This is a genomic window from Mesorhizobium sp. WSM4817 (assembly GCF_055811135.1).
The window spans coordinates 1-54,976 of the sequence record NZ_JBVVQQ010000014.1; the positions used below are offsets into that span (position 1 = coordinate 1).

Annotated in this window: 57 protein-coding genes and 1 pseudogene (1 of these 58 cut by a window edge); 29 read left to right on the forward strand and 29 right to left on the reverse strand. The window is 62.1% G+C overall.

Annotated elements, in window-relative coordinates; genetic code table 11:
• Positions 1-173: 173 nt before the first annotated feature.
• A complete protein-coding gene (locus AC0L2K_RS19405; RefSeq protein WP_023798310.1) occupies positions 174-1,904 on the reverse strand; it encodes an adenylate/guanylate cyclase domain-containing protein in 1,731 nt (576 codons plus the stop codon).
• A 58-nt stretch (positions 1,905-1,962) separates the two neighbouring features.
• Between AC0L2K_RS19405 and AC0L2K_RS19410 the strand changes: the two genes are divergently transcribed.
• Both AC0L2K_RS19410 and AC0L2K_RS19415 read left to right on the forward strand, forming a co-directional pair.
• The gene (locus tag AC0L2K_RS19410; protein WP_287237477.1) at positions 1,963-2,109 is read left to right on the forward strand and encodes a hypothetical protein; all 147 of its coding nucleotides are present in this window, start codon (positions 1,963-1,965) and stop codon (positions 2,107-2,109) included.
• Positions 2,110-2,319: 210 nt separating this feature from the next.
• Entirely contained in the window at positions 2,320-3,879 is a 1,560-nt protein-coding gene (locus AC0L2K_RS19415; RefSeq protein ID WP_473523580.1) for a BCCT family transporter, read from the forward strand.
• A gap of 112 nt (positions 3,880-3,991) precedes the next feature.
• Here AC0L2K_RS19415 and AC0L2K_RS19420 read toward each other — a convergent pair whose 3' ends face one another.
• Together AC0L2K_RS19420 and AC0L2K_RS19425 are read right to left on the reverse strand one after the other, a co-directional pair.
• Entirely contained in the window at positions 3,992-4,327 is a 336-nt protein-coding gene (locus AC0L2K_RS19420; protein WP_473523579.1) for a hypothetical protein, read from the reverse strand.
• Positions 4,328-4,504: 177 nt separating this feature from the next.
• Positions 4,505-4,736: pseudogene (locus AC0L2K_RS19425) on the reverse strand (sulfite exporter TauE/SafE family protein); the annotation flags it as partial.
• Between the two features lie 168 nt (positions 4,737-4,904).
• Between AC0L2K_RS19425 and AC0L2K_RS19430 the strand changes: the two are divergent.
• The 4 genes from AC0L2K_RS19430 to AC0L2K_RS19445 are packed head-to-tail and all read left to right on the forward strand — an operon-like array spanning position 4,905 to position 7,364.
• Positions 4,905-5,351: a thiosulfate oxidation carrier protein SoxY gene (locus AC0L2K_RS19430; protein WP_473523578.1), complete on the forward strand. Its 447-nt coding sequence runs from the start codon at positions 4,905-4,907 to the stop codon at positions 5,349-5,351.
• Positions 5,352-5,367: 16 nt separating this feature from the next.
• Positions 5,368-5,694: a thiosulfate oxidation carrier complex protein SoxZ gene (gene soxZ / locus AC0L2K_RS19435; protein ID WP_287237484.1), complete on the forward strand. Its 327-nt coding sequence runs from the start codon at positions 5,368-5,370 to the stop codon at positions 5,692-5,694.
• Between the two features lie 54 nt (positions 5,695-5,748).
• On the forward strand, positions 5,749-6,099 hold the full coding sequence (locus AC0L2K_RS19440; protein ID WP_236389845.1) for a c-type cytochrome: 351 nt from the start codon (positions 5,749-5,751) through the stop codon (positions 6,097-6,099).
• Positions 6,096-7,364: an NAD(P)/FAD-dependent oxidoreductase gene (locus tag AC0L2K_RS19445; RefSeq protein ID WP_128182110.1), complete on the forward strand. Its 1,269-nt coding sequence runs from the start codon at positions 6,096-6,098 to the stop codon at positions 7,362-7,364. The genes AC0L2K_RS19440 and AC0L2K_RS19445 overlap by 4 nt, the downstream gene beginning before the upstream one ends.
• Before the next feature lie 8 nt (positions 7,365-7,372).
• Here the strand turns inward: AC0L2K_RS19445 and AC0L2K_RS19450 are convergent, their stop codons facing one another.
• From AC0L2K_RS19450 to AC0L2K_RS19495, 10 genes are all read right to left on the reverse strand, one after another.
• On the reverse strand, positions 7,373-9,499 hold the full coding sequence (locus AC0L2K_RS19450) for a heavy metal translocating P-type ATPase (RefSeq protein WP_473523656.1): 2,127 nt from the start codon (positions 9,497-9,499) through the stop codon (positions 7,373-7,375).
• Between the two features lie 56 nt (positions 9,500-9,555).
• Positions 9,556-10,284: a sulfite exporter TauE/SafE family protein gene (locus AC0L2K_RS19455; RefSeq protein WP_287228901.1), complete on the reverse strand. Its 729-nt coding sequence runs from the start codon at positions 10,282-10,284 to the stop codon at positions 9,556-9,558.
• Positions 10,285-10,309: 25 nt separating this feature from the next.
• Positions 10,310-10,432: a hypothetical protein gene (locus tag AC0L2K_RS19460; protein ID WP_023798301.1), complete on the reverse strand. Its 123-nt coding sequence runs from the start codon at positions 10,430-10,432 to the stop codon at positions 10,310-10,312.
• 153 nt (positions 10,433-10,585) lie between these two features.
• On the reverse strand, positions 10,586-10,810 hold the full coding sequence (locus AC0L2K_RS19465) for a hypothetical protein (protein ID WP_023718671.1): 225 nt from the start codon (positions 10,808-10,810) through the stop codon (positions 10,586-10,588).
• Positions 10,764-10,958, reverse strand: coding sequence for a hypothetical protein (locus AC0L2K_RS19470; RefSeq protein WP_084833660.1), 195 nt, complete (start codon positions 10,956-10,958; stop codon positions 10,764-10,766). Before AC0L2K_RS19470 ends, AC0L2K_RS19465 begins: the two co-directional genes overlap by 47 nt.
• A 3-nt stretch (positions 10,959-10,961) precedes the next feature.
• Positions 10,962-12,626 carry a cbb3-type cytochrome c oxidase subunit II gene (locus tag AC0L2K_RS19475; RefSeq protein ID WP_473523577.1) on the reverse strand — a complete coding sequence of 555 codons (1,665 nt, stop codon included), beginning with the start codon at positions 12,624-12,626 and terminating at the stop codon, positions 10,962-10,964.
• A complete protein-coding gene (locus tag AC0L2K_RS19480) occupies positions 12,623-14,065 on the reverse strand; it encodes a cbb3-type cytochrome c oxidase subunit I (protein ID WP_363216559.1) in 1,443 nt (480 codons plus the stop codon). The genes AC0L2K_RS19475 and AC0L2K_RS19480 overlap by 4 nt, the downstream gene beginning before the upstream one ends.
• 125 nt (positions 14,066-14,190) lie before the next feature.
• Positions 14,191-14,655: a c-type cytochrome gene (locus tag AC0L2K_RS19485; protein ID WP_128168433.1), complete on the reverse strand. Its 465-nt coding sequence runs from the start codon at positions 14,653-14,655 to the stop codon at positions 14,191-14,193.
• A gap of 12 nt (positions 14,656-14,667) precedes the next feature.
• Positions 14,668-15,813: a metallophosphoesterase family protein gene (locus tag AC0L2K_RS19490; protein ID WP_473532078.1), complete on the reverse strand. Its 1,146-nt coding sequence runs from the start codon at positions 15,811-15,813 to the stop codon at positions 14,668-14,670.
• 90 nt (positions 15,814-15,903) lie between these two features.
• Positions 15,904-16,602 (reverse strand): hypothetical protein, encoded by a 699-nt coding sequence (locus AC0L2K_RS19495; protein WP_473532144.1) that lies wholly within the window; start codon positions 16,600-16,602, stop codon positions 15,904-15,906.
• Positions 16,603-16,796: 194 nt separating this feature from the next.
• Here AC0L2K_RS19495 and AC0L2K_RS19500 point away from each other — a divergent pair, with 194 nt between their 5' ends.
• The 4 genes from AC0L2K_RS19500 (at position 16,797) to groL (ending at position 20,854) form a co-directional block, all read left to right on the forward strand.
• Positions 16,797-17,402 carry an SCO family protein gene (locus AC0L2K_RS19500; RefSeq protein WP_128168435.1) on the forward strand — a complete coding sequence of 202 codons (606 nt, stop codon included), beginning with the start codon at positions 16,797-16,799 and terminating at the stop codon, positions 17,400-17,402.
• 80 nt (positions 17,403-17,482) lie between these two features.
• Positions 17,483-17,725, forward strand: a complete 243-nt coding sequence (locus tag AC0L2K_RS19505; protein WP_027154144.1) for a hypothetical protein — start codon at positions 17,483-17,485, stop codon at positions 17,723-17,725.
• Between the two features lie 173 nt (positions 17,726-17,898).
• Entirely contained in the window at positions 17,899-19,155 is a 1,257-nt protein-coding gene (hemA, locus tag AC0L2K_RS19510; protein ID WP_473532145.1) for a 5-aminolevulinate synthase, read from the forward strand.
• Between the two features lie 55 nt (positions 19,156-19,210).
• Positions 19,211-20,854: a chaperonin GroEL gene (gene groL, locus AC0L2K_RS19515; protein WP_027154146.1), complete on the forward strand. Its 1,644-nt coding sequence runs from the start codon at positions 19,211-19,213 to the stop codon at positions 20,852-20,854.
• A 294-nt stretch (positions 20,855-21,148) separates the two neighbouring features.
• Here groL and tyrS read toward each other — a convergent pair whose 3' ends face one another.
• Together tyrS and AC0L2K_RS19525 are read right to left on the reverse strand one after the other, a co-directional pair.
• Positions 21,149-22,402 (reverse strand): tyrosine--tRNA ligase, encoded by a 1,254-nt coding sequence (gene tyrS, locus AC0L2K_RS19520; RefSeq protein WP_473532079.1) that lies wholly within the window; start codon positions 22,400-22,402, stop codon positions 21,149-21,151.
• A 205-nt stretch (positions 22,403-22,607) separates the two neighbouring features.
• On the reverse strand, positions 22,608-23,282 hold the full coding sequence (locus AC0L2K_RS19525) for an alpha/beta hydrolase (protein ID WP_027154148.1): 675 nt from the start codon (positions 23,280-23,282) through the stop codon (positions 22,608-22,610).
• A 258-nt stretch (positions 23,283-23,540) separates the two neighbouring features.
• On the opposite strand from AC0L2K_RS19525, the gene AC0L2K_RS19530 reads away from it, so the two are divergent.
• The 7 genes from AC0L2K_RS19530 to sufA all read left to right on the forward strand — a co-directional run bounded on the left by AC0L2K_RS19530 (position 23,541) and on the right by sufA (position 30,805).
• Positions 23,541-24,704, forward strand: coding sequence for a cysteine desulfurase family protein (locus AC0L2K_RS19530; RefSeq protein ID WP_023798291.1), 1,164 nt, complete (start codon positions 23,541-23,543; stop codon positions 24,702-24,704).
• Positions 24,705-24,891: 187 nt separating this feature from the next.
• Entirely contained in the window at positions 24,892-26,409 is a 1,518-nt protein-coding gene (sufB, locus tag AC0L2K_RS19535) for a Fe-S cluster assembly protein SufB (protein ID WP_023798290.1), read from the forward strand.
• Positions 26,410-26,439: 30 nt separating this feature from the next.
• Positions 26,440-27,195: a Fe-S cluster assembly ATPase SufC gene (gene sufC, locus AC0L2K_RS19540; protein ID WP_473532080.1), complete on the forward strand. Its 756-nt coding sequence runs from the start codon at positions 26,440-26,442 to the stop codon at positions 27,193-27,195.
• Between the two features lie 43 nt (positions 27,196-27,238).
• Positions 27,239-28,507 carry a Fe-S cluster assembly protein SufD gene (gene sufD / locus AC0L2K_RS19545; RefSeq protein ID WP_473532081.1) on the forward strand — a complete coding sequence of 423 codons (1,269 nt, stop codon included), beginning with the start codon at positions 27,239-27,241 and terminating at the stop codon, positions 28,505-28,507.
• Positions 28,508-28,695: 188 nt separating this feature from the next.
• Positions 28,696-29,937 (forward strand): cysteine desulfurase, encoded by a 1,242-nt coding sequence (locus tag AC0L2K_RS19550; RefSeq protein WP_473532082.1) that lies wholly within the window; start codon positions 28,696-28,698, stop codon positions 29,935-29,937.
• A gap of 5 nt (positions 29,938-29,942) precedes the next feature.
• Positions 29,943-30,335 (forward strand): SUF system Fe-S cluster assembly protein, encoded by a 393-nt coding sequence (locus tag AC0L2K_RS19555; RefSeq protein ID WP_128168441.1) that lies wholly within the window; start codon positions 29,943-29,945, stop codon positions 30,333-30,335.
• Between the two features lie 89 nt (positions 30,336-30,424).
• A complete protein-coding gene (sufA, locus tag AC0L2K_RS19560; RefSeq protein WP_473532083.1) occupies positions 30,425-30,805 on the forward strand; it encodes a Fe-S cluster assembly scaffold SufA in 381 nt (126 codons plus the stop codon).
• Between the two features lie 195 nt (positions 30,806-31,000).
• Here the strand turns inward: sufA and AC0L2K_RS19565 are convergent, their stop codons facing one another.
• Entirely contained in the window at positions 31,001-31,498 is a 498-nt protein-coding gene (locus tag AC0L2K_RS19565) for a GFA family protein (RefSeq protein WP_091591419.1), read from the reverse strand.
• Positions 31,499-31,588: 90 nt separating this feature from the next.
• Between AC0L2K_RS19565 and AC0L2K_RS19570 the strand changes: the two genes are divergently transcribed.
• Positions 31,589-31,912 (forward strand): TfoX/Sxy family protein, encoded by a 324-nt coding sequence (locus AC0L2K_RS19570; RefSeq protein WP_091591417.1) that lies wholly within the window; start codon positions 31,589-31,591, stop codon positions 31,910-31,912.
• A 172-nt stretch (positions 31,913-32,084) separates the two neighbouring features.
• Here the strand turns inward: AC0L2K_RS19570 and AC0L2K_RS19575 are convergent, their stop codons facing one another.
• Positions 32,085-33,005: a carbohydrate kinase family protein gene (locus AC0L2K_RS19575; protein ID WP_473532084.1), complete on the reverse strand. Its 921-nt coding sequence runs from the start codon at positions 33,003-33,005 to the stop codon at positions 32,085-32,087.
• A 276-nt stretch (positions 33,006-33,281) separates the two neighbouring features.
• On the opposite strand from AC0L2K_RS19575, the gene recA reads away from it, so the two are divergent.
• Positions 33,282-34,379, forward strand: coding sequence for a recombinase RecA (gene recA, locus AC0L2K_RS19580; protein ID WP_023798282.1), 1,098 nt, complete (start codon positions 33,282-33,284; stop codon positions 34,377-34,379).
• Between the two features lie 263 nt (positions 34,380-34,642).
• A complete protein-coding gene (gene alaS / locus AC0L2K_RS19585) occupies positions 34,643-37,309 on the forward strand; it encodes an alanine--tRNA ligase (RefSeq protein ID WP_473532085.1) in 2,667 nt (888 codons plus the stop codon).
• A 196-nt stretch (positions 37,310-37,505) separates the two neighbouring features.
• Here alaS and AC0L2K_RS19590 read toward each other — a convergent pair whose 3' ends face one another.
• Together AC0L2K_RS19590 and AC0L2K_RS19595 are read right to left on the reverse strand one after the other, a co-directional pair.
• Positions 37,506-38,132, reverse strand: coding sequence for a glutathione S-transferase family protein (locus AC0L2K_RS19590; protein WP_473532086.1), 627 nt, complete (start codon positions 38,130-38,132; stop codon positions 37,506-37,508).
• Between the two features lie 8 nt (positions 38,133-38,140).
• Positions 38,141-39,352, reverse strand: coding sequence for an NADP-dependent isocitrate dehydrogenase (locus AC0L2K_RS19595; RefSeq protein ID WP_023798280.1), 1,212 nt, complete (start codon positions 39,350-39,352; stop codon positions 38,141-38,143).
• Positions 39,353-39,569: 217 nt separating this feature from the next.
• Here AC0L2K_RS19595 and AC0L2K_RS19600 point away from each other — a divergent pair, with 217 nt between their 5' ends.
• The 8 genes from AC0L2K_RS19600 to AC0L2K_RS19635 all read left to right on the forward strand — a co-directional run bounded on the left by AC0L2K_RS19600 (position 39,570) and on the right by AC0L2K_RS19635 (position 46,221).
• Complete coding sequence (locus AC0L2K_RS19600; protein ID WP_287061876.1) at positions 39,570-40,418, forward strand: RNA methyltransferase; 849 nt, start codon at positions 39,570-39,572, stop codon at positions 40,416-40,418.
• Between the two features lie 151 nt (positions 40,419-40,569).
• Complete coding sequence (gene murI, locus AC0L2K_RS19605; RefSeq protein WP_473532087.1) at positions 40,570-41,382, forward strand: glutamate racemase; 813 nt, start codon at positions 40,570-40,572, stop codon at positions 41,380-41,382.
• Between the two features lie 62 nt (positions 41,383-41,444).
• Positions 41,445-41,633, forward strand: coding sequence for a DUF3008 family protein (locus tag AC0L2K_RS19610; RefSeq protein ID WP_023717374.1), 189 nt, complete (start codon positions 41,445-41,447; stop codon positions 41,631-41,633).
• A 322-nt stretch (positions 41,634-41,955) separates the two neighbouring features.
• Entirely contained in the window at positions 41,956-42,573 is a 618-nt protein-coding gene (rpsD, locus tag AC0L2K_RS19615) for a 30S ribosomal protein S4 (RefSeq protein WP_023798277.1), read from the forward strand.
• Between the two features lie 136 nt (positions 42,574-42,709).
• Positions 42,710-43,597 carry a tRNA 2-thiocytidine(32) synthetase TtcA gene (gene ttcA / locus AC0L2K_RS19620; RefSeq protein WP_473532088.1) on the forward strand — a complete coding sequence of 296 codons (888 nt, stop codon included), beginning with the start codon at positions 42,710-42,712 and terminating at the stop codon, positions 43,595-43,597.
• Entirely contained in the window at positions 43,587-44,414 is an 828-nt protein-coding gene (locus AC0L2K_RS19625; protein WP_128173170.1) for an inositol monophosphatase family protein, read from the forward strand. The genes ttcA and AC0L2K_RS19625 overlap by 11 nt, the downstream gene beginning before the upstream one ends.
• Before the next feature lie 140 nt (positions 44,415-44,554).
• A complete protein-coding gene (gene ppaT / locus AC0L2K_RS19630; RefSeq protein WP_473532089.1) occupies positions 44,555-45,733 on the forward strand; it encodes a pyridoxamine--pyruvate transaminase in 1,179 nt (392 codons plus the stop codon).
• 86 nt (positions 45,734-45,819) lie between these two features.
• Positions 45,820-46,221, forward strand: a complete 402-nt coding sequence (locus tag AC0L2K_RS19635; RefSeq protein ID WP_023798255.1) for an energy transducer TonB — start codon at positions 45,820-45,822, stop codon at positions 46,219-46,221.
• Between the two features lie 13 nt (positions 46,222-46,234).
• Here the strand turns inward: AC0L2K_RS19635 and AC0L2K_RS19640 are convergent, their stop codons facing one another.
• From AC0L2K_RS19640 to AC0L2K_RS19660, 5 genes are all read right to left on the reverse strand, one after another.
• The gene (locus AC0L2K_RS19640) at positions 46,235-47,479 is read right to left on the reverse strand and encodes a multidrug effflux MFS transporter (protein WP_128173183.1); all 1,245 of its coding nucleotides are present in this window, start codon (positions 47,477-47,479) and stop codon (positions 46,235-46,237) included.
• A 110-nt stretch (positions 47,480-47,589) separates the two neighbouring features.
• Complete coding sequence (grxD, locus tag AC0L2K_RS19645; protein WP_023798253.1) at positions 47,590-47,925, reverse strand: Grx4 family monothiol glutaredoxin; 336 nt, start codon at positions 47,923-47,925, stop codon at positions 47,590-47,592.
• 174 nt (positions 47,926-48,099) lie between these two features.
• Positions 48,100-48,333 (reverse strand): BolA/IbaG family iron-sulfur metabolism protein, encoded by a 234-nt coding sequence (locus AC0L2K_RS19650; protein WP_023798252.1) that lies wholly within the window; start codon positions 48,331-48,333, stop codon positions 48,100-48,102.
• An 80-nt stretch (positions 48,334-48,413) separates the two neighbouring features.
• A complete protein-coding gene (purL, locus tag AC0L2K_RS19655) occupies positions 48,414-50,654 on the reverse strand; it encodes a phosphoribosylformylglycinamidine synthase subunit PurL (protein WP_128173184.1) in 2,241 nt (746 codons plus the stop codon).
• 143 nt (positions 50,655-50,797) lie between these two features.
• Positions 50,798-52,210: an aminotransferase-like domain-containing protein gene (locus tag AC0L2K_RS19660; RefSeq protein WP_473532090.1), complete on the reverse strand. Its 1,413-nt coding sequence runs from the start codon at positions 52,208-52,210 to the stop codon at positions 50,798-50,800.
• Positions 52,211-52,330: 120 nt separating this feature from the next.
• Here AC0L2K_RS19660 and AC0L2K_RS19665 point away from each other — a divergent pair, with 120 nt between their 5' ends.
• Positions 52,331-52,549 carry a DUF1127 domain-containing protein gene (locus tag AC0L2K_RS19665; protein WP_473532146.1) on the forward strand — a complete coding sequence of 73 codons (219 nt, stop codon included), beginning with the start codon at positions 52,331-52,333 and terminating at the stop codon, positions 52,547-52,549.
• 144 nt (positions 52,550-52,693) lie between these two features.
• On the opposite strand, the gene AC0L2K_RS19670 is transcribed toward AC0L2K_RS19665, so the two are convergent.
• The 5 genes in view from AC0L2K_RS19670 to purC are tightly spaced (at most 45 nt apart) and all read right to left on the reverse strand, a layout consistent with a single transcriptional unit that may run on beyond the window.
• Positions 52,694-53,110, reverse strand: coding sequence for a hypothetical protein (locus AC0L2K_RS19670; protein ID WP_128246630.1), 417 nt, complete (start codon positions 53,108-53,110; stop codon positions 52,694-52,696).
• 45 nt (positions 53,111-53,155) lie between these two features.
• On the reverse strand, positions 53,156-53,824 hold the full coding sequence (gene purQ, locus AC0L2K_RS19675; RefSeq protein ID WP_023798248.1) for a phosphoribosylformylglycinamidine synthase subunit PurQ: 669 nt from the start codon (positions 53,822-53,824) through the stop codon (positions 53,156-53,158).
• Positions 53,821-54,075, reverse strand: coding sequence for a hypothetical protein (locus AC0L2K_RS19680; protein WP_023798247.1), 255 nt, complete (start codon positions 54,073-54,075; stop codon positions 53,821-53,823). Before AC0L2K_RS19680 ends, purQ begins: the two co-directional genes overlap by 4 nt.
• 18 nt (positions 54,076-54,093) lie before the next feature.
• A complete protein-coding gene (gene purS, locus AC0L2K_RS19685; protein ID WP_473487968.1) occupies positions 54,094-54,336 on the reverse strand; it encodes a phosphoribosylformylglycinamidine synthase subunit PurS in 243 nt (80 codons plus the stop codon).
• 42 nt (positions 54,337-54,378) lie between these two features.
• Positions 54,379-54,976, reverse strand: partial view of a phosphoribosylaminoimidazolesuccinocarboxamide synthase gene (purC, locus tag AC0L2K_RS19690; RefSeq protein WP_023798245.1) — the 3' portion only. The gene runs 197 nt beyond the window's last position; the window shows 598 of its 795 coding nt (coding positions 198-795); the start codon falls outside the window, past its right edge — the gene reads right to left on this strand; it ends in the stop codon at positions 54,379-54,381.

The window sequence follows — 54,976 nt, forward strand, 5'->3', positions numbered from 1 at the left end:
TCCCACCGTTTTTTTCATGGGGGGTCTGGGGGGCGCCCCCGGCCCACCCCCCCCCCCCCCCCCGGGCCCCGGGGCCCCCCCCCCCCCCGCCCCGCGCGCCCGGCTTCGTCCTTGGGTGGGGGCCGGTCTTTTTGCCTGTCCCCGATTGGATCCGGTTCGTAGTCACCGGCTGGCTACAGGTTGGCAATACCGGCTTTCAGCAGTCCCTCGCGGACGTGCTGCACATCAGACTTCTGGGCATAGTGCAGGGTGGCGATAAATGAATCGAGGTCGAACTGGGGATCGAGCGTTTTGATCTTGCGCAGATGCGCCGCGGCCGCGATTTCGTCGCCGAGCCAGCCGTAGCAGGCAGCGGCGAAAGCGTGCTGAACCGAGTCCATGGTTGACAAATGCATGAAAGCTTCGATCGCCTCGCCATACTGGCGCGCGGCGAAATGCGCCTTTCCCAGATGGCTCCAGAACCTCTCCGGGTGGTGCGGGTTCAACTGCATTGCCTTGCGGATCCATTCAATTCCCTCTTCCGGCCTTCCCAGCCACGTCAACAACTCGCCTTGCTGCACCACCACGAGGTCGTAGTTGGGATTGAGGGCGAGGGCGCGCTCTTGATGGTAGCGCGCTGTGGTCAGCTCATTGTTGTTCACGTTCACGGCGGCGAGGATGCGGTGGACATCGGCATCGTTGTCGTCCAGCGCCAGCGCCCTGTCCAGCGCTGCCAAGATGTCGTTCCAGACGGCATCCCTGTCTTTGCACCAGTTATGGACCCAGGCCTGGCCAAGAATGCAGGCGCGCCAGGCATGGGCATGGGCATAATCGGGGTCGAGCGCGACGGCCCTGCCTATCAAGGTTTGCGCGCGTTCATTATCCTCAATCGTGCCTCGGTGATGCAGCACCTTGGCAGCAAGAACACATTCATACGCGGCCATGTTTGCAGGTTTCGCCCGCGCGAGCTGGTCCCGCTGAGCCGCCTCGACACGACCGGGCAGCGTGGCTGCGATCGCCGCGGTTACCTCATCCTGAATCGCGAATATGTCGTCCAGCTTCCGGTCATATTTGTCTGCCCAAATATGAGCGTCATTCGCCGTGTCGATGAGCTGAACCGTCACGCGCACCCTGTTGCCGATCTTGCGAACGCTTCCCTCCACCAGGTATTGGACGTCGAGTTTCTCGGCCACCTCGCGCACATTCACGGCGCGGTTCTTGTAGACGAAGCTGGAATTGCGCGAGATGACGAACAGTTCATGATGGCGGGACAGTTCGGTGATGATGTCCTCGGTCAGTCCGTCCGCGAAAAATTCCTGCTCGGGGTCGCCGCTCATGTTGTTGAATGGCAGCACCACTATCGAAGGTTTCGAGATGGATCGCTTTGCCTCGACTTCTGGCAGGACATGACTGTCAAACCCAACGCGATAGAGGCGAACCGGGCGGCTGATGTTCTTTAACGTCTTCTCGCCCAAATCCTCCATGGCAATTTCGAGACGGTCGGCAATTTGGGTCGCCACCGCTGCGGTCACGCAGATACCGCCGACGTCGGCGAGTTGCTCGATGCGCGAGGCAATGTTGACGCCGTCGCCAAAAATGTCCTCATCGTCGAAAATGATGTCGCCGAGATTTATGCCGATCCTGAATTCGATACGCCGTTCTTGCGGCACATCCGAATTGCGCCGTTTCATGCGCTGTTGGATTTCCACGGCGCATTTCACGGCATCGGTCACGCTCTGGAACTCAACGAGCATGCCGTCTCCGGTGGTCTTGATGATCCGGCCCTTGTTCTTCGCGATGGCGGGATCGACCAGTTCTATGCGATGGGTCCGAAGGCGTGCGAGCGTGCCGGATTCGTCGGCCTCCATTAGCCGACTGTAGCCCGCCATATCGGCAGCCAGAATTGCGGCTAGTCTCTGTTCCATCGCCTGAACCAAAAACCAAGCCTATCCTTCCTGGGCTGCCAAATCCAGCAATTTGGGCATGTGGCTGATCAAGGGCGCCGGCTATCTGAAGCGGGCTAATGGCGTGCTGCGCGGCCCGCGCATCGGCACCGCCTTCCAGGGCACGCCCTATGACCATGCGGGATGGACTGCCGCTCTCCGGCAAGGGCGGGTTCCTCCGCACTAAGCAGCTGCTGCGCGATGGTCGATGTAGTCGAAGCGCGGCCGACGTACTTTCGAATGTGTCGGAACTGGGTCGCAACGAAGTCGCGATTGAGCCAGCTAACGCAGCGTCATTCAATCAGTTTTACCACGCGAACCGCTCTGTCGTTCCAGCCAGAAAATGCTTGAAAAGCCGGCCGCGCACGATGTTCCACGCAAAAATGGGAGTGAGCGGATGTCCATAACAGGCACCCGGAGTGTAGACTCCGGCGTATTTTGGCCGGCTGTCATCATAGCTGGCGGCTTTGTGCTTTGGGGCGGCCTCGCTCCTGACAGTCTCGCCACAGTGGCGACAGCGACCTTGAATACGATCATCAAGACATTCGGCTGGATGTTTGTCGTTTCGACGGCGTTCTTCCTGATGTTGGCTGTTTTCCTGGCGGTTGGCAGGTTCGGCAAGATCAAGCTCGGGCGAGATGACGAAAAGCCTGAATTTTCGACCGTGTCATGGGTCTGCATGATGTTCAGCGTCGGGATGGGCATCGGCCTGATGTTTTGGGGAGTGGCCGAACCGGTCTTCCATTTTGGCGCGCCACCGCACGGAATGGCGGAGCCGCAGTCAAGGGAGGCCGCGGTCGTGGCAATGCAATACGCCTATTTCCATTGGGCGCTGCACCCGTGGGCGATCTACGCGGTTGTTGGATTGGCGCTTGCGTACTTCAGTTACAGGCGCAACCTGCCGACTTTGATGTCGAGTGCCTTCCAGCCTCTGCTCGGTAACCGCATCCACGGCCCGATCGGCCGGGCGATCGACGTCCTCGCAATCATCGCGACACTGTTTGGAACGGCCACTTCGTTGGGACTTGGCGCTCAGCAGATCAACAGCGGGATGAACTTCCTCTGGAATACCGGCGAGTCCGCAACAATTGCACTGACGATTATCGCGGCATTGACCGTTCTATTCATCCTGTCGGCGGTTTCCGGGGTTGGCAAGGGCGTGCAATTCCTGAGCAACCTGAACATGGTCATTGCTCTGCTGCTCCTGCTCTTTCTGGCGATCATTGGACCGACCGTGTTCATATTCGACACGCTGATCGAATCGCTTGGCTACTACCTCAGCGACCTGGTCTCGATGTCGTTTCGCACGGCAGCATTCAGCGACGGAAAGTGGCTTGGCAGCTGGACCATCTTCTATTGGGCCTGGTGGATATCCTGGGCTCCCTTTGTCGGCGTTTTCATAGCTCGGATCTCTCGGGGCCGCACAATCCGCGAGTTTATCGTTGGCGTGTTGCTCATCCCCAGCGCTGTAACCTTCTTTTGGTTCACCGTCATGGGCGGAACTGCACTTCACTCCGAACTGATGGGATTGGGCGGACTTGTCGAAGCCGTCAACGAAAAGGGCGCTCCAGTATCGCTGTTCGCGCTTCTTGCCCAATATCCGGCCACCACGCTGACATCGACCCTTGCGATGTTCCTGGTTGCAATATTCTTCGTGTCGGGAGCTGACGCGGCTTCCGTTGTCATGGGAATGCTCTCTTCGCGCGGAACTCTTCACCCAAGGTCCGGGATCGTGGTTCTGTGGGGCATTTTGGCCGGAGCCTCTGCTTGTGTGTTGCTGGTGATGGGTGGCTTGGCTGGGCTCCAGACTGCATCCATCGTCGCGGCCGCGCCGTTCCTCCTCGTGATGGTTGGGTTATGTGTGTCGCTGTGGATGGGACTTCTTGATGATATCGAAGTCCACGGGCGGTTTAACGAATTGGAGGCTGCTCCCACGGTCCCGACGCAGCCGGTGTGAACTCCGAAAGCAACAACGTTGCTCGGGCTTGTTCCGCGCAACTTTTGGTAGCAAAGTGCGAGTTCGATACGCGCGCTGGAACGTCCACACATGGCGCGTCCGAGCCGGCCGGTCAGACCGGCCGCACCAGAACGTGTTTTTTCTTGCCGAGCGACAGCTTTACGACCTGTTCCGGACCTAGATCCTCAAGCGTCACCAACCGGCGATCGTCGGACACGGACTGGTCGTTCAGCCGCACGGCGCCGCCCTGGATGTGTCGCCGCGCCTCGCCGTTGGACGCGGCAAGCCCGTGATGGCGAGCGAGGACGGACGCGTGGTCGGCGTCCATCGCAATACCGGGGAGCGCAACGGCAAACGGCTGGATGTGCTCTGTTGCATTGTCTTCGACATCAAGAATGGCAAGGTGATTGACGGCCGGGAGCACTTCTACGACCTCTACGCCTGGCATGCGTTCTGGGCTTAGCCTCGCGAGTTATCGGGCGGCACGCGAGACTGCCCCGGGGTCCGGCCCGGATGGGTCAGCTCAGGGGCGCTACTTGCTCGTTGGGACGAGACCAACGACCGCTTCCCACACCCTAACCCGTCCTTTTTCAGCCTTATCATGAATGTCGCGGAGGCTTGTAAATCAGACATTGCGCTGGCGCGGTTCGAGCGCTCCAGTTAATTCGAGCATCTGATAGCCGGCCAAGAGTGTGATCAGAGATCCGACAGCCCAAGAGCGTCCTTTCCCGCAATGCCTTGACCATCTATCCCGACAGCGGTGCCGCAATAACGCCTCCAGCGATCAGGGCGGCGACCGAAGTTGGGTAGCCGCAGAATCCGCCGGCGTGCTCCCAACGGCCGGTAAAACAGAATGCATTGGTTTAAAGGGCGGCCATGGGCACTTCCGCGAGATTGCTCCCAGCGGTTGTCGGTGCTAAATTTGGTAGAAGCTGCCGCACTGATGTGTCCGAGTGCGCCGCCTGCCGCCGCCGATGCGTTCTTAGAGTGGCCTAAAGAGGTGGGAGGGTTTGGAGACCGGGACGATGAGCTTGACGCGCCGCGATGTGTTGATCGCCGGGAGTGTGGGGTTTGCCGGGGTCGCGCTCTTCTCGCCGCGGAGCGCGCGTGCGAACGATGAAGCGTTGGATCTCATCGAGCAGCTCACCGGACGGACGGCCACGGTGTCGGATCGCCTTCACCTGATAATGCCGACGGACTTCCCGACCGGCTACACCGTGCCCATGACTCTTTACATCGACAGCCCCATGACCGAGGCCGACCATGTAAGGCAGATGCGCGTGTTCGCGCCGCGGAACCCGCTCATCGAAGTGGCCAGTTTCCACTTCGTCCCGCAACGCAGTCTGCCCCGCGTGTCGACGCGCATCCGGCTTGCCAAACCGCAACACGTCGTCGCTGTCGCTGAAATGAATGACGGCATTTTGCTGATGACCACGACGTGGGTCCGTGTCGCCACGGATGGCTGTGCCTGAGGATCGGAGAGAGACTGTGACCACCGCGACACCACGCGTGATCGTGCCAAACGCTGCGGCGAAGGGGGAGATTTTTCAGGTCAAGACCATTATCAGCCATGAGATGGAAACGGGGCTACGCCATGATGATCAAGGCAATGTAATCCCGCGCAAGATCATCAACAAGTTTGTCTGTCGCTACAACGAAACTGTGGTGTTCAGTGTCGATCTTCACGAGGCGATTTCGGCCAACCCGTTCTTCGAATTTTCCTTGCGCGCGACGGAGAGCGGCCGGCTCGATTTTGTCTGGGAAGAAGACGGGGGTGGCGTCTATATGTTGTCGCACCAGTTCACGGTCGGTTGAGGTGTCGACGCAATCGAGCTGCGCGAATTATAGCGTGACAAGTTGAGTGGGAGCGTGACCGGAAAACTGCGAAACAGACGGGTATTCAGCATGCGCCCCGTCGCGAGATCTGCGATTGCCACGGGCCTCGTGCTGCTCTTCAGCCAATCCGGCGCGGCGGCGGGGCCCGATCAAGGCGCTCAACTCGCCGCAATCTGTGCGTCCTGCCATCGTCTCGATGGCGGCGGCACAGGCATTCCCAGCATCATCGGGCTTGGTGAGGAGAGGCTTACCAACGCCCTGCTTGCCTACCGGGCGAGCGAGAGTCCAAATCACATCATGCACGTTATCGCGCTGTCGCTCAGCGACGAGGAGATCGCGAGCGTCGCGCGCTATGTCGCAGCGCAGGGAAGTAACCCGCGATGAAATCCTGGACTCGTCGCGAGTTCGGCCGCCTCACCGGAGCAGCGTTGTTAACGGCGCTCAACCAGCCGAAGGCGCGGGGCCAGGCCAAGGCGCGTGTCGTCGTGATCGGCGGCGGCATCGGCGGCGCAACGGTCGCCAGATATCTCGCCGCCAGCGCCACGGCTATCGAGGTGACCCTGGTTGAACCGCGGCAGAGCTACGCGACCTGTTTCTTCAGCAATCTCTATCTCGCCGGGCTGCGCCCGTTCGAATCGCTCAGTCATGGTTATGAAGCGCTGGCAAAACAAAATGGTATCATCGTCATTCATGAGTCCGCCGCGGCGATTCACCCGGCGGCGAAAACCGTTGCGCTCAACAACGGTTCAAAGCTCAGCTACGACCGTCTCGTTGTCGCGCCAGGCATCGCATTCAGGGATCGGGCGCTTAAGGGCTATGACGAAGCGGCGATGGAGATCATGCCGCACGCCTGGAATGCAGGACCGCAAAGCAAGCTGCTGCGCCGGCAACTGGAAAGCATGGAGGACGGCGGGCTGTTCGTGCTCGTTGCTCCGCCGAATCCGTTTCGCTGCCCGCCCGCCCCCTACGAGCGCGCTTCCCTCGTCGCATCCTATTTCCAGCGCCGCAAACCCAAGGCCAAAATTCTGATCCTCGATGCCAAAGACAGCTTCAACGCGCAGGACCTGTTCCAGGACGCTTGGAACCGCCACTATCCGGGAATGATCGAATGGCTACCGGCTCAGTTCACCGGCGGGGTCACGGCAATCGACGCGAAGACCCGGTCGGTGATCACCGCGGGAGCTACATTCAAGGCCGCGGTGGCCAATGTCATCCCGGCGCAAATGGCCGGGCGCTTGGCGCAGCAGGCGGGGCTCGCCAATCGGTCGGGCTGGTGTCCGGTCGATCCGGTCACCTTCGAATCGGCGCTGCAGCCCGGCGTCCATCTGGTCGGTGACGCGATCATCGGCGGGGATATGCCGAAATCCGCCTTCTGCGCCAACAGCCAGGCCAAAGCCTGCGCCTTTGCCATCGCGGCCGATCTCACTGGATCAGCGCGTTTCCCGGCGCATTTGTTCAACACCTGCTACACCTATCTCGCCCCCGACGATGCGTTCAGCAACGCCATCAGCTTCAAGCCCGTCGACGGGAAGCTCAAGAGCGTCATCAGCTTCGTCAGCAAGGTCGAGGAAAGCTCCGAGGTCCGCCGGCAGGCTGCGCGCGCGGCGGAAGGCTGGTATGACGCCTTCACGCACGACGTGTTTGGCTGAAACGAAACTCAACTCCGCTCGACGGCCGGGCCGGCCATTGCGGAAATGCCGGCGCCATCGTGGGTACGCTGCGACTTGGTGCCGGATCGTTGCTCCGGGATCAGCGCTGGAACAGGATCGGGCAGCCGCTCCAGCCGCAGCGAATTCACCACCACGAGAATGCTCGAGCCGGCCATGACCGCCGCCGCAAGGATTGGCTGCAGAAGTCCGAATGTTGCGAACGTCAGGGCGACGAGGTTGTAGCCGAACGCCCACATAAGGTTGGTCAAGATGGTCCTGCGGACCGCACGGGCCACGTCGACGATCCAGGGCAGCATCCACAATCCGTCCGCAGGGAGCACGAGCGCTGCAGTCTCGCGGGCGAGATCGGTGGCGGAGCCGACGGCAATACCGACATCTGCGGCGGCCAGGACCGGCCCGTCATTCAGTCCATCGCCGACCATCGCCACCGAACCGTGGTCATGGCGGAGCCGATCCAGGGCCAGCCGTTTGGCCTCCGGCGAAAGGCCCGCTTGGACGTCCTTGATCCCGACCAGAGCCGCGATCCGCTCCGCCGCTTGCGCCAAGTCGCCGGTCAACAGCGTGGCGTCGAGCCCGCGCCCACGCAGGGCCGCGATCGCGGCATGCGCCTCGGGAAGCGGTGAATCATCGAGCGACAGCACGGCGTGAACCTGCTCGCCCCAACCGACATAGACCACCGAATAACCGCTCGCCTCCAGCGACCGCGCACGCTCAGTCAGCGACGGGGGAAGCGGCCAGCCCAGATCATTCATCAATCTGCCGTTCCCTGCCGCTACGGGCCGGCCTTCGGCGCTGCCGCGGACGCCACGGCCGGGAACCGCCCGGACATCGCGGGTGACGAGCGGCGTGATGCCGCGCTGAGCGGCGGCTGCCGCGATGGCCCGCGCCAGACCATGCTCGGAAAGTCGCTCCAGACCGGCGGCGCGCGCCAGCACTTCGTCGATGCCGACCTCCTGGCAGTCGACGCCGACGAGACGCGCTTTGCCCGCCGTCAGAGTGCCGGTCTTGTCGAAGGCGAGCAACCGGACACGCGCGAGGGTCTCAAGCACGCCGGGGTCGCGGACAAGGCAGCCGTGCCGTGCCAACCGGCCGATGCCGAGTGATGCCGCCATCGGAGCAGCGAGGCCGACGGCACAAGGACAGGCAACCACCAGTACCGAGAGGCCAATCAGCAACGCCCGATCGAACGGCAATGACTGCGCCCAGTAAACGATCGTCAGCCCGCCGAGGGCGAGGACGAGCGGCACGGACACGCCAACGACGCGATCGGCAAGGCGCTGGGTTGGACTGCGACGGCCCAACGCTTCGCGCACCGATCGGCAAATCTGTGCCCAGCGGGTTGCAGTTCCGTCACCGCTGCTTTGGATCAGGAGCGGGCCGTCGATATTGATACTGCCGGCAATCACCATGGAGCCGGCGCCCTTGGTCACTTGCCGGCTTTCTCCGGTAATCACGGCTTCATCGGTGTTCGATTCCCCCTCGACAACCACGCCGTCGACCGGAATGCGCTCGCCTGGCCGGACCCGCACCAGCATGCCGGCCGATACCTCTCGCACCGGACGGCGGATCTCTGCCGCGCCATCGACCACGGTCGCGCTCTCGCTTTCTGCAGCCAGAAGAGGTTCGAGGTCGCGCGCCGCCCTGGCGCGGCCAACAGCCTCGAGATAGCGGCCAACGGTGAACAGCATCAGCACCATCACGGCGGTGTCGAAATAGACATGCGTGCTGCCCTCGAACACGGCAAATGCTGAATAGAGGTAAGCGGCAGCGACGCCAAGCACGATGAGTGCCGACGACGTCACCCGTCCCTGAATGCCATTGAGCCACATTTCGCGCAGATAGGGTCCGCCGAGAATCACCACCGCCGGCGTCGCGAAGATCCAGAGCAAAAGGTGAATCCACGGCAGCACGCCCGCATCGACGCCGGTGAACGCGTCCGAATAGAGGAGGAGGCTGAACATCATGATATTCATGGAGAGAAAGCCTCCCACGCCGAGCTGGATCAGAAGCCAGGCCGCTTCCCACTCTTCGCGTCTGCCGCTCTTCACCTGAAAGGCGATGCAACAGCCGTAGCAGCAGAACGCGCAAGCCTCACCGTTGAGCCTGCGCTCCATCGGGCGCAGGCCGACGGGCAGCGAACAATGGCTACAGAGGAGATCGCCATGCGCAGTCATGCGGGATGTCCGCCCAGCCAGGCAAGGCCGATATGCGCACCGGAAGGCAGGAGACCACGGCCGAGCGTGATGAGACCGAGCAAAAGAATAAAGCCACCAGCCAGCCGCACGCCGCGCCGCCGCCAGGCTGGCCCGAGTATCCGGCCAACGCCGCCCATCATCAACATCGCGGGGAAGGTTCCCAGTCCGAACCATGCCATGACGAGAAACCCGGGAAGCGCTCCGGCGGTGCTCGCCGCCTGGGCGGCGAAGGCATAGACCAGGGGACATGGCAGGAAGCCGTTGAAAACGCCAAAGGCAAGCGGCGCGGCGCTGCTCCGGGCAGTCAACAGACCGCGCAGGGACAATGCAAATGTGCTGCCGCCAAATCCGATCGCAAGGCGATGAAAGACCTGCAGCCAGCCGAAGAACTGCAATGCCATGGCAATCATGAGCAGGCCAGCGACGATCGCGAGAATTCGTTGGGCGGTGTCGAGAGAGCCGTTCAAGAGCGGCGCCGCCGTTAGACCTTGCGTGGTGCAGATGACCTGACCGATCGCACCCGCGAGCCCGCCCAGAAAGCAATAGGTTGTCAATCGGCCGGTATTATAGAGCAGGTGGCGAAGGACGGTTGCGCCTCCGCCTCGCTGATCGCGGCCCAGCGCGCAGGCAAAGCCGCCGCACATGCCGATGCAATGAAAGCTGCCTGCAAATCCAGCGGCGAAGATCACGAGGTAGTAGATCATTGGCGTTTTCGCCGCGTCCGCGTCGCTATTGCCGCACAAGATAGACAAGAAAGATGATAAAGCCGACGGTGCAGCCGCCATAGATGAGGAAGCCGAGCATCTGTGGCAAGCCGGCGTCAGCGAGCTTGAAAACCGTGTCCTGTAGCATCCGCTGCTCCTATGTCAGCCGAAATAAAGACGAAGCACGTTTACCGCCACCTCGAAAGCCAGGAAAAGGAGGTTCAATGCGGCGACCCCAAGGAGAATTTTGGCTACCAACATCTCCATCACTCCTGCCTTACCAGCTCTTGCGACAGTCTTCTTAGAACAGACGGCCGGGGCCGAGCCCGCCCCAATAAACATACATGTAATACAGCCCCCAGGCGAACAGCAGCACGTAAACGACGAGAAGCCATAGCGGAATGAAGCCCACACGCGCCTGTATCAGGCCGCCGGCATAGTCCTCTAGTTCAGGGTGCGAGCTTTGACGTACATCCAGTTCAGGGTGCGTCGGGCTCTCCGGATCGCTGCTCTGCAGATCGCTCATTCTCCATCTCCCTTTCAAAAAACCCGTTGGCGGCTTTGTCGGTGCCGCTCAACGCGCCGGATAGGACGCCCCAGATGAACAAGAACAGGGCCGCCAGGCTCATCATCATGGCGCCCGCATACGGTCCGGTGACTTCAAAACCGAGCATGCGCTAACCTCCTGCGGGTGCTTGTTTCTCGCCAGGCGGCGCTGGCGGGCCGGACGCCGGCACCGACGGATCGGGCACATAGGCTCGCTCAGGCTTGTCAGCGACCAGTTCCAGATCGTTCAGCGCCGCGCGGGCCTCCTGCTTGATCGACAGCGGCTGCAGCGAGAGCGGGTCTTTATAGGCGGAAAGCGCCACCACGAAATAGGAAAGTGCCCATCGGTCCTCGTCCGGAAAGGAATCCCGATAGGACGGCATCGGCGTGCCGCTGAGGCCGGTAGTTATCGTCCGGAAGATGTCTTCGACGGCCGGGCCAGACTTGAACTGGCCGCTGGTGAGGTCGGCCGGCGGGGTGGCGAACCCGATATCATCCTTGAGGCCGGCAGCCTTCTCGCCGTCGCCCTTGCCGCCTTGGCCGTGGCATTCCCAGCACTTCGCCACCTGCCAAACCTCCTTGCCACGGTCCAGCATCGTCTGGGACGGGGTCGGCGGGCGCCCGATATACAACGGTGGGCCAGGCGGCTCCTCGACGAAGAAAGCGTAAGGACTGGCGGGGTCGGAACGGTCAACCGCCAGCTCATACTTGATGTACTGGATCACCGCCAGCCGATCGTTGAGCGGCAGTTCGTACCAAGGGGGCATTGCCGTGCCGCGGATGCCGCGAGTAATGGTGCGCAGCATGTCCCCGTCCGTGGGCAGGGGCTCCTTTGTCAACCTAAATTTGAAGACTGCGGACGTGAAGTCCCTGGGCCGCTGGTTAAACATAAAGGTGGCGGCCGGCCCGTTGCCGTCGCCTTTGGCACCGTGGCAACCGATGCAGCGGCGCTCATAGACTTCCTTGCCATAGGCAATCCATTCCTCGGAGCGCGGCATCGTCGCATCCATGACCTCCAGACTTTGCGGCTCGAAAAGATCGCGCCATTTACCCCGGTTCGTGCCGAGCTTCTGGACGTAGGAAACGAGCGCCGCCAGCGATTCCGTCTCCGCCGCGATGCTGACGGTTTCTCCTGTGTATTCATCATTCGGCGTCAGGATGATCGGCTTTCTTTCGCGCGCCTTCAGCGGCACGAACAGCAACCCGTACGCATTCGGCGTCAGCTGGATCGCTTGCTGGCTGTCGAAGTCGAAAAGGCCTTCGGTGACCTCTGTCCTTTCCAGGGTCCGACCGCCAGCGCCGTCGTCAACGATACGGACGGCTGCATCGGGCTCGTGGAAGAGACCGCGATACGGCGCCATTATCGAGTCCGGCACCAGCATCCGCGGATTGTAGAAGTGCGCCAGGTGCCATTCGTCGCTGTATTTCAGGCCGACGCGCGTCAGGTCCGGCCCGATCCGGCGTGTGCCTAACAGGTGCGGCACGTCATAGGCGTATTCGCCCGCCTCGCTGACCGGTCCCCAGCGGCGGATCTCGCCGGTCACCGGCCGCACGAATTGCGAATGGCAGTACCAGCAGCCTTCGCGCAGGTAAATGTTGCGGCCGCGACGCTGCTGCTCGGTGTAGTCCGTCGCCTCTGAAACCGTCCATTTCAGCTGGCCGAAATCCGTGCGCACCACCGAGGTCACGCGCGTAGTTCGCGAGGACGGCTCCACGAAGGGCAGCACGCCCTGCGTGATCACCGCAAGGGTGATGCAGAAGACGCCGGCGAACAGCGCGAAGAAGCGAACGTTCACTGCGCAGGCCCTCCCGCCGGGGCCGGGGTAGGCGCCTCGACCGACCCGCGGACGCGTCGCGCCTCAGCCGCCGGACTGGTCAGTGCGGTCAGCATCAGATTCACCACCAGCAGCGACATCCCGATATCCATGCTGATGCCTGCCAGGGTCCGCGCCAGCCAGTAGGGCTTCACCCAGACGAGCGAGTCGAGCCATTCGACCCCATTCATCCATTGATAACCCTGCTGCAGCCCGCCCGCTGTGAGGACCAGGCCCATGGTCGTGATGCCGACGGTGATCAGCCAGAACGACCAGTTGCCGAGCTTGAAGGACCAGAGTTCGCGCCCGAACAGTCGCGGCCAAGTATAGACGAGGCCCCCCATCGCCCATACGACGAAGGTGCCGAACACGGTGAGATGCGAATGCGAGATGACGAAATCGGTGAAGTGGGTCGGCTGCTGCAGCTGCCGCAGCGCCTCGGTCGAGCCCTGGAAGCAGCCGACGAGATACATGAGCGAGCCCATGATCAGGAACTTCGCCGGCAAGTTCCTGCCGAACTCATGCCACTTGCCCATCATGGTGCCGAAGAAGTTCACCAGCACCGTCCACACCGGAATGATCAGCAGCATCGATGTGACGACGGCCAAGGTCTCGGCCCAGTCCGCGATCGGGCTGTAGAGGTAATGGTGGATGCCGACGAACGGGTAAAACAATGCCAGGGACCAGAAGCCTACCAGCGAGAGCTTATGGGCATAGAGCGGATTTCGCGCGCTGATTGGCAGGAAATAGTAAATGATCACGTAGCCCGCGGGCGTTAGCCACAGGCCGACGATGTAGTGGAGATAGAGGCCATGGAAGGCGGCGCTGTTGATGCCCGAGATCGTGTACGGCAGGATGAAGCTTCCAAGCACGAAGTTCATCGTCGTCCACACGAAAGTGGCGATCAAGTACCATAGCGCGACATAGATCGCCGGCTCGAGCCTTCGACTGATCGTGATCAGGAATTGCGCGGTAGCAACAGCCACTACGATGAAGAATGCGACCTTCGCATAGAGCGGAAACTCTCCGGCTTCCAAACCGTCACTGTCGCCGAACAGCAAGCCGACCAAACCGGCAAGCGTTGCGATGTTCCAGACCCATGCGAGAAGAACCGACCACTCCGACCATATCACCCGCACCCCCGACAGACGCGGCACGAGATAATAGCAAAGGCCGATGAAAAGCGTCGAGAAGGCGCCGAAGATGACACCGTTGACGTGGACGGGGCGCAGCCGGCCGAAGGTGAGCTCGAGGTTTCCCGATCCAAGATAGTCGGGGTAGTTGAAGGTGCTCGAGATCAGGACGCCGACGGATGGCGTCACCATCAGCCAGAACATGCCGAAATAAAGCCAGGTCCGCACGACCCGGTTGTCGACCAGCGCATCCAGGTCCACATTCGCGAACTTGCCGCGCAGCTCCATCCCCGTCTCTGCCAACGCATAGACCTCCCCGCGCGGTTCCCGGGCCGCACCACTGCTTCAACCCCACCCTTCCCGAGGGACTCGCTTCGCGCTCCCGTGAAGCCGGTGCCCGGCTATCGACGAGACTAGTACTTGCCTGGCACCAACACGGAGCCGGTGTTCGACCAGGTGATGTACGCCTCGAGCGCCTTCATCGCCTCCGATTCGGGATCGATCTTCTCACCCTGGTTCGGTTTCTCGATGCACCAGTTGATCATGTCGCGCAGTGTCGCGAATTTGGCCATCGACTGCTGGAACTTCGGGAACGCATGCGGGTGGGTATCGGAGGCCATCGGATGGCACATGGCGCAGGCCCACCCGGTGGTCGACAGCTTGACGCCCAACTGCTCCGCCATCGCCGCATCACCGTGGAACAGGAGGTCTCCCTTCCTGACCTCCTCCATGAACGCCTCTTGATAGAGCTTCAGCTGCTTTGGCGTCACCGGGTCCTTGTTGGCACTGGCCGGGCCGATGACGACGGCAGCTGCGACGACTGCTCCGGCGACGGTGGAACGCCTCAGAATGCAGAGGAATGTCGATGTGTTTATCATAGCCACCCCCTTTTATGGATTTTCCCACGGGTACTGTCTGTCGGCGATGCGTGGCTGTATGACCTCCTCAATGCTCTTGTCGTGGTCCTCCGGCGACTGGACGAGCACCTCCTTGCGCCCCCACATGATGTACTCGACATCGACCTTGTCGTCGGCGTTGACGCTCACGGTTTCCCAACCGACCCCGTCGAAGGGATCGCCAGGATCGACACGGATCATCGGCTTGGTCAGCTTGGGCACGCCTTCCGGCGCATACGGCCACGGCCAGGAGGTCGCCAGCATGCCGATCGAGCGCATGCTGCCGATCTCGTTGTAGAGCACCTGGTGCACGTGACCGTGGATGTTGGTGACCGTGGTATAAGGCTTCAGCACGTCATTCACTTCGCGCCAGTCGCGCACCCAGAAATTCCAGGGCGGGTAGTACTCGTACAGCGGATTGTGGCTGAAGATGACGATCGGCTTGGACTTATCCCAGTCGGCGAGTGTCTTCTGCATCCAGTCGAGTTGCTCGCGGCCGACGCCGGCCCACGCGCCGGCAACCGTGCCGTCAAGGGTAGCCATGTGGCCCATGCGCTCCTCTGGCGTCATCTTCTTCGCTGTCCAGTAGTCCGGTCCCCGGCTGACCGTATCGAGCCCGATGAAGCGCACGCCTTTGTGATCGAAGGTCCAGTTGGGTTGGCCGAACAACTCGCCCCACTTCTTGCCCATATCCAGATACCAGTCATGCTCGCCCGGGATGTAGTACTTCTTGATCTTCAGATCCTTGAGGAGCTCAACGCCAAGCTCAAGTTCCTCGATCTTTCCGAGCTGGGCTAGGTCGCCGCCGAAGATCAGGAAGTCGGCCGGCGGATCCATGGCCTGGACCTCTTGTACGGCGCGCACCACCTTGTCGACGAAGCGCGTGTTGAGGGACCTCTCGTAGAGATGGGTGTCCGAAATCCAGGCAAACTTGAAGGGCGCTTCGGCGGCGTGAGCGACGTCGATGGTGTTGAGCAGCGGCCACCACGCGAACGTCTGGCCGACGGAAGCAGCGCCGAACAGCAGCGATCTGTGAATGAATGTGCGGCGGGTGATTTGGAGCGAGTCGTCGGGCCGTACTCCAGGCGGCTGCAGCACCGCATGCATTTCGCGCCGAATGCGGTCAAGCTCGTCAGACATCAGGGTTCCTCCTCAGTGCAGACCGTTTCTTAAAGCGTCGGCCTTCTCGCAGGAGCGCGACCCTATTGAATCAGTGGGTCGCCCATTTTCTTATTTTTTCAGTTCAATCGTCAGACTGGTGGCCTTATTCTCCTCTACCTTTACGGTCTGCTCGATGGGCCCGGTGAAGGGGTGGATCGCCACGAGCTTGTAGTCCCCAGGCGGAACATCGGTTATGCTGAACTTGCCGTCGGCGCCGGTGACAGCGTAGTAGGGATTGTCTACCACATAGACCCACCCTTCCATCCAGCCATGCGCGTCGCAGTCGACGCGGACAGTGCCGGCCCGCTTCAGTTCGACGGGTATCCGCTGGCCCTTATTGGGCAGCGCCAGGTTGAAGGCGGTGCGCTTGCCATAATACCCGTGGGTGTTGTGGAGCATTGGGTCGCTGTTGACCACCTCCAGCGAACCGGCGGGTATCATCTGAACCGCGGGCTCAAAGCGACATTTGAGGTTGTTGAGCTCAGGCGGCTTTCCGGGCTCCGGCCAGGCCTTTCCCTGTGCCACGTCGACCAGCTGCACCGCCGCGTTCAGCACGGCCTGATCGCTGCCGACTTCGATCAGCGGCTCCTCGCGGGGATCGCCGCACACCTCGATATCCTTGGTGGGGATGATCTTTGTTGTCGGCACGTCGCCGCGGTAGACGATCGTACCCTCGATCGTTCCGCCTCCAGTGACCGGACCCACTTCGTAGGCTTGCGCATGCGCGGACACCATCGCAAGGAAAGCGATCGCCGCCAGCCCGCTCATCAATTCGCGAATGGTCATAAAAGCCTCCTCCTTCTAGCGAGATGAGGGGCAACTTTTAAAAATAGAGCTAAACGAGTACCATGTCTAGCCATTCAGCAACAAAACATGATAAAGTGATATAGTTTAGGCGAGTTTGTTAATCACAAACACACGCGGGGGTTGGTGCGTCATTCTCGAAGTGCCGGAGGTACTTGATGAAGCGGCGGCATGGACTCCTCAGCCCCTGGGCCTACGGTCCGCATACCCTCTTCTGCATTATATTCGCAGCGGCCCTGTCGATCTGCCAACCGCTCGTGCGGGCCGACACGGCGCCTGTGACGGTCGGTGGCCCATTCACGCTTACGGCGCCGGACGGCACGACGGTCACCGATGAGACTTATCGCGGCAAATGGCTGCTGGTTTTCTTCGGCTATACTTCTTGTCCCGACATCTGTCCGACGACGCTGTCATCAATCGCCGCGGCGATTGAGGAACTCGGCCCCGACGCCGCAAAACTGCAACCGCTCTTCATCACTGTCGATCCCGAACGCGACACGCCTGAGGTGATGGGAAGCTTTACCGCAGCGTTCGATCCGCGCATCGTGGGACTGACCGGCAGCCCGCAACAGATTGCTGCGGTTTCGGAGGCATATGGCGCCTATGGTGTGGCGCGCCGGGGCGAGGCGGGCGGTGACGACTACCTAATGGATCACGGCACCCACATCTACATCATGAACCCACAGGGGCAATTCGTGGAGGGGCTAGACTCTGACACACCAAGCAGCGGCATTGCCGCTAGGTTGGGTGAACTGGTGCGATGACACCAGCCCTGGGATGACGGACATCACGATTATGCAGTTGAGCGATCCATAGAAAGTTGTCATCCGGAAGGAGAGCGATCATGCAAAGACATACAAAGGAGGCTTCGGAGCTTAAGGCATTGATCCTCGCGGATCTTCATAAGGAGCCGGGATGCGAGCACGTCACTGATTTTGTGATTCAGCGGCTCGAAACCAAGGAGAACGGGGCAAACTGGACTGTCAAATATCTGGATCCTAATCAAGATAAGGTCTGCGAGACAATTCTGATAAACATCGCGCGAATGTTGCAGCTCAATTTCGACCTTCCTGAACGCGGGTCGTGAGGAACTATGCGAGCGGGATCGGCGCGCATCGCGCTTCGACATAATTCGTATGCAAGCAGGGGAATCGGGCGATGGCGGAACCCACAGCGTTGCACACCGGCAAACCTGGCGGCGTAAAGAACGTCCTTGCGCCGCGGCGATTTGGACCTCCGATGACCGGAGATGCGGGCGATATGGCCGATGGGCAAGGCCGTATCTTGGTGCCAGGCAATACGAGTTATGACGGTTTCTTTGCAGATGCGATCGCGCGTCTGCAGGAGGAACGGCGCTACCGTGTGTTCGCGGACCTTGAGCGCGTCGCCGGACGCTTTCCCAATGCAGTGTGGCATTCCCCGCATGGACCGAAGGACGTCGTGATCTGGTGCTCCAACGACTATCTCGGGATGGGACAACACCCAAAAGTGGTCGCCGCCATGGTGGAGACTGCTACCCGCCTGGGAACGGGGGCCGGCGGGACGCGCAATATCTCCGCCACCAGCCATCCGCTCCTAGAGCTCGAGAGCGAGCTTGCCGATCTCCACGGCAAGGAGGCGGCATTGGTCTTTACGTCCGGCTATGTTTCGAACCAGACTGGCATCTCGACCATCGCCAAGCTGATCCCCGGTTGTCTGATCCTGTCCGATGCGCTCAACCACAATTCGATGATCGAAGGCATCCGTCAGTCCGGTACGCAGAAGAGCATCTTCCGCCACAACGACGTCGATCATCTCGAGGAATTGTTGAAGGCAGCGGGTCCGGATCGGCCAAAACTCATCGTCTTCGAAAGTCTCTATTCGATGGACGGCGACGTCGCGCCAATCAATCGCATTTGCGAAATCGCCGATCGTTACGGCGCAATGACCTATCTCGACGAGGTCCATGCTGTGGGCATGTACGGCCCTCGCGGCGCCGGCATCGCCGCGCGCGACGGCGCTATGAGCCGGATCGATGTGATCGAAGGCACGCTCGCCAAGGCCTTCGGCTGCCTCGGCGGCTATATCACGGGAAGTGCTGTGCTGATCGATGCGGTTCGTTCCTATGCTCCGGGTTTCATCTTCACCACCGCGTTGCCGCCGGCGATCTGCGCCGCGGCCACAGCGGCGATCCGGCATCTGAAAACCTCGCACTGGGAGCGCAAGCGCCAGCAGGATCGCGTCCGGCGGGTCAAGGCGGCGCTGGGTGCCGCTGCGCTGCCGGTCATCCTGAGCGACACCCATATCGTTCCGGTGGCAGTCGGCGATCCGGCGCATTGCAAAGCGGCGAGCGACCTGCTGCTGAGCGATCACGACATCTATATCCAGCCGATCAATTATCCGACTGTGGCGAAGGGAACTGAGCGGCTGCGCATCACGCCGACACCCTGTCATGAGGACATCATGATTGATCGGCTCGCGGCAGCTTTGTTCGATGTCTGGAATCGGCTCGGGCTGCCACGGGACAATCTCGCCTGAGCGGCCGAATGAGGCGTCGCCGTTCCCCGAAGATTTAGTCTTAAGGATCAAGGAAATGGCTGCCAAGGAAATCATGTTCTCGTTCGAAGCTCGCGACAGAATGCTGCGCGGCATTGACATCCTGGCGAATGCGGTGAGCGTCACGCTTGGCCCGCGGGGGCGCAACGTCGCGATCGGCAGGGAGCACGGCGCGCCACGGGTCACGAAGGACGGCGTGACCGTCGCCAGGGAAATCGAACTCGATAACAAGTTCGAGAACATGGGCGCCCAGATGGTGCGCGAGATAGCAACAAAAACCTCCCATCAGGCCGGCGACGGCACGACCACCGCCGTCGTGCTCGCGCATGCGATCGCCCGGGAGGGCGCCAAGGCGGTGGCCGCCGGCATGAATCCCATGGACCTGAAACGCGGCATCGATCTCGCGGTCGAAGCCGTCGTCGCGGAACTCAAAAACAACGCCACGAAGGTCACCTCGAACGTCGAGATTGCGCAAGTCGGGACCATCTCGGCCAACGGCGACAGGGAGATCGGCCGCTGCCTCGCCGACGCCATGAAGAGGGTCGGCAATGACGGCGTGATCACTGTCGAGGACGGGACGTCGCTCGAAACCGAACTCGAATTCGTCGAGGGCATGCAGTTCGACCGCGGCTATATCTCGCCCCATTTCATCACCAATCGCGCAAAGATGCGGGTCGAGATGCAGGATGCCTATGTCCTCGTCAGCGAGAAGAAACTGTCCAGTCTGAACGAAATACTGCCGCTGCTGGAGAAGGTGGTGCAGGCCGGCAAGCCGCTGCTCATCATCGCCGAGGATGTCGAGAGTGAGGTGATGGCGGCGCTGGTGGTCAACAAGTTGCGCGGCGCTCTCAAGGTTGCAGCCGTGAAGGCGCCGGCCTACGGAAACCGCCGCAAGGCGATGCTGCAGGATCTCGCGCTGATGACCGGCGGAACGGTGATCTCCGAGGATTTGGGCATCAAGCTCGAACATGCTTCCCTCGATATGCTCGGGCGCACCAAGAAGGTGATGATCGACAAGGCAAACACCACGATCGTCGGCGGCGCCGGCGAGCGGGAAAGCATCGAGGCCCGCATCGCCGAGATCAAGCTCGAGCTTGCTGAAACCACCTCCGATTTCGACCGCGAGAACCTCCAGGAGCGGCTGGCCAGGCTCGCCGGTGGCGTCGCCGTTATCCGGGTCGGCGGTGCAACCGAAGTCGAGGTCAGGGAGAAGAAGGATCGCATCGATGACGCGATGAACGCGACAAGAGCCGCGGTTGCAGAGGGCATTCTCCCCGGCGGTGGGGTCGCCTTACTGCGCGCCGGCAGGGCGCTCAAGAAGCTCAAGGGCAGCAACGAGGACCAGCAGGTCGGCATCGCGATCGTCAGGAAGGCGATCACCTGGCCGGCTCGGCAAATCGCGATCAATGCCGGCCTGGAAGGCTCGGTCGTCATCGCCGGGATCCTCGAAAACGACGACAACGCCTATGGCTACGATGCCCAATCGGGCGTGTACGCGGATCTGGTGTCAAAGGGCATCATCGACCCAGCCAAGGTGGTGCGAACGGCGCTCCAGGGCGCAGCCTCGGTGGCAGGCCTCCTCATCATGACGGAGGCGATGGTGGCCGAAGTGCCTGGCCCGCCGCCGCCGGAGCTTCCCGGTCACGAGCATCATCATCACGATATGGATTTGGATTTCTGACCGCTTCGCGGTCGTAATCCGGGCTCGCCGCCGTCAACAATGATCTCGTCCGCTATCAAGGTGAGACAAGTCGTCGAGGATCACGGTATTCCAAGGTGTCGGCTCATGGCGCTACCTGCTCGTTCCGATAGATGAGACGAATGGCAATATTCACCCATCTCGGCCCTTCTCAGTACCTACCTGATTAGGTTTTACCTGGGCCGTGATCCCGAACCACAGCAAGATGTGAAGCGGGTTTCGGGAAAGGACTAATGAAGCCCCATCCCGATTCCATCGAGATCGATCAAGCGCCGGTCAGACCGGCCGCACCAGAACGTGTTTTTTCTTGCCGAGCGACAGCTTTACGACCTGTTCCGGACCTAGATCCTCAAGCGTCACCAACCGGCGATCGTCGGACACGGACTGGTCGTTCAGCCGCACGGCGCCGCCCTGGATGTGTCGCCGCGCCTCGCCGTTGGACGCGGCAAGCCCGGCGGCAACGAACAGCGACAATATGCCGACGCCGCTTTCCAGATCGGCCTTGCCGACCTCGACGGTCGGCAGCGTTTCGGCCAGCGCGCCTTCTTCAAACGTCTTGCGCGCGGTTTCCTCGGCTTGCTCGGCCGCCTCGCGGCCGTGCACGATGGCCGTCGTTTCCGTGGCCAGGACCTTCTTGGCCTCGTTGATCTCGGAGCCGCCAAGCGCGGCGAGCCGCGCGATCTCGCCGAGCGGCAGGCGGGTGAAAATCTTGAGGAAGCGCGTGACGTCGGCGTCCTCGGTGTTGCGCCAGTACTGCCAGAAATCATAGGGCGAGTAGAGGTCGCCGTTCAGCCAGACCGCGCCCTTCGCCGATTTGCCCATCTTGGCGCCTGACGATGTCGTCAGCAGCGGTGTGGTCAGGGCATAAAGCTGCGGCGTGCCCATGCGGTGTCCGAGATCGACGCCGTTGATGATATTGCCCCACTGGTCCGATCCGCCCATCTGCAGGCGGCAGCCATAGCGCCGGCTGAGCTCGACGAAATCATAGCCCTGCAGGATCATGTAGTTGAATTCGAGGAAGGAGAGCGATTGCTCGCGCTCGAGTCTCAGCTTGACGCTGTCGAAGGTCAGCATGCGGTTGACCGAAAAATGCCGGCCGACATCGCGCAGGAACTCGACATAGTTGAGCTTCATCAGCCAGTCGGCATTGTTGACCATGATCGCGTCGCCCGCACCGTCGCCGAAACGCAGGATGCGGCCGAAGATGCGCTTGATGCCCTCGATGTTGGTGGCGATGGCCTCAGGCGTCAAAAGCTTGCGCTGGTCGTCGCGGAAGGAAGGATCGCCGATCATCGAAGTGCCGCCGCCCATCAGCGCAATCGGCCGGTGGCCGGTCTCCTGCAGCCAGTAGAGCATGGTCGCGGAAATCAGATTGCCGATATGCAGGCTGGTCGCGGTGGCGTCGTAACCGACATAGGCGGTCACCGTATCCTTGGCGAAAAGCTGGTCGAGGCCGGCATCATCCGAAATCTGGTGGATGAAACCACGCTCGCTCATTACGCGCAGGAAATCGGATTTGAAGGCGGACATTTTTTCTTTCCCGAAAGCGCCCGACCGAAGCGGATCGGGCGTGGCATGCGTGAACGCGGGCGTTTAGCATCCAAGCGCGGTCAGCAAAAGGGGAATCCGGTTTTGCCACCTGACCGCTGTAACGGCGCCGCTCGGCATCGAATCGAAGGCCATATCCTGCGAAAGAGCCCGACGCGAGATGCCGGAGATATCTTCGCTGTTCGGCCTATCGCAACCGTTTCGGCCGCGGGTCGGACAACTCGCCTGCCAGGCGGCGATCGAGATAGTCCGCGCATTCCTGGAGCAGGAGGTCCGCATCGTTGGAGAAGAAATGGTTGGCGCCGGGCAAGGTCTTCTGGGTGATGGTGATGCCCTTTTGCGTGTGCAGCTTGTCGACCAGCCCTTGCACGTCCTTTGGCGGCGCGACCTTGTCGGCGTCGCCATGGATGATGAGGCCGGACGACGGGCAGGGTGCCAGGAACGAGAAATCATAGGTGTTGGGCTGCGGCGCGATCGAGATGAAGCCTTCGATCTCCGGCCGGCGCATCAGAAGCTGCATGCCGATCCACGAGCCGAACGAATAGCCAGCGACCCAGCAGCTCTTGGAATCCGGATGCAGCGACTGCACCCAGTCAAGTGCCGCGGCCGCATCCGACAATTCGCCGGTGCCGTGGTCGAATTCGCCCTGACTACGACCGATGCCGCGGAAATTGAAGCGAAGCGTGGTGAAATCCCGCTTCTGGAACATGTAGAAGAGGTCGTAGACGATCTTGTTGTTCATCGTGCCGCCGAACTGGGGGTGCGGGTGCAGGATGATGGCGATCGGCGCGCTCTTTTCCTTGGAAGGCTGGTAGCGACCCTCCAGGCGGCCGGCCGGACCGGTGAAAATGACCTCAGGCATAAAATACTCCACATGGCATAAGAATGCGCGGCGCCCGGAACAACTCTTCCTCTGGCCCCAGTCTTCCGCAGGCCTTGACGCAGGGCGAGCGTCTTCTTAGAAGCTAGTTTAGAATTGTTCAAAACTGGGTGGCCAAAACGTCGTGGTTCGGCCATCCGCGCCGCAAGTCGCGTAAATAGGACGGCTTGCCTTGCAATTTCAAGGAAATAACGCGCTATCCTCGCGGAATGGCTCTTGAAGGGACCGATCGAAACGAAAATGGCCGGAAGACGCGCCTATCTCGACTACAATGCCAGCGCCCCGCTGCTTGCCGCGGCGCGCGCGGCAATGATTGCCGCGCTCGACACCGCCGGCAACCCGTCGTCGGTCCATGCCGAGGGCCGCGCCGCACGGCGGCTGATCGAGAATGCAAGGCGCGATGTGGCGCTGCTGGTCAACGCCGGCGTCGAGCATGTCGTGTTCACCTCCGGTGCGACGGAAGCCGCCTCGACGCTGCTGACGCCGGATTGGCAGATGGGGCGCGGCACTGTCCGCATGAGCCGGCTCTATGTCTGCGAAGCCGATCATCCTTGTGTGCTGAACGGCGGGCGCTTTCCGGCAGCCCGGGTAACACGCATCGGCGTCGACGCCGACGGCATTGTCAGGCTGGACGCGCTGGCGGCGGCACTTGGCCGGCATGACAAGGCGGACGGCCTGCCGCTGGTGGCGATCCATGCCGCCAACAACGAGACCGGCGTCATCCAGCCGGTCGGGCGCATCGCCGAAATCGTCAAGGCGGCAGGCGGCATCCTGGTCGTCGACGCCGTGCAGGCAGCCGGTCGCATTCCGCTCGATATGTCAGCGGGTTATGCCGATTACTTGATTCTGTCTTCGCACAAGATCGGCGGTCCCAAGGGCGTTGGCGCCATTATCGCCGCCTCGGACCTGATGATGCCCAGGCCCTTGATCGCCGGCGGTGGCCAGGAAAAGGGTCATCGCGGCGGCACCGAAAACCTGGCCGCGATCGCCGGCTTCGGCGCGGCGGCGCGGGAGGCCCTGATCGGATTGAAGAGTATCGATGCGGTCGGCAGCCGCCGCGATGAGATCGAGGCCATCGTGAAAACGCTGGTGCCGGTTGCGGAGATCTTCGGAACCGGCGCGCCGAGGCTTGCCAACACGACATTCTTCGCTATTGCGGGCATCAAGGCCGAGACGGCGCAGATCGCCTTCGATCTGGCGGGCGTGGCGCTGTCGGCCGGTTCCGCCTGTTCGTCGGGCAAGGTCGGCCCGAGCCATGTACTGAAAGCCATGGGATACAATGACAGCCTTGGCGCTTTGCGCGTGTCCATCGGCCACGCAACGAGCGCGCAGGACATCGAACTGTTCCGCGCTGCGCTGGCAGGCATTGCCTCACGCCGCGCAGGCAGGGAAGAAGCCGCCTGAGCGCGGCAAACAAACGCAGGCTTTTTGGCCTGGTAGAGCCGTGCGTTTCATGGTGGCCGGGTGAATTCCCGGCAGGGACGCACTATATGGAACTTACGCCGCCTCGGGTGCCTCGCGGGTACTCGTTTCGCGGTGCCATAGTTTGAAAACTGCCGGGCCTTGACCCCGGCGTGGATGGAGAACGCTGATGCCTGCTGTGCAGGACACGATCGATCGGGTCCGAAAGATCGACGTCGACCAATACAAATACGGATTCCAGACCGAAATCGCGATGGACAAGGCCCCAAAGGGCCTGAGTGAAGACATTATCCGCTTCATTTCGGCGAAGAAGGACGAGCCGTCCTGGATGCTGGAATGGCGCCTGGAAGCGTATCGGCGCTGGGTGACCCTGGACGAGCCTAAATGGGCGCGCGTCCATTATCCGAAGATCGATTTCCAGGACCTCTACTATTATGCGGCGCCCAAGAGCACGCCGGGACCGACATCGCTGAGCGACGTCGACCCCGAACTGTTGAGGGTCTATGAAAAGCTCGGCATCCCGCTGAGGGAACAGGAGATCCTCGCCGGTGTGCAGAAGACCGACGCGTCGGAACTCGAGGAAGCCAGCGACAATGTCTACAAGTCGGGCCGCGTCGCCGTCGACGCCGTGTTCGATTCGGTTTCCGTCGTCACCACCTTCAAGAAGGAGCTGGCGCAGGCCGGCGTCATCTTCTGCTCGATCTCGGAAGCCATCCGCGAGCACCCGGATCTGGTGAAGAAGTATCTCGGCTCGGTCGTGCCGACCTCGGACAATTTCTACGCCACGCTGAATTCGGCGGTGTTCACCGACGGTTCTTTCGTCTTCGTGCCCAAGGGCGTGCGCTGCCCGATGGAACTGTCGACCTATTTCCGCATGAACGAGAAGAACACCGGCCAGTTCGAGCGCACGCTGATCATCGCCGAGGAAGGGGCCTACGTCTCCTATCTCGAAGGCTGCACGGCGCCGCAGCGCGACGAGAACCAGCTTCACGCTGCGGTTGTCGAACTGATCGCGCTCGACGATGCCGAGATCAAATACTCGACGGTGCAGAACTGGTACCCCGGCGACGCCGAAGGCAAGGGCGGCATCTACAATTTCGTCACCAAGCGCGGCGACTGCCGCGGCCACCGTTCGAAGATTTCATGGACGCAGGTCGAGACCGGCTCGGCGATCACCTGGAAATATCCGAGCTGCATCCTGCGCGGTGACGATTCCAGCGGCGAGTTCTATTCGATCGCCGTGTCGAACGGCTACCAGCAGGTCGACAGCGGCACCAAGATGATCCATCTCGGCAAGAACACGTCGAGCCGCATCATCTCCAAGGGCATCGCCGCCGGCTTCTCGCAGAACACCTATCGCGGCCAAGTCTCGGCGCACCGCAAGGCGACCAACGCCCGCAACTTCACCAACTGCGACTCGCTGCTGATCGGCGACCAGTGCGGCGCGCACACCGTGCCCTACATGGAAGCCAAGAACGCAACTGCGCAGTTCGAGCATGAGGCGACGACGTCGAAGATTTCCGAGGACCAGAAGTTCTACGTCATGCAGCGCGGCATTCCCGAAGAAGAGGCGATCGCGCTGATCGTCAACGGCTTCGTCAAGGACGTCATCCAGCAACTGCCGATGGAATTCGCGGTCGAGGCGCAGAAGCTGATTGGGATCAGCCTCGAGGGCTCGGTCGGCTGACCGGACCGAAAATTTTCAGGAAAAGAAAAAATGCTTGAAATCAGAAATTTGCATGCTCGCATCGTCGATGACGGCACCGAGATCATCCGCGGCCTGAACCTGACGGTGAAAGCCGGCGAGGTCGCCGCCATCATGGGGCCGAACGGCTCGGGAAAATCGACGCTGTCCTACATCCTCGCCGGGCGCGAGGATTATGAGGTGACCGAAGGCGACATTCTCTATAACGGCCAGTCGATCCTCGAAATGGACCCGGCCGAGCGCGCCACATCAGGCATTTTTCTCGCCTTCCAGTATCCGATGGAGATACCCGGTGTGGCGACGATGGAATTCCTGAAAGTGGCGATGAACGAGCAGCGCAAGGCCCGCGGCGAGGAGCCGCTGAAGATCCCGGAATTCCTGAAGCGCCTGAAGGATGCCGCCGCCTTGCTCGACATGGACATGGCGATGCTGAAGCGGCCGCTCAATGTCGGCTTTTCCGGCGGCGAGAAGAAGCGCGCCGAGATCCTGCAGATGAAGCTTCTGGAGCCAAAGCTGTGCGTGCTCGACGAGACAGACTCAGGTCTCGACATCGATGCGCTGAAGATCGTTTCGGAAGGCGTCAACGCGTTGCGCGCGCCGGACCGCGCCATCGTCATCATCACCCACTACCAGCGCCTGCTTCAGTACATCGTGCCGGATAGCGTGCACGTGCTGTACAGAGGCCAGGTGGTCAAGTCGGGCGACAAGTCGCTGGCGCTCGACCTCGAGGCCAATGGCTATGCCGGCGTGATCGGCCAAGCTGCGTGAGATGCCAGAAGGCCAAGAAGGCAAGCCAAACAAGGCGAGACCGATGAATATACATACGACACCCCAGCGAACGCCGGCCGAAACGGCGCTGATCGACGCCTTCAGCGACCGGCTGTCGTTGCTGCCCGGCGACGGCACGGTGATGCTGAAGCGCGACGACGCCATCGAGGCGATTAAGAGCGGCCTGCCGACGCGGCGCATCGAATCCTGGCACTACACCGACCTGCGCCGCCTATTGACTTCGGTTCCGGATTTCGATCCCGCAGCCGCCCCAAAAGCCATTGCGCCTGTCGTCGAAGGATCCGCTGTCCTGCCGGTGCTCAACGGCGTGTCGAGTGCGAAAATGCCTGAAATTGAGGGCATCGCCGTGCAGCGCCTGTCGGAGAAGCTGACCGACGGCAGCATCGCACCGGGCCTCGACCTCTATGACGCCGACGATGCCATCGGCGCGCTGAACACCGCTTTCGTTGCCGACGGCTATTTTGTCGACATTGCCGACGGCACCGAGTTGGACAAGCCGATCGAACTGCAGAACCTGCAGGCCGGCGGCCAGACGCATGTCCGCCTCAGCGTCCGCGTCGGCGCCGGCGCCAAGGCCGTGATCGTCGAGCGCCAGGCGGGCGAGGGCGCCGCACTCGTCAGTTCGGTCAGCCAGCTTCTGCTTGACGAGGGCGCCGAGGTGACCTGGCTGATCGTGCAGGAGCAGCCGGATACAGCGACGCATCTTGCCCAGTTCAAGGCGCATCTTGGCAAAAATGCGAAGCTGACGCTGTTCGTGATGAATGCCGGCGGCAAGCTGGTGCGCCAGGAGATCGTGGTCAGAACGACAGGCGAAGGCGCCGATTTCACGCTGCGCGGCATCAACCTGCTTGCTGGTGAAACCCATACCGACGTGACCATGGTGCTCGACCATGCGGTGCCGCACACGGCTTCGACGGAAGTGATCCGCAACGTGGTGACGGGAAGAGCGCGCGGCGTCTTCCAGGGGCGCATCAACGTCCACCAATACGCGCAGAAGACCAACGCCAAGATGGCCTGCAACACGCTGCTTCTGTCGGATGACGGCGAGTTCTCGACCAAGCCTGAGCTCGAAATCTTCGCCGACGACGTCGTTTGCGGCCACGGCGCCACCGTCACCGAGATCGATCATAGCCACTTGTTCTACCTGATGGCGCGCGGCATCGACGAGAAGGCCGCTCGTGGCCTGCTGGTCAAGGCGTTCGTCGCCGAGGTGATCGAGGAACTTGACGACGAAGCGATCGTCGAGGCGCTGGAAACGAGGCTCGACGGCTGGTTCGCGGCGCACGGGTGACAGTGGGTGAGGGTTTGGCGCTTCGGCCAACACCCCTCATCCGACCGAGCTCCGCTCGGCCACCTTCTCCCACAAGGGAGAAGGAAGAGCGCCTCTCCTTCTCCCCTTGTGGGAGAAGGTGGATTGGCGCGTAGCGCCAAGACGGATGAGGGGTGCTGGAAGGAACGCGGCGTAGCAAGGACTTCGAGATGGACCAGAAAGTCGAAAACATCCCCTACGACGTCGAGGCGATCCGCCGCGACTTTCCGATCCTGTCGCGGGAAGTCTACGGCAAACCGCTGATCTATCTCGACAACGGCGCCTCGGCGCAGAAGCCGCAGGCCGTGCTCGACGCCATCCAGCACGCCTACGCCCAGGAATATGCCAACGTCCATCGCGGACTGCATTTCCTGTCGAATGCCGCGACCGACGCCTTTGAGAACGCGCGCAAGATTGTGCAAAGATTTCTGAACGCGCCTGATACCGACAACATCGTCTTCACCTCGAACACGACCGCGGCGATCAACACCGTTGCTTATGGTTATGGCATGCCCAATATCGGCGAGGGCGATGAAATAGTCCTGTCGATCATGGAACACCATTCCAACATCGTGCCGTGGCATTTCATCCGCGAGCGGCAGGGCGCGAAGCTGGTCTGGGTGCCGGTCGACGATCTCGGCATCTTCCACATCGAGGAGTTCGAGAAACGGCTGACCGACCGCACAAAACTGGTCGCCATCACGCACATGTCGAATGCGCTGGGCACCGTGACGCCGATCAAGGAGATCGTCCGCATCGCGCATGCGCGCGGCATTCCGGTGCTGGTCGACGGCAGCCAGAGCGCCGTGCACATGCCGATCGACGTGCAGGACCTCGACTGCGATTTCTTCGTCTTCACCGGCCACAAGGTTTATGGGCCCTCGGGCATCGGCGTGCTCTATGGCAAGAAGGACATGCTGGAGCGCATGCGCCCGTTCATGGGCGGCGGCGAGATGATTGAGGAGGTGACGCAAGACATCGTCACCTACAACGATCCGCCGCACCGTTTCGAGGCAGGCACGCCGCCGATCGTCCAGGCGATCGGGCTGGGTGCGGCGCTCGAATATATGGAAAAGATCGGCCGCGAGCGCATCGCCGCCCACGAGGCCGATCTCAGGGATTATGCCCATCAGCGGCTGCGCGCCATCAATTCGCTGCGCATCTTCGGCGATGCGCCTGACAAGGGCGCCATCATCTCCTTCGAGCTGCAAGGCATTCATGCCCACGACGTGTCGATGGTGATCGACAGGCAAGGCGTCGCCGTCCGTGCCGGCACCCATTGCGCCCAGCCGCTGTTGAAACGTTTTGGCGTAACCTCCACATGCAGGGCATCGTTCGGCATGTATAACACCAGAGCCGAAGTCGACGCTTTGGCCGATGCGCTCGAAAAAGCGCGAAAGTTCTTCGGATGACGATCATGGATGATGCAGGCCACACCGCTGAGACCACGTCGGAAACGGCAGCCAATGAGGTGGTTTCCGCCTCGGCCATTCCCGCCGACGAACTGGCACGGCTGACCGACGACATCGTTTCGGCGCTGAAGACGGTCTACGACCCGGAAATCCCGGCCGACATCTATGAGCTCGGCCTGATCTACAAGATCGATATCGAGGACGACCGCTCGGTCAAGATCGACATGACCCTGACCGCGCCGGGCTGCCCGGTGGCCGGCGAAATGCCGGGCTGGGTGGAAAATGCCGTCGGCGCCGTCGAAGGCGTTTCCGGCGTCGAGGTCAACATGACCTTCGATCCGCCCTGGTCGCCCGACCGCATGTCGGAAGAGGCGCAGGTCGCGGTGGGCTGGTATTGAGGCGCACTTGCGCCAGGCAGAAAACTTCACCATTTTAGGTGAAGACTCATTCCGCAGGCCTTGAACCTGCGCGAACGCGGAGAAAAAGAATGGGACGCTTCGCCGTCATCACGATGACCGAAAGGGCTGCCGATCGGGTTCGCGAGATCGTCGCGACCCGTGAGAATGCGCATGGCATTCGCCTTGGCATCAAGAAGGGCGGCTGCGCCGGCATGGAATATACGGTCGATCTGGTGACCGAGCCCAACACCAGGGACGATCATATCGAGCGCGACGGCGCCCATGTCTATGTCGCGCCTGAGGCAGCGCTTTTCCTGTTCGGCACCGAGATGGATTTCGAGCAGACGACGCTGCGCACCGGCTTCACCTTCCGCAACCCGAACCAGAGCTCGGCCTGCGGCTGCGGCGAATCGGTGGAGCTCAAGCCGGCCGATCTGAAGGCCCTGGCCGAGGCGCGCGCATCGGCCTGATTTCCCTTCTCCCTGTTGTCCCCCTCATCCGGCCCTTCGGGCCACCTTCTCCCCGCTGGGGAGAAGAGGCTTGCATCAACGCTGGCGACCTCCTCTCCCCTCGGGGAGAGGTCGGATTGCCCCGAATTGCCCTTCGCAATTCGGTTGGCAATCCGGGTGAGGGGGCTTAGCCTATGTAAACGGGGCGAAGAAATGCTAATCCACCCACATTCCCGTTCGTTTGTGCCAGTCTGCGATCGATTCCTCGGGATAGACGTCGAAGACCTTGTCGTCCTTGCCGATTTCGGGCTCGACCCAGTTCGCCTTGTATTTCAGCATGAGGTGCACCTTTTCAGGCGGTTTCGGCAGGTCTGTGTCGATCGCCGAGGCGAAGGGGTGGACCAGCTCCGGCCAAGTCCGGTCATAGAGCCACAGTGCCGAACCACATTTTTTGCAGAAATTCCGCTCGCCTGACGAGATCTCGCATTGCGGATGCTCGTCGTCCTCGATCTCGGCCTGGTAGACGCCAAGATGGCGTTTGCCCTTGATTTTCAGCGTCTCGAAATCGGCACCGAGATTGATGGCAAAGCCACCGCCGCCCTGCTGCTTGCGGCAGATCGAGCAGTAGCACAGCATGAACGGCACCGGCGTGTGGCTTTCCACCTCGAAGCGGACGGCATTGCACCGGCAGGACCCTTTGAGCAGAAGCGGCATGAAAAACTCCGACGAAATTGGCTTTCAACTTGTCAGGATGGTGCCGGCTGCGGCGATGACAAGGGGAAATCCGGGTGACATGATCGCGGCATGGACAATGAACGCATTGCCGAACTTTTCGAAGGCCTCGGACCGGTCAGCATTCGCAAGATGTTCGGCGGCAAGGGCATCTATTTCGACGGCGTGATCGTCGCCATCGTCATTCGTGACGAATTGATGCTGAAAGCCGATGCGGAAAGCGCGCCCGAATTCGAGGCGGCCGGCTGCCGGCAATGGACCTATACGGGGTCGCGGCACGGCAAGCTGGTGTCGATGCCGTATTGGAGCGTTCCCGACAGCGCCTTCGACGATCCGGATGAGATGGCGGTCTGGGCACGCCTGGCCTATGAGGCGGGGCTGCGTGCCGGCAAATAGGTGCGTCCGCTAGCCACTCAGCTAAAGACAATCGCTCCAGGTTGGCGCCGCCCCTCTCCCCGTGAAGGACGGGGAGAGGGTCGCCGGCGTCGCGGCCAAGCCCCTTCTCCCCGTCCTTCACGGGGAGAAGGTCCCGGCAGGGGGTTCAGGGGCGGCGCCAACATCCAGGGTTTCAAGCCAGGTCGCGCGCCTCGGGCACGAATGCCAGCGCCTCGGCAAAGATAGCGCTCGTGAAGGTGGCGCTCTCGACGGCGAGCATTGCTGCGGCAACGCCTTCGCGCAGCGCTGCGCCCAGCGTCAGGCCGCGCAGCAGGGCGGCCATCGTCGCGCCCGCCAGCGCATCGGCGGCGCCGACCGTGACTTTTTTCGGCGGCAGGATCGAGAAGGCGCCGACCGCGTCGAAACCCAGCACCGGACCGTCGCCAGCGGTGACCACGCCGCTTTTCAGGCCGGCGCGTCTTAGGCCGTCGACAATGCCACGCTCGTCGGCATCGACGTCGGCGCCGGTAAGCGCGCCGGCCTCGTGCCGGTTCATGAAGGCCATCGCCAGAAACTCAAGCACCAGCGTCAGCCGCGCCGCCTTGCTGGGCGAAACGGCAAGTGCAAACACGGGCTTGTCGGCTGCAAGCGCTACCAGCCGCTCGAGCGCCGCCGACGGCAGGTTTGCGTCGCAAAGGACTGCATCAGCGGTGCTGATTGCCTCGCGCACCTTGGCACGGCGGATCTGCTTGGCAAGTGCCAGGTCGTAGAGCGCCATGTCGGCGAGGCCGGCGATCAGCGCGCCGTCGCCGTCGATCAGCACTGTGTTGCTCGGCGTCGTGCGATCGAGGAACACCACGGACAGATCGGCAATGCCGGCTGCAGCAATGGCGCGTGAAAGCGTATCGGCCAGAACATCGCCGCCCCGTACCGAAAGCAGCGAGCCGGAGACGCCGCGGCGCACGGCGCAGCGCAGCGCATTGAAGACGGCGCCGCCGACTTCCTCGCGCATCGTGCCGGGGTTCGACGCCGCCGGCACGAAGGCGCCCGAAACCTGGCCGCGCCGCTCGATATAGGCGCCGCCTACTGCCAGGATCGTCGGCGACTTCATCATGCCCAGTGAGATGACCTTTGCTGCTGCCGGGTGGAGACTAGGTTGTCCGGCGGAACCCGGCAACCGGAGGCGCGATTCGGAAGATGCCTAGCAGAATCCTGCGGGTGATGCCGGGATGCATCCTGGGTGAAAACACGAAACAAAAAAAGAACAAATCCGGATATTGTTGCTTTTTCAATCGGTTGTATCCCCTTGCCAATCGAGAACAAAAAAGGTACAAATTGATAGGGATTACGGATTGTCCGGCCTTCATTGACGACCAAGGGGTGATGTATCATGGCTCAGAATTCTTTGCGGCTTGTAGAGGACAAAACGGTGGACAAATCAAAGGCTCTGGATGCGGCGCTGTCGCAAATCGAGCGTGCCTTCGGCAAGGGCTCGATCATGCGGCTCGGCGCAAACGAGCAGGTCGTCGAGATCGAAACGGTGCCGACCGGTTCGCTTGGCCTCGACATCGCGCTCGGCGTCGGCGGCCTGCCGCGCGGCCGCATCATCGAGATCTACGGGCCGGAAAGCTCGGGCAAGACGACGCTGGCGCTGCACACTGTGGCGGAGGCCCAGAAGAAGGGCGGCATCTGCGCCTTCGTCGATGCCGAGCACGCGCTCGACCCGGTCTATGCCCGCAAGCTCGGCGTCGACCTCGAAAACCTCTTGATCTCGCAGCCCGATACCGGCGAGCAGGCGCTGGAGATCTGCGACACGCTGGTGCGTTCCGGCGCCATCGACGTGCTGGTGGTCGATTCGGTCGCGGCGCTGACGCCGCGCGCCGAAATCGAAGGCGAGATGGGCGATTCGCTGCCCGGCCTGCAGGCCCGCCTGATGAGCCAGGCGCTGCGCAAGCTGACCGCCTCGATCTCGCGCTCCAACACCATGGTCATCTTCATCAACCAGATCCGCATGAAGATCGGCGTCATGTTCGGTTCGCCCGAGACCACGACCGGCGGCAACGCGCTGAAATTCTACGCTTCGGTGCGCCTCGACATTCGCCGCATCGGCTCGGTCAAGGACCGCGACGAGGTCGTCGGCAACCAGACCCGCGTCAAGGTGGTCAAGAACAAGCTGGCGCCGCCCTTCAAGGTGGTCGAGTTCGATATCATGTATGGCGAGGGCGTGTCCAAGACCGGCGAGCTGGTTGACCTCGGCGTCAAGGCTGGCGTGGTCGAAAAGTCGGGCGCCTGGTTCTCCTACAATTCGCAGCGTCTCGGCCAGGGCCGCGAGAATGCAAAACTGTTCCTGCGCGACAATCCCGATACGGCGCGCGAAATCGAATTGGCACTACGGCAGAATGCCGGGCTGATTGCGGAAAAGTTCCTCGAGAATGGTGGTTCCGAAGGCGGAGACGATGGTTTCGAGGACGAAGCCGGCGCCATGTAGGCTTCGGCAGTGGCCGGAGTTTGGCCATGATTCCCGCGCATCAGCTCCAGCCTGTGTAATCGAGTCCTGTATTGTTGCGTTCGAACCGCCGGCCTAGCGCCGGCGGTTTGCGTTTCAGCGGTGGCGCCGAGATGACCGGCAAGCCCCGCAAATTGGCCCAATTCCGTGTTTCTGGACAGGGTGCAACGCGGCGGCTAAAAGGCCATGTCCATTTGCCGTCGGCCGCGCCGGCGGCTCTCTCTAAAAGCTAAAAGGCAGTATTCATGAGTGGCGTGAACGAGATCCGGTCGACATTCCTCGACTATTTCCGCAAGGAGGGTCACGAGGTCGTCGCGTCGAGCCCGCTGGTGCCGCGCAACGACCCGACACTGATGTTCACCAATGCCGGCATGGTGCAGTTCAAGAACGTTTTCACCGGCCTGGAAAAGCGACCCTACTCGCGTGCCACGACGGCTCAGAAGAGTGTTCGCGCCGGCGGCAAGCACAACGACCTCGACAATGTCGGCTACACCGCGCGCCACCTGACCTTCTTCGAGATGCTCGGTAATTTCTCGTTCGGCGACTATTTCAAGGAGCGCGCCATCGAGCTTGCCTGGAACCTGATCACCAGGGAGTTCGGGCTGAAGAAGGACAAGCTGCTGGTCACGGTCTATCACACCGACGACGAGGCTGCCGGCTACTGGAAGAAGATCGCCGGCTTTTCCGACGATCGTATCATCCGCATTCCGACCTCGGACAATTTCTGGGCGATGGGCGACACCGGACCTTGCGGTCCGTGCTCGGAGATCTTCATCGACCGTGGCGAGCACATCTGGGGCGGCCCTCCCGGCAGCCCCGAGGAGGATGGCGACCGTTTCCTCGAATTCTGGAACCTGGTGTTCATGCAGTATGAACAGGTGACGAAGGATGAGCGCATCGACCTGCCGCGCCCGTCGATCGACACCGGCATGGGCCTGGAGCGCATGGCCTCCATTCTGCAAGGGGTCGAGAGCATCTTCGAGACCGACCTGTTCCGTCACCTGATCGAGGCCGCGTCATCCGCGCTCGGCCGCGGTCCGGATGCCGACACCGTCGGATCGTTCCGCGTCATCGCCGACCATTTGCGTTCGTCCTGCTTTCTGGTGGCCGACGGCGTGCTGCCGTCCAATGAGGGCCGCGGTTACGTGCTGCGTCGCATCATGCGCCGCGCCATGCGCCATGGGCAGCTTTTGGGCGCCGGTGATCCGCTGATGTGGCGGCTGGTGCCGGCGCTGGTGCGCGAGATGGGCCAGGCCTATTCGGAACTGGTGCGCGGCGAACAGATGATCACCGAGACGCTGAAGCTTGAAGAAACCCGTTTCCGCAAGACGCTGGTGCGCGGCTTGGGCCTGCTTTCGGAAGCGACGGAAAAGCTGGGTGCCGGCGACATGCTGGATGGCGAGACCGCCTTCAAGCTCTACGACACCTATGGCTTTCCGCTCGATCTGACGCAGGATGCGCTGCGTCAGCGCAACATCTCGGTCGATCTTGCCGGCTTCACCAATGCGATGGAGCAGCAGAAGGCCGAGGCGCGCAAGAGCTGGGCTGGTTCCGGCGAGGCGGCGACCGAAACAGTGTGGTTCCCGGTGCGCGAGAAGCATGGCGCCACCGAGTTCCTCGGCTACGAGACCGAGCAGGCGGAAGGCCTCATCCAGGCGCTGGTCAGGGACGGCAAGATCGTCGACAGCGCCGCCAACGGCGAGGCGGTTGCCGTAGTCGTCAACCAGACGCCGTTCTATGGCGAATCCGGCGGCCAGGTGGGTGATACCGGCGTCATTTCAGGCGAAGGGTTCTCAATCGAGATCTCCGATACGCAGAAGAAGGCCGACGGGCTTTTCGTGCATCTCGGCAAGGTGGCCGACGGCACGGTCGACACGGGCGCGACCGTCGAGCTGAAGGTCGACCATGCGCGCCGCTCCAGGCTGCGCGCGAACCATTCCGCGACGCATCTGATCCACGAAGCGCTGCGCGAGGTGCTAGGCACCCATGTCGCGCAGAAGGGCTCACTGGTCGCGCCCGAGCGTCTGCGCTTCGACATTTCGCACAACAAGCCGATCTCGCCTGACGAGATCGAACAGGTCGAGCGGATGGCGAACGAGATCGTCGTCCAGAACAGTCCGGTCATCACGCGGCTGATGTCGGTTGACGGTGCCATCGCCGAAGGCGCCATGGCGCTGTTCGGCGAAAAGTATGGCGACGAGGTGCGCGTCGTTTCGATGGGCACGGGCTTGCATGGCGCCAGGGCCAACCGGCCTTATTCGGTCGAGCTATGCGGCGGCACGCATGTCAGGGCGACCGGCGACATCGGTCTGGTGCGCATCGTGTCGGACAGTGCAGTCGCTGCCGGCGTGCGCCGCATCGAGGCCTTGACCGGCGAGGCGGCCAGAAAGCATCTCGACGAGCAGGACAAGCGGCTGAAGGCGGTCGCGGCGGCGCTGAAGATTTCGCCGGCCGACGTGCCGGCGCGCGTCGAGGCGCTGCTCGACGAGCGCAAGAAGCTCGAGAAGGAACTGACCGAAGCGCGCAAGAAACTGGCGCTGGGCGACCGCTCGCCAGCCGGCGTGCCTGCCGAGAACGAGACCATTGCCGGTGTCGGCTTCCTCGGCAAGGCGGTATCGGGCGTTGCGCCGAAGGATTTGAAGCCGTTGGCCGATGCCGGCAAGAAGTCGCTCGGCTCCGGCGTCGTCGTCTTCGTCGGCGCCGGCGAGGACAACAAGGCCAGCGTCGTGGTCGGCGTCACCGACGACCTGACCGGCCGCTTCAGCGCGGTCGATCTGGTCCGCGTGGCGTCCGCGGCATTGGGCGGGCAGGGCGGCGGCGGTCGGCCTGACATGGCCCAGGCCGGCGGCCCGGACGCATCGAGGGCCGAAGACGCGATCGCTGCAGTGAAGGCGGCTCTGGAGGCGGCCTGATCGGTTGCTGGGAGGCACCCCCCTCTGTCCTGCCGGACATCTCCCCCTCAAGGGGGGAGATTGGCAGCTTCATTGCCCTGCCTTTTCACAACGTCGAAAATTGGCGAAAACAATCGTGACATCCGATCTCCCCCCTTGAGGGGGAGATGTCCGGCAGGACAGAGGGGGGTGCTGTCCCTCGGCCTTTCGGACTTTGTCACCCGGCCTTTTCGGTCTTCGCAAAACTCTCCCGTCCGGTGATGTGACCCCACCAGGACTGGATATCGGCAAACTCCGCCAGCAGGTTTTGCCCCTCAGTGACCTTGACGAAATAGCCGATGATGGGTGCTGCATGCAGGTCGGCCAGCGTCAGTTGCTCGCCCAGCAGCCACGGCCCGGCGGCTTTCAGTGAGGTGAGTGCGCGAAGCACTGTCGCCGCCTGCAGAAGCCCATTGGCGATCAAAGCCTCGTCAGGCGCCGTTTTCTCCAGCCGCTCGACGGCGACATCCCAGACCATGGCTCGATAGGCATAGGCGTCGAGCATGCCGATGATCTGGTTCATACGTGCGCGAGGCCGGGCTTCGATCGGTTGCAACGCCGGGCCGTCGAACGCTTCGTCGACATAGCGGGCGATCGCGCCGGTCTCGTGGAGGCGGAACCCGTCATGCTCGAAGGCCGGGATGCGGCCGAACGGCTGATGGTCGAAATACCAGCCCGGAATGCCGTCCGCCGCGAAGATGTCGACCGGCACAAGTTCGTAGCCGATGCCTTTTTCCTCGAGTGCGAGGCGGACGATGCGCACATAGACGCTGTAGTCCGCCCCGTAGACGACGGGCCTGCTCACAACGCTGGTCAGGCCATTGCCTTCTGCAGATTCTCGTCGATCTTGTCGAGGAAGCCGGTGGTCGAAAGCCATGGCTGGTCGGGACCGATCAGCAGCGACAGATCCTTGGTCATGAAGCCGGCTTCGACGGTCTGGATGCAGACTTTTTCCAGCGTCTCGGCAAAACGCATCAGCTCGGCATTGTCGTCGAGTTTGGCGCGGTGCGCCAGGCCGCGCGTCCAGGCGAAGATCGAGGCGATCGAATTGGTCGAGGTTTCCTCGCCCTTCTGGTGCTGCCGATAATGACGGGTGACGGTGCCGTGCGCCGCCTCCGCCTCCACCGTCTTGCCGTCCGGCGTCATCAGCACCGAGGTCATCAGGCCGAGCGACCCAAAACCTTGCGCCACGGTGTCCGACTGCACGTCGCCATCATAGTTCTTGCAGGCCCAGATATAGCCGCCCGACCATTTCAGGCTGGAGGCGACCATGTCGTCGATCAGCCGGTGCTCGTACCAGAGCTTCTTGGCTTTGAACTCGGCTTCGAACTCTGCCTCGTAGACTTCCTGGAAAATGTCCTTGAAGCGGCCGTCATAGGCCTTGAGGATGGTGTTCTTGGTCGAGAGGTAGACCGGGTAGTTGCGCAGCAGGCCGTAATTGAGCGAGGCGCGGGCGAATTCGCGGATCGAGTCGTCGAGATTGTACATGGCCATGGCGACGCCGGCGGCCGGCGCATCGAACACGTCATGCTCGATCACCTTGCCGTCCTCGCCGACGAACTTGATCGTCAGCTTGCCCTTGCCGGGGAAGCGGAAGTCGGTGGCGCGGTACTGGTCGCCGAAGGCATGACGGCCGACGATGATCGGCTTGGTCCAGCCGGGCACCAGCCGCGGCACGTTCTTCATGATGATCGGCTCGCGAAAGATGGTGCCACCGAGGATGTTGCGGATGGTGCCGTTCGGCGACTTCCACATCTTCTTCAGCCCGAATTCCTCGACACGCTGCTCGTCGGGGGTGATCGTCGCGCATTTCACGCCGACGCCATGCTTCTTGATGGCATTGGCCGAATCGATGGTCACCTGGTCGTTGGTGGCGTCGCGGTGCTCAACGCTGAGGTCGTAATATTCAAGCTTGAGGTCGAGATAGGGGTGGATCAGCTTGTCCTTGATGAACTGCCAGATGATGCGGGTCATCTCGTCGCCGTCGAGTTCGACGACCGGGTTCGCCACCTTGATCTTCGCCATGGAAAGAATGCCTCATTGTTGGGGATCGGAACGGCCTTGCCCGCATGGCTTTGGCCGGGGATGCGGCCCGTATATCAAAGCATTTTTGGCCGCGCAAACGGCGATCCGTCCCAGCGGGCTCGCCCCTGGCATCGGGCGTTGCCTGCCAAAGCTTCATTTTCGCGGCCGGATATGGCAGGAGACGCTGAAATGCCGCAAACAGCAGTTCATTGAGACAATGCAAGCCAGCAACGACATCCTTCCTGCCACCGGCCCGGCGATCATCCTGGTCGAGCCGCAGCTCGGCGAGAATATCGGCATGGTCGCGCGCGCCATGGCGAATTTCGGTCTGTCCGAACTGCGCCTCGTTAATCCGCGCGACGGCTGGCCGAGCGAAAAGGCGCGCGCTGCCGCGAGCCGCGCCGATCACGTCATCGATGCCGCTGGAGTATATGACGATCTGGCCTCGGCGGTCGCCGACCTGAACTTCGTCTTCGCCACCACGGCGCGCGCGCGCGATAATTTCAAACCGGTGCGCGGACCGGTCGAGGCGGGCAGGGCGCTGAGAGCGCGGCAGCGATCCGGACAGCGCACCGGCATTCTGTTCGGCCGCGAGCGGTTCGGGCTCTACAATGACGAGGTCGGCCTCGCCGACGAGATCGTCACCTTCCCGGTCGATCCCGCCTTCTCCTCGCTCAACATCGCCCAGGCCGCCTTGCTGATGTCCTATGAGTGGATGAAGTCGGGCCTGGAAGACGAGACCAAAACCAATTTTTCCAGTCCCGACATGATGCCGGCGACCAAGGAACAGTTGCACGGCCTGTTCGCCTATCTGGAAGGCGCGCTCGAAGCGCGCGGCTATTTCCGCCCGGCGGCGAAGAAGCCGAAAATGGTCGACAACCTGCGCGCGGTGCTGACGCGCGCCGGCTTCGCCGAGCCGGAGCTCAAGGTGCTGCGCGGCATAATATCATCGCTGGACAGGTTTTCGCCGGCCATGCCGCGCGGCGACGGATCGCCGGGCGATGATCCAAGGCGGCTTCCGGCAGCGGCCCGCGCCGCCAAGGCGACAGACAAGGACCAGGCCTGAGAGACAGGCTCTAGCCGTAACCGAATGTTATTTGCTGTGGTCCATCATCCCAAAAATGATGGATCAGGCCTAAAATGATGAATAGGGATTTGTGACCATCTTCCCGCCGCGGACCCGCAGCCTTCTCCGCCTTCTCCTGTAGACGATGACAATGACCGATCCTTCAAGCGCCCGCCCGATCCTGATGTTCGATTCCGGCATCGGCGGCCTGACGGTGCTGCGCGAAGCGCGGGTGCTGATGCCCGACCGCCGCTTCGTCTATGTCGCCGACGACGCGGCTTTCCCTTACGGGGCTTGGGAGGAAGCGGCACTGAGGGCACATGTGCTGGAGCTGTTCGGCAAGCTGCTTGATCGTTTTTCGCCGGCCATTTCGGTCATCGCCTGCAACACCGCCTCGACTCTGGTCATCGATGCGTTGCGCGAAAGATTTCCCGGTCATCCTTTCGTCGGCACGGTGCCGGCGATCAAGCCGGCAGCGGAACGCACACGCTCCGGGTTGGTTTCGGTGCTGGCGACGCCCGGCACCGTCAAGCGCCAGTATACCCGCGACCTGATCGGCAAATGGGCGCAGAAATGCCATGTCCGCCTGGTTGGCAGCGACAATCTGGCGGGACTGGCCGAAGTCTATATGCGCGATGGCTTTGTCGATGAAGAGGCGGTGCGTGCCGAGATCGCGCCGTGCTTCGTCGAACATGACGAATTGCGGACCGACATCGTCGTGCTTGCCTGCACCCACTATCCCTTTCTGGCCAATCGCATGCGCAAGACGGCACCCTGGCCGGTCGATTGGCTCGATCCCGCCGAGGCGATCGCACGGCGGGCGCTCTCGCTGCTCGCGCATGCCGAGGCCAGCCACCGCGGCGAGGCGTTGCCGGAAGGCGCCGACCTTGCTGTCTTCACCTCGAAGCGGGTCGATTTCCCGACTCGCCGCCTGATGCAGGGGTTTGGGCTGGCGATTTCCTGATATCTGGGAACATCACCACGACCGCTGCGTTTTTCCCGCATCGCAAGACGGGAGAAACGATCATGCCAGCCACTTCAAAAGCCCAGCAGAAAGCCGCCGGGGCGGCATTGTCCGCCAAGCGTGGCGAGACCAAGAAGAGCGAGCTCAAAGGCGCTTCGAAGGGAATGTACAAATCGATGAGCGAAAAGCAGCTCGAGGAGTTCGCCGAGACCAAGCGCAAGGGCCTGCCCGAGAAGAAATCGAAACACTAGCCGCTTGTCCCACCCGCAGGACAGGTCCCATGATTGGATAGCCGCGGTCCCGCACACAGCGCGCGGGGATACCGCGGCGTATCGGCTGCCATCATCGACGCCTACCGCGATCTTGACACCAGTCAAATCTCCGTCTAATCAGCCCCCAACGCCGGGCCGCAACGTCCGGTGGTTTCTTTATGTGCAATGACGTGTCCCGTGGGTTTTCCGCCGCGTTGCGTGGGAGAACCCTGTCAGGTCTCGAAAACGGGGGCCAGAGGAGGGCGCGTTTCCTTCACCCGGACCATGAGGTGCCGGGTGTGTCTTTTTGAAAGGGAATGCGATGAGCAAGCGCGAATCCGCGAAATACAAGATCGACCGCCGTCTCGGCGAAAACATCTGGGGCCGCCCGAAGTCCCCGGTCAACAAGCGCGAATACGGTCCTGGCCAGCACGGCCAGCGCCGCAAGGGCAAGCTTTCCGATTTCGGCCTGCAGCTGCGTGCCAAGCAGAAGCTGAAGGGTCACTATGGCGACGTGTCGGAAAAGCAGTTCCGCAAGGTCTATGAAGAGGCGAACCGCCGCAAGGGCGACACCTCGGAGAATCTGATCGGCCTGCTCGAGTCTCGTCTCGACGCGGTTGTCTACCGCGCCAAGTTCGTGCCGACCATTTTTGCCGCTCGCCAGTTCGTCAATCACGGCCACATCAATGTCAACGGCAAGCGCGTCAACATCGGCTCGTACCGCTGCAAGCCGGGCGATGTCATCGAAGTGCGCGAAAAGTCGAAGCAGCTGGTGATCGTCCTGGAATCGGTAGGCCTGGCTGAGCGCGACGTGCCTGATTACATCGAGGTCGATCATAACAAGATGACGGCGTCCTTCGGGCGCATCCCCGGGCTGTCGGATGTTCCCTTCGCCGTGCAGATGGAACCGAACCTGGTCGTCGAATTCTATTCGCGCTGATCGATTTTTTTCATCTGCGACATCATCGAAGGCCGCCCTCGAGGCGGCCTTTTCTTTGGGGCTCCGAAAATCGATTTCGATTTTCGGGCCGATGCGCTACTCCGGGCAGCAACAAGGATTTTTGGGCCGCCGCGCCATGAACATGCTGCCAGAAACAATCGAACCGATCACTGACGCCGCAGGCGGCTTTCATCCGCTGTTTGCCGATGTGCCGTCCTCCGTCGAATTCAACAAGCTGCGCAAGCGGCTGCTGCGTCTCGCCCGTCAGGCGATCGACGATTTTTCCATGGTCAGGCCCGGCGATCGCTGGCTGGTCGCCTTGTCCGGCGGCAAGGATTCCTACGGCCTGCTTGCGTTGCTGCTCGACCTCAAATGGCGCGGGCTGCTACCGGTCGACCTGCTGGCCTGCAATCTCGACCAGGGCCAGCCGAACTTTCCAAAGCACATTCTGCCCGATTACCTCAACACATACGCCATTGCGCACCGCATCGAATATCAGGACACCTATTCGGTGGTGACCGACAAGCTTCCCCAGGGCAGCACCTATTGTTCGCTGTGCTCGCGGCTCAGGCGCGGCCATCTCTACCGCATCGCGCGCGAGGAGGGCTGCTCGGCTTTGGTGCTCGGCCACCACCGCGAAGACATTCTCGAAACCTTTTTCATGAACCTGTTGCATGGCGGACGCCTCGCCGCCATGCCGCCAAAACTGCTCAACGACGACGGCGACGTCATGGTGCTGCGGCCGCTCGCCTATTGCGCCGAGGCCGATCTCGAAAAATTCGCCGGCGCCATGAAGTTCCCGATCATTCCGTGCGATCTGTGCGGCAGCCAGGACGGCTTGCAGCGCAATGCGATGAAGGCGTTGCTCGACGACCTGGAAAAGCGCATGCCCGGCCGCAAGAACACGATGATCCACGCAATGACCAATGTGCGGCCCTCGCATCTGCTCGACAGAAAGCTGTTCGATTTCGCCGGACTCAACGAAACCCTGACCGCAAGGCAAGACGTTCCCGATGACATTTGACGATACCGCGATCGACTGGCTCGCCACGCTTCTGTCCGACGCTGCCATTGCCGAGATCATGCCGCGCTTTCGCCGGCTGGATGAGGGCGACATCCGCCAGAAGACCTCGGCAGCCGATCTGGTGACGGAGGCCGATGTGAGTGCCGAGCGGCTCATCACCGTCAGGCTGCGTGAGCGCTACCCGCAGGCGATGATCGTCGGCGAGGAAGCCTGCTCCGACGACCCGGCGCTGCTCCAGGGCCTCGGCGAAGCCGATCTCGCCTTCGTCATCGATCCGGTCGACGGCACTTTCAATTTCGCCTCCGGCGTGCCGCTGTTCGGCGTCATGCTGGGCGTCGTGGTGAAGGGCGAGACCGTCGCCGGCATCATTCACGATCCCATCGGCAAGGACTGGCTGATCGGCGCCAGCGGTGCTGGCAGCCACATACGGCATGCGCATGGCACTTTGGAGAAGGTGCATGTCGCCGAGCCTGCGCCGCTCTCGCAAATGACCGGCGCGGTTTCCTGGCAATATATGCCCGAGCCGGAACGGTCACGGCTGGCGCGCAACCAGACGAAATCCTTGTCGCAATTCGGCTATCGCTGCGCGGCTCACGAATACCGCCTGCTGGCGAGCGGCCACGCCCACTTCATCGTCTACAACAAGCTGATGCCGTGGGATCATCTGGCCGGTGTGCTGATCCATGCCGAGGCCGGTGGTTACGCCGCGCGTTTCGACGGCAGCACCTATCGGCCGTCGCATGTCGGCGGTGGCCTTCTTGTCGCACCGGACGAAGCAAGCTGGCGCGAACTGCGCCGGGAACTGTGGGCGGAATAGGCCGTTTGGCATCGGCCGGATGAAGCCAGCCGAGGATTGTGGCGCCGAGCTGATGCATTCGCACGACATGGAGAACTTCAAGACTTATCGGACCGGCAGGCAGTTCTACGGCTGATCGCCGCCGATGCGGAGACAAGACCATGCGCTATCTCGAACACGCCGAACCGGTCATCACGCTTACTGCCGGGCCGGTGAACGCCTATCCCGACGTGCTGCGCGGCCTCGGCCGCACCGTGCTCTACGATCACGACCCGGCGTTCCAGCTCTTTTACGAGCGTGTGGTCGACAAGGCGCAGAAGGCGATGCGGCTGTCGAACAAGCCGGTCATCCTGCATGGCGAGCCGGTGCTTGGCCTGGAGGCGGCGGCAGCCTCCCTGATCACGCCCGACGACGTCGTGCTCAACCTTGCCTCGGGAGTCTACGGCAAGGCGTTTGGCTATTGGGCGAAGCGCTATTCGCCGCATCTGCTCGAAATCGAGGTGCCCTATAACGAGGCGATCGACCCGCAGGCGGTTGCGGCAATGCTGGCAGCGCATCCGGAAATCAGCATCGTTTCCGTCTGCCATCACGACACCCCGTCGGGCACCATCAACCCGATCGACGCCATCGGCGCGCTGGTTTCGGCGCATGGCGCCTATCTGATCGTCGATGCCGTTTCGTCCTTCGGCGGCATGAAAACGCATCCGGAGGACTGCAAGGCCGATGTTTATGTCACCGGCCCGAACAAATGCCTCGGCGCGCCTCCTGGTCTGACGATGATGGGCGTCAGCGAGCGGGCCTGGGCGAAGATGAAGGCCAACGAGGCAGCGCCACGCGGATCGATGCTCAGCATCGTCGACTGGGAGCATACGTGGTCGAAGGACAAGCCGTTTCCGTTCACGCCGTCCGTCGCGCAGATGAACGGGCTCGACGTCGCGCTCGACCTCTACCTCAACGAGGGACCGGCGGCGGTGTGGGCGCGCCACGCGCTCACCGCCAAGGCCATGCGCGCCGGGGTCGCCGCCATGGGTCTGTCGATCTGGGCGGCCAGCGACATCATCGCATCGCCGACCACGACCGCTGTCAGGACACCCGAAGGCATCGACGAGGAGGCGCTTCGCCAGGCCGCACGCGCCCGCTACGGCGTGGTGTTCTCGTCTGGCCGCGGCGAAACATTGGGCAAGCTGACGCGTATCGGCCATATGGGCCCGACCGCCCAGCCGATCTATGCGATCGCGGCGCTGACGGCACTTAGCGGCGCGATGAATGCATTGGGCGAAAAGCTTGCGGTCGGCAAAGGCATCGATGCGGCGCTCGCCGTTATCGACGCAGACGTCTGAAAGGATCCATCCGCAGCGCTGATACTCGATGGAAGCTTTCGTCGATAAATTCGATTACATTTATCGCGCGAAACCGGAGACCCGAGATGAAACCTCGGTCCGCAATTGTCGCCCTTACCCTTGCCCTGGTTGCCGGGCCTAACGCGGCAACATCGCAGGAGCGCGGCTGTCGCAGTCCCGAACCCGTCGACACCATAAACGAGATGTTCTCCGCGATCGTCGCCTGTTGGGAGCCGCCGCCCGGAACCGCGGGCATGACCCTGACGCTGCAGTTCTCAATTCGCCGAAACGGCACACTTATCGGCAAGCCTCGCGCCACCTACTCCCGTCTGGGGGATGATGGCAGCCTCAACCGGGCTTTCGTCGCTTCCGTCCTCGAGGCCCTCGACAAGGCTCTGCCACTGCCGGTTTCGGACAGGATGGGTGGGGCGATCGCAGGGCGTTTGCTGTTCCCTCGCTTCACCGCAGCGAGCGGGGATGAATCCTGAAAGGCGTTCGGCCTTAAACCGGCGGGTTCTGCGGCTGGAAGAATTTGCCGCGCTCGGCGATCAGCACCATCACCAATGCGCCAAGCGAAACGCTGCAGAATCCGGCGGCCAAGGGCGTCACCGTGCCGTTGAAGGCTTGGCCGATCAGCGTGCCGAGCACGCCGCCGAGGAAGGTCTGCATGAAGCCCAGAATGGACGACGCTGTCCCGGCCAACTGGCCGAGCGGCTCCATGGCGAGCGCGTTGAAATTCGCGCCGAGTGCGCCGAACGGGACCATCGTGCAGGCAAAGAAGGTGATGAAAAGCCAGAGCGGCATCTTCATCTGGATGGAAACGACCAGCCAGGCGAGGCTGATGGCCAGAAACAAGAGCAGCGCGCTTTGCGACAGGCGGCGCATGCCGATGCGGCCGACAAGGCGCGAATTCAGATAGCTCGAAAAGGAGAGCACGCCGGCGATCCCTGCGAAAATCAGCGGGAACATCTCGCCGACGCCGAAGACATCGACATAGATCTGCTGCGCCGAGTTGATGAAGCCGAACATCGCACCGAAGGCAAAAGTGCTGGCGAAGGCATAGCATAGCGCGATGCGATTGGTCAGCACGATGCGGAAACCGCCAAGGACGGATGATGCCGTCAGCGGCCGGCGATATTCGGGATGCAGCGTTTCCGGCAGCCGCAGCAGCGCCCACGCCGACACGATCAGCGCCCCGGCCGCCATGGTGATGAAGATCCAGTGCCAGGAGGCAAACAGCATGATGACCTGGCCGATGCCTGGCGCCACCACCGGAATGGCCATGAACACCATGAAGATCAGCGACATCACCTCAGCCATGCGCCGGCCGTCGAACGTGTCGCGCACGATCGAGACGGCGATGACGCGTGTAGCCGCGGCGCCGATGCCTTGCACCACCCGGCACAGGATAAGCGTGGCGAATGTCGGGGCGATCGCCGCCGCACTCGCCGCGGCGACGTAGATAACCAGTCCGACGACGAGCGGAGCGCGGCGTCCGAAGCGGTCCGAGATCGGCCCGAAGAAGAGCTGTCCGCCGCCAAAGCCGAGAATGTACGCGGCAATCACATACTGGCGGTGGTTTTCATTTTCCACGCCCAGCGAGGCGCCGATCTGCTGCAGCGCCGGCAGCATGATGTCGATGGCCAGCGAGTTGAGCGCCATCAATGCCGCGCACAGCGCGATGAATTCCCAGCGCGGAATAGGCAAGGTGCTTGCCTGTTGCTGCGCTTCTGCATGCTGATCCACGGCAAAGTCCGATCTTCAAACGAAAAAGCGCCGGCGCACCGGCGCATTCATTCGTCTTGTGCCCCGATACCGGGGAGATAATCAGCTTGGCGAAGTGCCCTAAATGTCCGTCAGGCGGCGCCTTTGACGCTGACGCCCTTTTCGACGAGGAACGTCTGCAGTTCGCCTGCCTGGAACATCTCGCGGACGATGTCGCAACCGCCGACGAACTCACCCTTGACGTAGAGCTGAGGGATCGTCGGCCAGTTGGAGTATTCCTTGATACCTTGCCGCAGCTCGGCCGAGGTCAGCACGTCGACGCCCTTGTAGTCGGCCCCGATGTAGTCGAGGATCTGCACGACCTGACCGGAAAATCCGCATTGCGGGAAACCGGGCGTGCCCTTCATGAAGAGAACGACGTCGTTGGCCTTCACTTCGCTGTCGATGTAGTCGTTGATACCGCTCATAGAAAATCCTTTCATGCCCGCGGGAGCCGGGCTCGAAACATACCCTTTCAAATAAACCCATAGGTTGCCTGAAACAAGACGTTTGCCGCCTTGTCACGCAAATGGCGCAAAGGATGGCCTGGGCCAAGAGCATCGGACGGCTATCTTCCCAAGCCAGCAAAGCCCTAAAAAAGCTTATTCCGGCACGCTGGTCTGCAGTGCGAGCGCGTGCAGCACGCCGCCCATATTGCCCTTCAGCGCGTCGTAGACCATCTGGTGCTGCTGGACGCGGCTTTTGCCGCGAAAGCTTTCGGCCACCACTTCGGCCGCATAATGGTCGCCGTCGCCGGCCAGGTCGCGAATCGTCACCTTGGCGTCCGGAATGCCTTCCTTGATCAACCGTTCGATGTCGTGCGCGTCCATTGCCATGCGAGGATTCCTTGTTCAGATCTCATAGATATGATCGAAACGGCGGATGAACCACACCGCAACGACCCCGCTCGATCAAATCAGGGGTCCACGACCTCATTTGCCATGAAGCGAGGAAACCAGGATTCGTGGGCAGCGGTCAATTCGCCGACAGGGATCGCCCGCGCCTCGCCGAGTTTCAGGTCGCTGCCGCCGGTCGAGCCGATCCACGGCGCGAAGATGCCTAGCTTGCTCTGCTCTTCGCGAATGGCGTCCCATTCCTCGCTTTGCGGATCGATCGACAGCGTCAAGAGGTAGCGGCCCTGATCCTCGCCGAACCAGACCGGGATCGGGTCGGTCCCGACCAGGCCGGGGACGGTTGCGCCGATGCCGGACGCCATCGCCATTTCGGCCAGCGCGACGGCAATGCCGCCATCGGAAACGTCATGCGCTGATGTGACGACGCCGGAGGCGATCAGAGTGCGTACATGGTGGCCGACGCGCTTTTCGTGGTCGAGGTCGACCGGCGGCGGCGGGCCATCGGTGCGGCCATGGATGTCGCGCATATAGGCCGACTGGGCGAGATGCGTTCCCCACATCGACGGCGCGCCGACCAGCAGGATCATCTGCCCCTCGGCGGCAAAGCCGATCCGCGCCATCTGGGACCAGTCGGCGATCAGTCCGACGCCGCCGATGGTCGGCGTCGGCAAGATGCCTTGCCCGTTGGTTTCGTTGTAGAGCGAGACATTGCCGGAGACGATCGGAAAGCCGAGCGCGCGACAGGCGTCGCCGATGCCTTTCACGGCGCCGACCAACTGGCCCATGATCTCGGGTCGTTCCGGGTTGCCGAAATTGAGGTTGTCGGTGGCCGCGAGCGGCAGGGCGCCGGTGGCGGTAAGATTGCGCCAGCATTCGGCCACCGCCTGCTTGCCGCCCTCGTAAGGGTCGGCCTCGCAATAGCGCGGCGTCACGTCGGAGGAGAAGGCGAGCGCCTTGGTCGGATGGCCCTCGACGCGCACCACGCCGGCATCGCCACCCGGAAGCTGCAGCGAATTGCCCTGGATCAGCGTGTCGTATTGTTCCCATACCCAGCGACGCGAGGACAGGTCGGGCCCGCCAAGCAGTTTCAGCAGCGCCTCAGCGACATCCGCTTGCGGTGCATCGCCGGCCGCCAGCGGCGCCGGCTTCTTCGGCTCGGTCCAGGGACGGTCATATTCCGGCGCCTGGTCGCCAAGGTCCTTGATCGGCAGATTGGCGACTTCGTCGCCCTGGTGCAGCACGCGAAAGCGCAGATCGTCGGTTGTCTTGCCGACGATGGCGAAGTCGAGGCCCCATTTGTGGAAGATCGCCTCGGCTTGCTTTTCCTTTTCGGGGCGCAGCACCATCAGCATGCGCTCCTGGCTCTCCGACAGCATCATCTCATAGGCGCTCATGCGCTCCTCGCGCACCGGCACCTTGTCGAGGTCGAGCTCGATGCCGAGGTCGCCCTTGGCGCCCATCTCGACCGCCGAGCAGGTGAGGCCGGCAGCACCCATGTCCTGGATGGCGATGACGGCGCCGGACGCCATCAGTTCGAGGCAGGCTTCGAGCAGGCATTTTTCGGTGAACGGGTCGCCGACCTGGACGGTGGGCCGCTTCTCGTCGATCTTGTCGTCGAATTCGGCCGAGGCCATGGTGGCGCCGCCGACACCGTCGCGGCCGGTCTTGGCGCCGAGATAGACGACCGGCAGGCCGACTCCCTTGGCTTCCGACAGGAAGATCGCATCGGTCTTGGCCAGCCCCGCCGCAAACGCGTTGACCAGGATGTTGCCATTGTAGCGCGCGTCGAAATTGACCTCGCCGCCGACCGTCGGCACGCCGAAGGAATTGCCGTAGCCGCCGACGCCGGCAACGACGCCGGCGATGAGGTGCCTGGTCTTGGGGTGGTCCGGCGCGCCGAAGCGCAGTGCGTTCATTGCCGCGATCGGCCGCGCGCCCATGGTGAAGACATCGCGCAGGATGCCGCCGACGCCGGTCGCCGCGCCCTGATAAGGCTCGATGAAGGAGGGGTGGTTATGGCTCTCCATCTTGAAGACGACGCAGTCACCGTCGCCGATATCGACCACGCCGGCATTCTCGCCCGGGCCCTGGATGACCTGCGGCCCGGTGGTGGGCAGCGTGCGCAGCCACTTTTTCGAGGATTTATACGAGCAGTGCTCGTTCCACATCGCCGAAAAGATGCCGAGCTCGGTAAAGCTCGGCTCGCGCCCGACCAGGTCGAGGATGCGCTGATATTCGTCGGGCTTCAGCCCGTGCGCGGCAATGAGTTCCGGAGTGATCGGCACGGAATTGGAAATGGTCATGGGCGGCAATTTATGTCCTTGGGATCGAGTCCCGTCTTATCGCAAGCTTTGCAGCCGATACACCCATCAAGCGACGAAAAACGATGGAAAGGGTGCAGCAAGTAGCGAAAGATCGCCACTCGGCCCGCCGGTTTCAAGCCGGTTCAGGAGAAACTGTCGTAGCCGGCGCGGCCCTCGTCCAGCAGCCGCCGGATCACGCCGACGCCGCCGGCGATGTCCTCTCGTCGCTCCGGCTGTGAAACGCCAAACCGCACGCCGTGAAAAACCTGCTCGGAACGCCCGGCCTTGAACTCGTCCTCGTCGTCGATGAGCACGCCATGTTCGAGACAGGCGTTCTTGAAGGTGCCGGAAAGCCATGGATCGGGCAGGGTGAGCCAGACGAAGGGCACATTGTCTAGTGCGTTGAAGTCGAACCCGGCTAGTGTCTCGCGCACGATCGCCACGCGCGCGTTGATCTCGACGATGCTGCGCTTGCGCATCTCGCTGGCCTGGCCGGACAGAACCAGTCGGCTACACACTTCCGCCAGCAGGAAGGGGAGGCCACCCGTCAGCATCTTGTGAGCGACCCGGATCCGGTGGCGATAGGCCGGCGGACAAGCGAGCCAGCCGCCGCGAACGCCGGCCGCAACCGATTTCGACAGGCCGCCGGCAACGATGGTCCGTTCGGGGGCATATTCGGCCAGGAGCGGCGTCGGGTCGTCGGTCAGATCGCCATAGAGATCGTCCTCGATCAGGATGACATTGTATTCGCGCGCGACGCGCGCGATGGCCTCGCGGCGCGTCGCCGACAGCGTCACCAGTGTGGGGTTCTGTGCCGTCGGCATCAGGAACATCATTTTCGGGTGTTTTTGCGCGCAGACGCGCTCGAAATCCTCTGGATCGAGCCCTTCCGCGTCCGACGTCACCAGCGCGGTGCGGCGGCCGATCAGGCCGGCGCTGCGAGAAATCTGCGAATAGGTGAGGTGCTCGAAGACGATATAGTCGCCGGGCGTGGTCAGCGCGGCAATCGCCGCCATAACCGCGGCATGGGTGCCGAGCGTCGGAACGATGCCATCGGGGCTTGGGCGAAACGAATTTCGCGACAGCCAGCTGCAGCCGGCATCGACCCAGCGGTTGGGAAAATCCCGCGTATAGCTTGAAATCTCGTACGGATGCTCCTGCGCCGTGCGCGAAAGCACATCGGCGACAATGGCGCCCTGGCCGGTATCAGGCGCAGCCGTGCTGTCGAAGCGCAGTTTGCCGCGAGGCGCATCGATATAGCGCGTGCCTTCCACCTGCGGGTCGGGCGCCAGCAGATCGGTCTTGGTGTCATGCCGGCCAAGCACATAGGTTCCGCGTCCGACTTCGCCGCTCACCAGGCCCCGCTCGCGCAACAATTGGTAGGCCCTGCCGACCGTGCCGACGGTCGTGCCGATGTCGTATGCCAGATCGCGCTGCGGCGGCAATTTTGCCCCGGCGGCGATCACGCCACGGTCGATGTCCGTTTCGACGGAATCTGCAAGCCGCTGATAGAGCGGCCCGGAGCCGGCGGAAAGGTCGGGAAGCCAATTTGTCATGGTGACAATTTTCTATATTGCACCGTTTTGAGAGTCAATACATATGTGACCGCGCAACAAATAGGTACAATCTCGAGTTTTGGTAGCAATAAAATGGCTGCAATCGATACAATCCGTTACATGAGAGCTGGATTGCCCGGAGCCCGCCCGTCAGGCCGTCAAGGCTATGTCCGTCGCCTGGTGCGAAGGGTCAGCTCACTTGCAAACCGGATCGGCCGCTTGCTGGATCGCCGGCGCAGTCGGCTGGTCTTGCTGGAAATGACCGACGATCAGCTCAAGGATATCGGCATCTCGCGTGCCGACGCCCATCGTGAGGGTCTGAGGCCGTTCTGGGACTGAGAATACGCGCTGAAATAGAAGACGAGCGAGCCGACAAAACTGCGGCCGGCTGCCATCGACGCTGGAACGGTGATGCAGATTTGCAGGACAAGTGCGGCCAGGCCGATGACCAGACCGGCGACCTGCAGGCAGCGGCTCACTGCCCTATGCAGCCGCACCGCAGGCCTGATTGCCAGCCTGCCAGCGGGCAATGTCCGAGCCGATGCGTGCGCCGAGCGGTTCGGCCATCAGCGGACCGTACACGTCAACCCGGCGTGAATTGCCCTGTGCCTGCACGACCAGCAACGGCTTTCCGCCATAATGCTTGACCGGAACCAGCAGGAAGCGCGGCGTGCCGGTGAACGAATTCAGCTCGTTGGCCATCTGATAGGGCTTGAAAGCGGGATCCTTGCTGGCGATCCAGCATTTGTGCGCGGCGATCGCCACCTGTTCCATGGCAAGCAGCGCCGCACTCTTGCCCGAAGGCGCCGGCGCGTTCTTCGGCTTCGACTGGCAGGAGGCGAGCACAAGGCAGGCGGCGGCGACAAGAGCGAGGCGGGCGATCGTCTGTCTCGGGCTCATGCGGCGCCTATTTCGAATTCGGAAAAAAGATGAACACTGAAGATATCAAGCGGCGATGCCAAGCGCACTTTCGAACAGCGCCCGGCCGTCGCTGCCGCCATGCGCCGCTTCGATCAGGTTCTCGGGATGCGGCATCAGGCCGAGCACATTGCCCTGGCCGTTGATGATGCCGGCAATGTCGTTGATCGAGCCGTTGGGATTGGTGCCTTCGGCATAGCGGAACACGACCTGGCCTTCGCCTTCGAGCCTGCGCAGCGTCTCGGCGTCGGCAAAGTAATTGCCGTCATGATGCGCCACCGGCGAGCGGATGATCTGGCCCGGCTGGTAGCGGCGGGTGAACATTGTGTTGGCGTTGGCGATCTGCAGCTTGACCTGTCGGCAGACGAATTTCAGCGACGTGTTGCGCATCAAGGCGCCTGGCAAAAGGCCGGCCTCGACCAGGATCTGGAAGCCGTTGCAGACGCCAATGACCATCACGCCCTTGGCCGCCTTTTCGGCGACCGCCCGCATCACCGGCATGCGCGCCGCAATGGCGCCGCAGCGCAGATAATCGCCGAAGGAGAAGCCACCGGGAATGGCGATCAGGTCGACGTCGGGGATTTCGGTATCGGTCTGCCAGACCGTGACCGGCGGCGTTCCCGAAATCTTGGTCAGCGCCGCGATCATGTCGCGGTCACGGTTGAGGCCCGGCAGAAGAACGACGGCTGATTTCATTTCGGTTCGTAAGGCCCCTGGGCTTCGGCAAGTCCACGCAATTCGAGACGGCGCTCTATACGTTCGAGACGATCGTCTTGACGGCCAAGAATGCCGTAGATGTTATGGATGTCGCTTTGCGTTGCGACCATGTGACCCCGAATTGCGTTCAACTCCCGCTTCACTTCGGAAACATCTGGTCGAAGTTCAGCAACTTCGTGGTGCACACGCTTCAGGAGCTCGTACATCAACTCGTTCGTGGCTTCAGTCATATACCCTCCGGCAAAACCTCAGGTAATGGCCACACTATAGTTCTCAATCACCGTATTCGCCAGAAGCTTGTCGCACATGGCTTTGAGATCGGTCTCGGCCTTGGCCTTGTCGCTCTCGGCAAGCTCGACGTCGAAAACCTTGCCCTGCCGCACCTGGCCGACGCCGTCAAAGCCCATCCCGGACAATGCGTGTTCGATCGCCTTGCCTTGCGGGTCGAGCACGCCGTTCTTGAGAGTGACGGTAATGCGGGCCTTGATCACGCTGGACATGCTCCTGTTCGACGTATTGAGCGGCAAGAAATCTCAGTGCGGCTTGCCTTTGAGGCCATCGGTCGAGGCGACGAGCACCGGCCCGGCGGGACGCGGCGGCTCGTTCTCGTTCATGATGCCGAGGCGGCGGGCGACTTCCTGATAGGCTTCGACCAGACCGCCCATGTCGCGGCGGAAACGATCCTTGTCGAGCTTGTCCTGGGTCGCCACGTCCCACAGACGGCACGAGTCCGGCGAGATCTCGTCGGCAACGACGATGCGCATCATGTCGCCTTCGAACAGCCGGCCGCATTCGATCTTGAAGTCGACAAGCTGGATGCCGACTCCCATGAACAAGCCGGAGAGGAAGTCGTTGACGCGGATGGCCAGCGCCATGACGTCGTCGATCTCCTGCGGGCTTGCCCAGCCGAAAGCAGTGATGTGCTCTTCAGACACCATTGGGTCGTCGAGCGCATCGGCCTTGTAATAGAATTCGATGATCGAGCGCGGCAGCACGGTGCCTTCCTCGATGCCGAGACGCTTGGCCAGCGAGCCGGCGGCGACATTGCGCACGACCACCTCGAGCGGGATGATCTCGACTTCCTTGATCAGCTGCTCGCGCATGTTGAGTCGGCGGATGAAATGGGTCGGA

Bases quoted from the DNA above. Each gene is read 5' to 3' on its own strand.
- purL (WP_128173184.1), bottom strand. From the start codon at position 50,654: ATGACCATTTCCAATTCCGTGCCGATCACTCCGGAACTCATTGCCGCG.
- AC0L2K_RS19505 (WP_027154144.1), top strand. From the start codon at position 17,483: ATGCAAAGACATACAAAGGAGGCTTCGGAGCTTAAGGCATTGATCCTC.
- AC0L2K_RS19485 (WP_128168433.1), bottom strand. From the start codon at position 14,655: ATGATAAACACATCGACATTCCTCTGCATTCTGAGGCGTTCCACCGTC.
- AC0L2K_RS19480 (WP_363216559.1), bottom strand. From the start codon at position 14,065: ATGGAGCTGCGCGGCAAGTTCGCGAATGTGGACCTGGATGCGCTGGTC.
- AC0L2K_RS19600 (WP_287061876.1), top strand. From the start codon at position 39,570: ATGCAAGCCAGCAACGACATCCTTCCTGCCACCGGCCCGGCGATCATC.
- AC0L2K_RS19625 (WP_128173170.1), top strand. From the start codon at position 43,587: ATGACATTTGACGATACCGCGATCGACTGGCTCGCCACGCTTCTGTCC.
- AC0L2K_RS19455 (WP_287228901.1), bottom strand. From the start codon at position 10,284: ATGATCTACTACCTCGTGATCTTCGCCGCTGGATTTGCAGGCAGCTTT.
- AC0L2K_RS19420 (WP_473523579.1), bottom strand. From the start codon at position 4,327: ATGCCAGGCGTAGAGGTCGTAGAAGTGCTCCCGGCCGTCAATCACCTT.
- AC0L2K_RS19410 (WP_287237477.1), top strand. From the start codon at position 1,963: ATGTGGCTGATCAAGGGCGCCGGCTATCTGAAGCGGGCTAATGGCGTG.
- AC0L2K_RS19525 (WP_027154148.1), bottom strand. From the start codon at position 23,282: ATGCCTGAGGTCATTTTCACCGGTCCGGCCGGCCGCCTGGAGGGTCGC.
- purQ (WP_023798248.1), bottom strand. From the start codon at position 53,824: ATGAAATCAGCCGTCGTTCTTCTGCCGGGCCTCAACCGTGACCGCGAC.
- AC0L2K_RS19565 (WP_091591419.1), bottom strand. From the start codon at position 31,498: ATGCCGCTTCTGCTCAAAGGGTCCTGCCGGTGCAATGCCGTCCGCTTC.
- AC0L2K_RS19445 (WP_128182110.1), top strand. From the start codon at position 6,096: ATGAAATCCTGGACTCGTCGCGAGTTCGGCCGCCTCACCGGAGCAGCG.
- AC0L2K_RS19465 (WP_023718671.1), bottom strand. From the start codon at position 10,810: ATGAGCGATCTGCAGAGCAGCGATCCGGAGAGCCCGACGCACCCTGAA.
- alaS (WP_473532085.1), top strand. From the start codon at position 34,643: ATGAGTGGCGTGAACGAGATCCGGTCGACATTCCTCGACTATTTCCGC.
- AC0L2K_RS19680 (WP_023798247.1), bottom strand. From the start codon at position 54,075: ATGACTGAAGCCACGAACGAGTTGATGTACGAGCTCCTGAAGCGTGTG.
- murI (WP_473532087.1), top strand. From the start codon at position 40,570: ATGACCGATCCTTCAAGCGCCCGCCCGATCCTGATGTTCGATTCCGGC.
- AC0L2K_RS19610 (WP_023717374.1), top strand. From the start codon at position 41,445: ATGCCAGCCACTTCAAAAGCCCAGCAGAAAGCCGCCGGGGCGGCATTG.
- AC0L2K_RS19660 (WP_473532090.1), bottom strand. From the start codon at position 52,210: ATGACAAATTGGCTTCCCGACCTTTCCGCCGGCTCCGGGCCGCTCTAT.
- groL (WP_027154146.1), top strand. From the start codon at position 19,211: ATGGCTGCCAAGGAAATCATGTTCTCGTTCGAAGCTCGCGACAGAATG.
- AC0L2K_RS19530 (WP_023798291.1), top strand. From the start codon at position 23,541: ATGGCCGGAAGACGCGCCTATCTCGACTACAATGCCAGCGCCCCGCTG.
- AC0L2K_RS19490 (WP_473532078.1), bottom strand. From the start codon at position 15,813: ATGTCTGACGAGCTTGACCGCATTCGGCGCGAAATGCATGCGGTGCTG.
- sufC (WP_473532080.1), top strand. From the start codon at position 26,440: ATGCTTGAAATCAGAAATTTGCATGCTCGCATCGTCGATGACGGCACC.
- AC0L2K_RS19460 (WP_023798301.1), bottom strand. From the start codon at position 10,432: ATGCTACAGGACACGGTTTTCAAGCTCGCTGACGCCGGCTTGCCACAG.
- AC0L2K_RS19405 (WP_023798310.1), bottom strand. From the start codon at position 1,904: ATGGAACAGAGACTAGCCGCAATTCTGGCTGCCGATATGGCGGGCTAC.
- sufD (WP_473532081.1), top strand. From the start codon at position 27,239: ATGAATATACATACGACACCCCAGCGAACGCCGGCCGAAACGGCGCTG.
- AC0L2K_RS19595 (WP_023798280.1), bottom strand. From the start codon at position 39,352: ATGGCGAAGATCAAGGTGGCGAACCCGGTCGTCGAACTCGACGGCGAC.
- AC0L2K_RS19635 (WP_023798255.1), top strand. From the start codon at position 45,820: ATGAAACCTCGGTCCGCAATTGTCGCCCTTACCCTTGCCCTGGTTGCC.
- sufB (WP_023798290.1), top strand. From the start codon at position 24,892: ATGCCTGCTGTGCAGGACACGATCGATCGGGTCCGAAAGATCGACGTC.
- AC0L2K_RS19670 (WP_128246630.1), bottom strand. From the start codon at position 53,110: ATGAGCCCGAGACAGACGATCGCCCGCCTCGCTCTTGTCGCCGCCGCC.
- AC0L2K_RS19550 (WP_473532082.1), top strand. From the start codon at position 28,696: ATGGACCAGAAAGTCGAAAACATCCCCTACGACGTCGAGGCGATCCGC.
- hemA (WP_473532145.1), top strand. From the start codon at position 17,899: ATGGCCGATGGGCAAGGCCGTATCTTGGTGCCAGGCAATACGAGTTAT.
- AC0L2K_RS19495 (WP_473532144.1), bottom strand. From the start codon at position 16,602: ATGAGCGGGCTGGCGGCGATCGCTTTCCTTGCGATGGTGTCCGCGCAT.
- AC0L2K_RS19570 (WP_091591417.1), top strand. From the start codon at position 31,589: ATGGACAATGAACGCATTGCCGAACTTTTCGAAGGCCTCGGACCGGTC.
- AC0L2K_RS19450 (WP_473523656.1), bottom strand. From the start codon at position 9,499: ATGGAGCGCAGGCTCAACGGTGAGGCTTGCGCGTTCTGCTGCTACGGC.
- AC0L2K_RS19575 (WP_473532084.1), bottom strand. From the start codon at position 33,005: ATGATGAAGTCGCCGACGATCCTGGCAGTAGGCGGCGCCTATATCGAG.
- rpsD (WP_023798277.1), top strand. From the start codon at position 41,956: ATGAGCAAGCGCGAATCCGCGAAATACAAGATCGACCGCCGTCTCGGC.
- AC0L2K_RS19415 (WP_473523580.1), top strand. From the start codon at position 2,320: ATGTCCATAACAGGCACCCGGAGTGTAGACTCCGGCGTATTTTGGCCG.
- AC0L2K_RS19665 (WP_473532146.1), top strand. From the start codon at position 52,331: ATGAGAGCTGGATTGCCCGGAGCCCGCCCGTCAGGCCGTCAAGGCTAT.
- AC0L2K_RS19555 (WP_128168441.1), top strand. From the start codon at position 29,943: ATGGATGATGCAGGCCACACCGCTGAGACCACGTCGGAAACGGCAGCC.
- AC0L2K_RS19500 (WP_128168435.1), top strand. From the start codon at position 16,797: ATGAAGCGGCGGCATGGACTCCTCAGCCCCTGGGCCTACGGTCCGCAT.
- AC0L2K_RS19430 (WP_473523578.1), top strand. From the start codon at position 4,905: ATGAGCTTGACGCGCCGCGATGTGTTGATCGCCGGGAGTGTGGGGTTT.
- AC0L2K_RS19650 (WP_023798252.1), bottom strand. From the start codon at position 48,333: ATGGCAATGGACGCGCACGACATCGAACGGTTGATCAAGGAAGGCATT.
- ttcA (WP_473532088.1), top strand. From the start codon at position 42,710: ATGAACATGCTGCCAGAAACAATCGAACCGATCACTGACGCCGCAGGC.
- tyrS (WP_473532079.1), bottom strand. From the start codon at position 22,402: ATGTCCGCCTTCAAATCCGATTTCCTGCGCGTAATGAGCGAGCGTGGT.
- grxD (WP_023798253.1), bottom strand. From the start codon at position 47,925: ATGAGCGGTATCAACGACTACATCGACAGCGAAGTGAAGGCCAACGAC.
- ppaT (WP_473532089.1), top strand. From the start codon at position 44,555: ATGCGCTATCTCGAACACGCCGAACCGGTCATCACGCTTACTGCCGGG.
- recA (WP_023798282.1), top strand. From the start codon at position 33,282: ATGGCTCAGAATTCTTTGCGGCTTGTAGAGGACAAAACGGTGGACAAA.
- AC0L2K_RS19470 (WP_084833660.1), bottom strand. From the start codon at position 10,958: ATGCTCGGTTTTGAAGTCACCGGACCGTATGCGGGCGCCATGATGATG.
- sufA (WP_473532083.1), top strand. From the start codon at position 30,425: ATGGGACGCTTCGCCGTCATCACGATGACCGAAAGGGCTGCCGATCGG.